Source organism: Frigoribacterium sp. MCBA15_019 (assembly GCF_001864945.1).
Classification (GTDB): domain Bacteria; phylum Actinomycetota; class Actinomycetes; order Actinomycetales; family Microbacteriaceae; genus Frigoribacterium.
The window spans coordinates 18,912-66,583 of the sequence record NZ_MJGS01000021.1 but is presented as its reverse complement, the minus strand read 5'-3'; the positions used below and the strand labels follow the sequence as shown (position 1 = coordinate 66,583).

The window sequence follows — 47,672 nt, the reverse complement described above, 5'->3', positions numbered from 1 at the left end:
GGACGACGACGGTGCTGCGTGTTCACCCACCGGCCGACCGTGCGACGCACGACCTGGCTGAAGGCGTGCGTGTCGCGCGTGCCGTTCTCGGCGGCCTCGGTGAGGGCCGCGATGATCTTCGGCTTGACGTCGTCGAACACCCGCTCGTCTTCGGCGAAGCCGCGCGACTGGATCTCGGGCCCGACCACGACACGGCCCGTCGACGCGTCCATGGCGATGAAGACCGAGATGAAGCCCTCTTCGCTCAGGATGCGACGGTCCTTCAGATCGGCGTCGGTGATCTCGCCGACGGTCGAGCCGTCGACGTAGACGTAGCCGATGTCGAGCTGGCCGACGACCTTGGCGACGCCGTCGCGCAGGTCGACGACGATGCCGTCTTCGCCGAGGATGGTGTTCTTCTGCGGCACACCGGTCCGGACCGCCAGCGCCGCGTTGGCGTAGAGGTGGCGGTGCTCGCCGTGGACCGGCATGACGTTCTTCGGCCGCAGGATGTTGTAGCAGTACAGCAGCTCGCCGGCCGAGGCGTGCCCCGAGACGTGCACCTTGGCGTTGCCCTTGTGGACGACCTTGGCCCCGAGCTTCGTGAGGCCGTCGATGACCCGGTAGACCGCGTTCTCGTTGCCGGGGATCAGGCTCGACGCGAGGATGATCGTGTCGTCCGCGCCGATCTCGATCTGGTGCTCGAGGTTCGCCATGCGGGCGAGGACGGCCATCGGCTCGCCCTGCGACCCGGTGCTCATGTAGACGATGCGGTCGTCGGGCAGGTCTTTCGCCTTCTTGGCGTCGATCAGGACGCCGTCCGGCACCTTGAGGTACCCCAGGTCGGCGGCGATGCCCATGTTGCGCACCATCGAGCGCCCCATGAAGGCGACGCGGCGACCGTTGGCGTGGGCCGCGTCGAGCACCTGCTGGACGCGGTGCACGTGGCTCGAGAAGCTCGCGACGACCACGCGGCGGGGAGCACGGCGGATCACGTCGTCGAGCACGGGCCCGATGTCCCGCTCGAGCGCGGTGAACCCGGGCACGTCGGCGTTCGTCGAGTCGGGCAGGAACAGGTCGACGCCCTCTTCCCCGAGGCGGGCGAACGCCCGCAGGTCGGTGATGCGGTCGTCGAGCGGCAGCTGGTCCATCTTGAAGTCGCCGGTGTGCAGCACGGTCCCCGCCGAGGTGCGGATGGCGACCGCGAGGGCGTCCGGGATCGAGTGGTTGACCGCGATGAACTCGAGGTCGTACGGCCCGAGCGACTCACGCCCGCCCTCTTTGACGGCGAGGGTGTAGGGCGTGATGCGGTGCTCTTTGAGCTTCGCCTCGATCAGCGCGAGCGTCAGCTGCGAGCCGATCAGCGGGATGTCCTTGCGGAGGCGCAACAGGTAGGGCACGGCACCGATGTGGTCCTCGTGCCCGTGCGTGAGCACGACGGCCAGGATGTCGTCGAGGCGATCGCGAATGGGCGAGAAGTCGGGCAGGATCAGGTCGACTCCGGGCTGGTGCTCTTCGGGGAAGAGCACGCCGCAGTCGACGATCAGCAGCTTGCCGTCGATCTCGTAGACCGTCATGTTGCGGCCGATCTCGCCGAGGCCGCCGACGGGGATCACGCGGAGCGTGCCCTGGGCGAGTTCTCGGGGAGCGTGGATTGTCGTGGGCATCTGTTCCTTCGGTAGGTGTGGGGCTCGTGCCCCGGTGTGCGGGAGGTCTGCGGCCGACGTCGTCGTCGGCGGGGATCAGGAGGTCAGCGTGTGGTGCCGTGCACCTTGGGCAGCGCACCGCCGGCGGCCGCGTTGCGGTCGGGCCGGAAGCGGCTGAGGTCGAGGCCGGGGATCGACCCGACGTGCGACAGCTCGTCCTCGATCAGGGCGGCCTCGCTGTCTTCCGGGCCGACCAGGGGCAGACGCACCCGGGGGCTCGAGATGCGACCGAGGCCGTGCAGGATGTACTTCGCCGCGACGGTGCCCGGCACGTGCGTCATGACGGCGCGGACGAGGGGCTCGAGCATCTGGTGCGCCTCGGTCGCCGTGTGCAGGTCGCCGGCGTTCACGGCGTCGACGATGGTGCGGTACGGGGCTGCCGCGATGTTCGCGGTGACGCCGATGAGGCCCGAGGCGCCGATGGCGAGGTGCGGCAGCACGTTCGCGTCGTCGCCCGAGAAGTAGAGCAGGTCGGTCTGGTTCAGGACCCGGCTGACCTCGGCGAAGTCGCCCTTGGCGTCCTTCACCGCGACGATGTTGGGGTGCTTGGCGGCCCGGAGCAGGGTCTCGTACTTGATGGGGATGCCGGTGCGGCCGGGGATGTCGTAAAGGATGACCGGCAGGTCCGTCGCATCGGCGATCATGCGGAAGTGCGTCAACACACCGGCCTGCGTGGGCTTGTTGTAGTACGGCGTGACGATCATGACGCCGTCGGCGCCGGCCTTCTCGCTGGCCTTGTAGAGCTGGATGGCGTGCGCGGTCTCGTTCGACCCGCCACCCGTGATGATCTTGGCCCGACCGGCGGCCACCGACTTGCCCACCTCGACGAGACGGAGCTTCTCGGGGTCGGTCAGGGTGCTGGTCTCGCCCGTGGTGCCGGTGACGACGATGCCGTCGGCCCCGGCGGTGATGCAGTCGTCGATGTGTTTCTCGACGGCCGGCCAGTCGACCTCGCCGTCAGCGGTGAACGGCGTCACGAGGGCGACGAGGACCTGACCGAAGGGGTTACTGATGTTCGACACGCCCTCCAGCGTACTGGCTCGCATCGGGCCCGACCTCCCCCGCGCCGCGTCCGACACCCCCGGTCAGGAGGCGCGGGTCGCGTCGGCGAGGACGGCCGTCAGGGGGCGACGCGCCCGTTCGCCCCGAACGCCGCGTAGGTGAGAGGCATGAGCTCGGCCCAGAGGTCTTCCATCTTCTCGGCGCACATCTCGATCTCACGCTGCGGGAAGGACGGGAAGTGGGTGCCCTCGCGCTTGGTCCGCAGGCTGAGGAAGTTCATCAGGGACCGGGCGTTCACGGTCACGTACATCGACGAGTAGATGTTCAGCGGCAGCACGATGCGCGCGACCTCACGGGCGATGCCGGCGTCGAGCATGCGCTGGTAGGCCTCGAACGCCTGGACCGATGCGGCGCGGGTGGTCTCGTCGACCAGGGCGGACTGCTCGGGCGTGCCGGGCAGGAAGTCGTAGGCGCCGGGCTTGCCGACCTGCTGCAGGTTGCGGGTCGGGGCGGGCACGTAGAAGACGGGGTTGAGCTCGCGGTAACGGCCGCTCTCTTCGTTGTAGCTCGCCATGCGGTGACGCATGAACTCGCGGAAGACGAAGATCGGCGCCTGCACGTAGAAGGTCATCGAGTTGTGCTCGAACGGCGAGCCGTGGCGGTCGCGCATCAGGTAGTTGATGAGGCCGGCGCCCTTGGTCGCCTGGGCGCCGTCGGCGGAGGCCTGAGCGCCGTCGAGGGTCAGCTCGCCCATGGTGGAGACCCGGGCCGCGAACAGCACGTCGGAGTCGTGGGCGCTCGAGCGGACCAGCTCGACGGTGACGTCGGAGCGGAACTCGGGGGTCTTGGCGGAGGGCACGGCGGGGGTGGCTTCGGTCTCGGGCACGGCGTCGACTCTACCTCGCAGGACCCTCCCGACGGGAAGCACCTCGGGCACCGGCGGACGCTCCCCCAGCGGGCCGGATTACGGTGTCCCCATGACCGACGCACTCACCGTCCTGATCTCCGGCGCCAGCGGCATGATCGGCACCGAACTCACCCGCCAGCTGCGCGAGGCAGGCCACCGTCCGCTCTCGTTGGTGCGTCACGAACCCCGAGCCGAGGACGAGTACACCTGGGTGCCGAGTGCCGGCATCGTCGACCACGACCTGATCGCCCGCGCGGACGCCGTCGTGAACCTGGCTGGCGCCTCCTTGGGTCGCCTGCCCTGGACGGCCGGGTACAAGCGCGACATCCTCGAGTCGCGCCTGGCCGCGACGTCGACGCTGGTGGACGGAATGGCTGCGGCCTCGACACCCCCCGCGACGTTCCTCAGCGGCTCGGCCGTCGGCGTCTACGGCAACCGTCCGGGCGAACGACTGACCGAGTCGAGCGGCCGGGGTGAGGGATTCCTCAGCGACGTCGTCGTCGCCTGGGAGGCCGCCGCCGAGAAGGCCCCCGAGGCCACACGCGTCGTGACGCTGCGGACCGGCATCGTGATCGGACCCGGAGGAGGCGCGCTCAAGCCCCTGCTGCCGCTCACCAATCTGGGCCTCGGCTCGCGACTGGGCACCGGCGACCAGTTCTGGCCCTGGATCAGCCTGCACGACGAGGCCGCCGCGATCGTGCACCTGCTCACGTCGTCCGTGTCAGGGCCCGTGAACCTGGTCGGACCCACGCCGGCGACGAGTGACCTGATCACGCGGACCCTGGCGGCCGACCTGCACCGCCCCTACCTGCTGGGCGTGCCCGAGGTCGTCATCTCGACCGCCATGCAGGAGGCCGGGCGCGAGATGCTGCTGCCCAGCCAGCAGGTCGTGCCCGAGGCGCTCGAGCGCGACGGTTTCGTGTTCGAGCACCGCACGGTCGAGGACGCACTGACGGCGTTCGTCGACGCGCTCTGACCACTCGACCGACCCGAACCGGCGAGATCAGCCGGCCGTCTCGCGCCGGAGCTTGATGGCCCAGCGCAAGGCTTGTCTGGCCCGGCGGCGGTCGCCGCAGGCGTCGTAGGCCAGGCCGAGCCGGAACCACGAGCGCCAGTCGTCGGGGGCCGCCTCGACGGCCGCCTTGTAGGCCGGGAACGCGGCGTCCGCCGCCTCTCGCTCGTATCGACCGGAGGTGCGGCGCGGCAGGTCGTCGACCGGCAGCGCGCCCTCGTCCGCGAGTTGTCGGACGATCTGCTGCGTGCGGAGACCGAAGCGCAGTTCGACCACGAGGGCGAAGAGCCCCAGGAGGGGAAGGACGAGCAGGGCGACACCGAGCGCGATCGCCACCGGCTCGCCGGTCGACAGGAACAGCACGGCCCGTTGACCGACCAGAACGACGTAGAGCAGCAGGAGCAGCGCCATGAGGAGCGCTGCGGTACGCCCCTTCACGACTCGAGGGGCAGGACGGCGTCGAGGCCCACCACGACTCCGGTGACGCCGGGGGCGGCCTCGATGGCGACGCGGAGCCCCTGCTCGTAGGCACGCTGCGAGAGCGTGTCGTGCGTGAGCGTGAGGGTCTCGCCCTCTCCACCGAAGACGACCTCCTGCTTCGCCACGACGCCGCGCAGACGCATGCTGTGCACCGGCACGCTCGCCACCTGCTGCCCCCTGGCCCGCTGGTCCGCGTGCGGCGCCGACACCGGGCCGAGGTCGCGACGGGCCTCGGCGATGAGTTCGGCCGTGCGGACGGCCGTGCCCGAGGGCGAGTCGACCTTGCCCTGGTGATGGGTCTCGACGATCTCGACGGACTCGTAGAAACGCGCCGCGAGGGTCGCGAACCGTGTCGCGAGGACCGAACCGATCGAGAAGTTCGGCACGACCAGGACGCCGGGACCACCCGCGTCGGCGACGACCGTCGTGAGTCGGGCCAGCCGTTCGGCGTTGTAGCCCGAGGTGCCGACGAGCACCGGGATGCCCGCGCGGACGACGTGTTCGACGATGCCCGGGCTGACGGCCGGGTGCGTGACGTCGATGACGAGGTCGGCCCCGAGGACGTCGTCCAGATCGTCGCGGGACGAGAGACCGGCGTGGAGTTCGAGGCCCGGGGTGCGCTCGACGAGGTCGACGATGAACGAGCCGAGGGTGCCGGTGGCTCCCACCACGGCGATGCGCGAAGTCATGCCGTCCAACCTACCGGGGGCACCCGGGCGGACGGGGGCCGTGCCTCGACCTAGCATGGAGGACATGCCCCGGTTCCGCGAGACGAGCGTCTCCTCCCCCGATGCCGCCGCCCTCCTGACGGAGTACTTCACCGAGCGCGAGAACACCTTCCCCTCGGCACAGGGCAGCTACACGACGAGCCTGCCCGACGCCACGGCCTTCGTGCCCCCGGGCGGCGTGTTCGTCGTCGTCGACGGCGAACCGGTGGGCTCGGACCCCGGCCGGACCGCCGAGCCCTCCGCGTGCGGAGGCATCCGACTCATCGCGCCCTCGGCCTCGGGGGCCGTGCGGTACGAGGTCAAGCACCTCTACGTGCGTCCCACGGGTCGGGGGCAGGGCCTCGGGCGGGCACTGCTCGACGAGCTCGAGCGTCGGGCCTCCGCGTTCGGTGCCAACGAGATCGTGCTCGACACCAACGACAGCCTGGCGGCTGCCGGCGGGCTGTACCGCAGCGCGGGCTACGTGACGATCGAGCCCTACAACGCGAACCCGAACGCTACGACCTGGTACGGCAAGACCGTCCGGGCAGAGACCCCGGACGGCGCCGCCTGACGGTGGGTGGCCCCGGCGGACGACGGGGTCAGAAAGGCTGTTCGACCGGCAGGCCGGTGCGCAGCTCGACCGGCAGGTGACCCAGGTCGTTGTGCGTCACGAGTTCGGGCGGCTTGGCCGATCGCACCCGGATGATCGTCAACCCCGCGTTGGCCTGGTTGACGCCCATCCACCGCCAGTCGGGTGCCCCGAACACCTCGCGGACGAACCAGCCGATCACGAAGTTGTGCGTGATGAGCAGGTCGTGGCGATCCTCTCGGGCAGGGGTGAGCCACTCGGCGACGGCGTCGGCCATCTGGGCCTGCCCGGCCTCGATCTGCTCGTCCGTGACCCCGCCGAAGAAGGGCTTGTAGGACGACGGCATGTCGGGCGTCGGGCCGGACGGCACGCAGTCGAAGAGGAGGGTCGACGGCTGCGACTCGAGTGCCGGCATGCGCTCGGTCATGATGGCGGCCGTCTCTTCGGCGCGCTCGAGCGGCGAGTGCCACGCCGCGTCGAAGGGGACGCCGCCGAGGCGTTCGGCGAGCAGGCGCACCTGGCGCTTGCCCCGTTCACTGAGGGGACCGTCGGGCAGGCCGTGCTCGGCATCTTGCTGTTCGCCGTGCCGGACGAGGTAGAGGTAGTGGGACACCGTCGTCTCCTGGTTCATCGAGGGGTCGATCCCGACGTCGTCGTCGGGACAGGGAAGGACGTCTCGTCGACCTCGCCGACCACGACGGTCGACAGGGGCCCGGAGAGGAGCCGGGCCGCCAACGACCGGACGTCGTCGGAGGTCACGGCCTCGACGCGAGCGAGGGAGGTGTCGAGATCGACGAACTCGCCCGTCGAGATCTCGGCTCGACCGAGGCGGTTCATGCGGGTGTCGCTGTCCTCGAGGGCGAGGGCTGCAGCCCCTCCCAACTGGCCGAGGGCCCGACGACGCTCGTCGTCGGTGATGCCGTCGGTCGCGAGTCCGGCGAGTTCGTCGAGCATGAGGCGGGCCACGTCGCCCGCGTTGGCGGGGGTGCACCCGGCGTAGAGCCCGAACAGACCGGCGTCCGAGTAGCTCGGGGCGAACGAGTAGACCGAGTAGGCGAGGCCACGGCGCTCACGGATCTCTTGGAACAGACGGGACGACATGCCCCCGCCCAGCACCGAGTTCAACACGGCCAACGTGGGACGGCGGTCGTCCCCGACGGAGATGCCCGGCAGGCCCAGCAGGACGGTGGCCTGCTCGAGGGGACGCCGGATCACCTGAAGCGGTTCGCCGGCGACGAGTCCGACGGGCGCGTCGTCGCGACGGGGCACGGGCGACGCCGCGTCGGTGGGCCACCCGGCCCGGTCGAGCGCAGCCGTCAACCGGTCGAGGGCGCGGTCGTGGTCGACGGCACCGGCGATCGACACCACGAGGTCCTGGGGACGGTAGTTCTCGCGGTAGTGCCGGTCGACGTCGTCGCGTGCCGCGGCACGGATGCTCTCGGGTGACCCTCCGATCGGACGCCCGAGCGGATGGTCGCCGAAGACCGACTCGAAGAGCCGTTCACCGGCCATGTCGGCGGGATCGTCGTCCGCCATTGCGAGTTCTTCGAGGATCACCCCGCGCTCGGTCTCGAACTCGGCCGGATCGAGGGTCGACGAGGTCACCATGTCGCTCAGCACGTCGATGGCGTCGTCGAGGTCGACGTCGCGCACCCGGGCGTAGTAGCAGGTGTACTCCTTGGCGGTCGCAGCGTTGTGCTCGCCGCCCACCGACTCGAACGACACCGCGATGTCGAGGGCCGAGCGGGTCGGCGTGCCTTTGAAGAGGAGGTGCTCGAGGAAGTGCGTCGACCCCCGTTCGGCGTCGGACTCGTCGCGGGAACCGACCGCCACCCACAGGCCGATGGTCGTACTGCGAGCCCCGGGCATGCGCTCGCTGAGCACGCGGACGCCGGAGGGCAGCACGGTGCGCCTCACGAGCGCGTCACCCGTGGCGCGGAAGGAGATCTCGACCTCGTCGAGTGGGAAGGAGACAGGGCCGTTCATCACGTCGAGCCTAGGCGACCTGCCCTGCAGTCGTCCGTGAGCGGCTCGGAACGGCTGGCACCCGAATTGGGGGACGATCTTGGGGACAAACAGACGACTCTGTTTGTCCTCATCGGTGTTAGAGTCGATCCACCGACGACGACCACATCCCCCCTGATGGTCGCGTCGGCGGCTGGTCGGACGTCGTCAGAAGGTCCGGAGCGCGCGTCCCCCACGCGGCTTCAAGCCGAGACGTCCCAAGGAGCCACGCTGTGACGGTCGATTCCCCCCAACCGGCCGTCCAGCGTCTCCCTGGTCGCCCTCGCGCCGACTCCCCCGTCCCCGGCGCTCGGGCCCGCGTCCTCACGACCGCCGACCGCCTCTTCTACGACGAGGGCGTCCGCGTCGTGGGCGTCGACCGTCTCATCGCCGAGTCCTCGGTGACCAAGGCCACGTTCTACAAGCACTTCGGCGCGAAGGACACGCTCGTGCTCGAGTACCTCGCCGGTCGCCACGACCTCGAGGCAGCCGAGTTGTCGGCCCTGGTCGAGGCCCACGACGGGGGCCGCGCGACCCTCGAGGCCTACCTCGACGCGGTCGTCGCCCGGCTCCAGGCCGTGTCGTTCCGCGGCTCGGCCTTCGCCAACGCGGCCTCGGAGTTCAGCGACCCGACCCACCCCGTGCGCCTCGCCATCGCCGAGCACCGCGAGTGGCTGACGGGCGAGATGGTCTCCCTCTTCAAGGCGGCGGGCCACCCCCTGCCGGGCGATGCTGCCGACGATCTGGTCCTCGCCCTCGACGGCGCCCAGGTGGGCGCCTACGCCGGCGACGCCATCGCGGCGGCAGCAGCGCTGCGCCGCACGGCGGAGCGCCTTTTCACCCCCTAGGCCACCGGCCGACCACATCGGGCGCCTGCGTGGCCGCGGTCGCTGTCGGCGGGCACCCGCAGGGCCCGGGCCCCGGTCGACCGCGTCACCTGACGGTCAGGCGGAAGCGCGGTCGAGGTCGAGCACCTGGTTGCGCGTGAGCTGGACCCGAGCGGCCTGTGCGAGCTCGTAGACCTGCTTGGCGTTCGTCGCACTCGCGACCGGTGCCACGACGTTCGGCTTGGCCAGCAGCCAGGCGAGCGCGATGGCCGCACTCGAGACCTCGTGGACGGACGCGATGCGATCGAGCTCGTGGACGACCTTGAGCCCTCTCTTGGAGAGGTACTTCGCGAGCACGCGTCGACGAGGACTGTGCGCCACGTCGGAACGGGAACGGTACTTGCCGGTGAGGAAACCGCTCGCGAGGGCGAAGCGCGGCATCACGGCGAGACGCTGCTGCGAGGCGACGTGCGCCAGGCCCTTCTCGTACTCGGTCCGGTCGAGGAGGTTGTACTGGTTCTGCAGGGCCACCATCGGGGCGATGCCGAGCATCCCCGCCGCGATGCGGGCCTCGTAGAGGCGGTTGCCCGAGTGGTGGGAACCACCGAACCATCGGACCTTGCCCACCCGGATGAGGTGGTCGACGGCCAGCAGCGTGCGCTCGAAGGCCACCTCGGTGTCGTCCACGTGCAGGTAGAGCAGGTCGATGCGATCGGTGCCGAGCCGCTCGAGGGAGGCGTCGACGGCTCGCTCGATCGCCCGCGGGGTCAACCCGGGGTTGTCGGCGCTCTTGCCCACCTTGGTGGAGACGACCATGTCGTCACGGGATCGGCGGGAGCGCATCCACGACCCGATCATGATCTCGCTGCGGCCTCCTGCGTAGGAGTCGGCCGTGTCGACGAAGTTGCCGCCGAGGTCGAAGTAGGCGTCGAGCACGGAGGTCGTCTCGGCCTGGTCGGCCGTCCAGCCGAAGACGTTGCCACCGAGGGCCAAGGGGAAGACCTTGAGGTCGGAGAGACCGAGACGCCGGCGCGGCTGGATGATGCCGAGATCGACCGGAACGGTGGGCTGGGCGGCCGAGGCCCGAGCCGCGGCAGCCGCGACGGCAGCAGCGGCAGCGAAGTCGGACGTGGCTGAACGGGCGAGCTCGGCCGTCGTCTCGGTCACGCCGTCCCCTTCTCATCGCGAACCCCCGATGCGACTCTGTGCGATCGCATGGGGTATGGTTCGCCCTCCGCCATCAAGAATACGACCACACGCCCCGTTTCCGCCGCCGCCGCACCCAATCGTTACGCCGTGTCGCCGCCCCGGTCCGGGGGACGCGCCTCCTGGTCGGACCACAGCCGAGAGCGCTGCACCGACGGCGAAGGGCCCGCCCCGACCGAGGTCGGAACGGGCCCTTCGTGGCGTGCTGACTACGCGTCGACGGACTCGTCGGTCGACTGCTCGGTCGCTCCGCTCGAGTCGGTGTCGGCCTCGTCGGCCACGACCGGGGCGAGCGAGAGCTTGCCGCGGTCGTCGATCTTGGTGATCTCGACGAGGATCTTCTGGCCGACGCCGAGGACGTCCTCGACGTTCTCGACACGCTTGCCGCCGGCGAGCTTGCGGACCTCGCTGATGTGCAGCAGGCCGTCCTTGCCGGGGAGGAGCGAGACGAACGCACCGAACGACGCGATCTTGACGACCGTCCCGAGGAACTGCTCGCCGATCTCGGGGTTGGTCGGGTTGGCGATCGCGTTGACCTGGGCACGGGCGGCCTCGGCCGACGGACCGTCGACGGCACCGATGTAGACGGTTCCGTCTTCTTCGATGCTGATGTCGGCGCCGGTCTCGTCCTGGATGGCGTTGATCGTCTTGCCCTTGGGGCCGATCAGCTCGCCGATCTTGTCCTGCGGGATCTGGACCGAGATCACGCGGGGCGCGGTCGGGGCCATCTCGTCGGGGGCGTCGATCGCCGAGTTGAGCACGCCGAGGATCGCGGTACGAGCCTCTTTCGCCTGCTTGAGGGCGGCATCGAGCACGGCGGTCGGCAGACCGTCGAGCTTGGTGTCGAGCTGGATCGCCGTGACGAACTCGCTCGTGCCGGCCACCTTGAAGTCCATGTCGCCCAGGGCGTCTTCGGCTCCGAGGATGTCGGTCAGGGCCGCGTAGCGGGTCTGACCGTCGACCGTGTCGGAGACGAGGCCCATGGCGATGCCGGCGACCGGAGCCTTGAGGGGCACACCGGCGTTGAGCAGCGACAGGGTCGACGCGCAGACCGAGCCCATCGACGTCGAGCCGTTGGAGCCGAGGGCCTCGGACACCTGACGGATGGCGTAGGGGAACTCTTCGCGGCTGGGCAGCACCGGGACGAGGGCGCGCTCGGCGAGGAAGCCGTGCCCGATCTCGCGACGCTTCGGCGAACCCACGCGGCCGGTCTCACCGGTCGAGTAGGGCGGGAAGTTGTAGTGGTGCAGGTAGCGCTTCTTGGTGACCGGGCTCAGCGAGTCGATCTGCTGCTCCATCTTGAGCATGTTCAGCGTGGTGACGCCCATGATCTGGGTCTCGCCGCGCTGGAAGATGGCGGAGCCGTGGACGCGCGGGATGACCTGGACCTCGGCGTCGAGCGGACGGATGTCGGCGAGGCCGCGGCCGTCCATGCGGATCTGCTCGGTGAGGATGCGGTCGCGGACGACCTTCTTCGTGGCCGACTTGTAGGCGGCACCGACCTGCCCGAGGGCCGTGTCGGGCAGCTCGCCCGCGTCGACCTTGGCGGCGACGGCGTCCTTGACGCGCGACTTGAGGGCGTCGTCGGCGTCCTGGCGCTCGATCTTGCCGGCGATCTTGTAGACCTCGGCGAGCTCGGTGCCGGCCGCGGCCGTGACGGCCTCGAGCACCTCGTCGGTGTAGGGGAGGAAGACCGGGTAGTCGGCGATCTCTTTCGCGGCCTGGGCGGCCATCGTGGCCTGGGCGTCGACGAGCTGCTTGAGGAAGGGCTTGGCGGCCTCGAGGCCCTGGGCCACGATGGCCTCGTCGGGCTTCGTGGCGCCGCCCTGGATGAGACCCCAGGCGTGCTCGGTGGCCTCGGCCTCGACCATCATGATCGCGACGTCCTCGTTGCCGGCGGCGTCGGTGACGACACGGCCCGCGACGGTCAGGTCGAAGACGGCGTCGGCGAGCTGGCTGGCCTTGGGGAAGGCGACCCACTGGTCACCGATCAGGGCGAGACGCACACCGGCGATCGGCCCGGAGAACGGCAGACCCGAGATCTGGGTGGAGGCGCTGGCCGCGTTGATCGCGAGAGCGTCGTAGAACTCGTCGGGAGCGATGCTCAGGACCGTGATGACGACCTGGACCTCGTTGCGCAGACCCTCGACGAACGAGGGACGCAGCGGCCGGTCGATGAGGCGGCAGACCAGGATGGCCTCGGTCGAGGGGCGACCCTCGCGACGGAAGAACGAGCCGGGGATCTTGCCCGCGGCGTACGAACGCTCTTCGACGTCGATGGTGAGCGGGAAGAAGTCGAAGTTGTCCTTCGGCTTCTTGCTGGCGCTCGTGGCCGACAGAAGCATGGTGTCTTCGTCGAGGTAGGCAGCGACGGCTCCCTGAGCCTGCTGGGCGAGACGACCGGTCTCGAATCGGATGGTGCGCTTGCCGAACTTGCCGTTGTCGAGGACGGCTTCGCCGAACTTGATCTCTGGACCCTCCATGTGGGGGCTACTCCTCTTTGTTTTGCATCGAGGCCCCGTGTGGGCATCGATGTGTACCGGGAGCGGGCGGCGTGGACGGCATGGCGACATGCACGTGCAACAACGCGACGGAGGCGGTGGCACGTCTGGCCAACAGTAGAAACGGTCGGACCCCGCACCCGACCGGGACGCTCGGCGTCGGTCGGGGCATTCCGCCTGTCACCACCGGTGACCAGCAGCCGTACCGGCCTGCTCCGAGGGCGATGGTAGCACTCGCACCCTTCCGGCTGGGGTGCGGACGGCGGGTGTCGCCCGGACGGGGAGGCGCGGTGCCGGGGGGACGGCGTTAGGGTCGTCTGCATGCGTGCTCACGACAGGTCCGGCCGGGATCGTCGCGCGAGCCGTCTCGCGGTGGCGACCGGCGCCTCCTTGGCTCTCGTCCTGACGACGCTCGTGGCACCGTCCGCCGCGTCCGCCGCGGGGTACCCGACCTGGGCTCAGGTCGAGGCCGCGAAGGGGAACGCTGCGGCGACCCAGGCGCAGGTCGACCTGATCGACGCGTCGCTGGACAGCCTCGAGAAGGCCGCGTCCGACCGCAGCGACGAGGCCGTGCTCGCCGACCAGGCCAACGCCACGGCGCAGGCCGACCTCGCGGCCGCCGCGCAACGGGCGGACGAGCTCGCCGCGGACGCCGACCGTGCGCGGGCCACCGCCGACACCGCGAAGCAGGAGGCCGGCCAGCTGGCCGGCAGCCTGTTCCGCACCGGCGGCACGCAGACCATGGGCACCGACCTCTTCACGTCGCCCGACCCCGGGGCCGCCCTCTACCAGCTGGGCTCGCTGACGCAGCTCGGCGACCGGTGGCAGACGGTGCTGGCCGATGCGACCACGGCGAGCAACACGGTGTCCTCGCTCAGCCAGCAGGCGACGACCGCGGCCGATCGCCGCGACGCCCTCGCCCGCGACGCGCAGGCCACGGCCGACCAGGCCAGCGCGGCGCAGGCGACCGCGGACACCGAGGTCGCCGACGCCACCCGGCGGTCGGCCGACCTCTACGCCCAGCTCGCCGCGCTCAAGGACTCGACTGCCGAGCTCGAACAGCAGTACCGGACCGGGGTCGCGGCGCAGCAGGCGTTCGCAGCTCAACAGGCGGCGGCAAAGACCCAGGCCGCCTCGGGAGCGAAGGCGCCGTCGGGCTCGTCGGGAGGCGGCGGCGCATCGTCAGGAGGCGGCGCATCGTCCGGAGGCACGGCACCCGGCACGGGCGGCGGAGGTTCGGGCGGCGGAGGTTCGGGCGGCGGCGGCACGGCTCCCCCGGTCGGTGCCGTCAACGATCCGGCCGGTGCGAAGGCCTACGCCGCCACGAAGGTCGGCAGCGGAGCCGAGTACACCTGCCTCGTGCAGCTGTGGAACAAGGAGTCCGGCTGGCGCACGAACGCGTCCAACCCGTCCAGCGGGGCCTACGGCATCCCCCAGTCGCTGCCGGGCAACAAGATGGCCTCGTTCGGGCTGGACTGGCAGACGAACTACCGAACCCAGGTCAATTGGGGCATCTCGTACATCCAGAGCAGTTACGGCACCATGTGCGCCGCGTGGGCGCACTCGGTCGCGAACAACTGGTACTGAGGAGTCGGACCCGGCCGCCGGGCGCAACGTCCGTCTTGCCCGGGGACGAGAGAACGGCCCCCTCGGGCTGCAGCCGGAGCTGCGTGCCGAGAGGGCCGTCGTCGAGACGTTCGGAGCGCGAAGACTAGCGGCGCAGGCCGAGACGACCGATGAGCGTACGGTAGCGCTCGATGTCGACCTTGGACAGGTAACCCAGGAGGCGACGGCGCTGGCCGACGAGCAGCAGCAGACCACGACGCGAGTGGTGGTCGTGCTTGTGCTCTTTGAGGTGCTCGGTGAGGTCGAGGATGCGCTGCGTCATCACGGCGACCTGGACCTCGGGGGATCCGGTGTCGCCGGGGTGGGTCGCGTATTCTTCGATGATCCGGGTCTTGACGTCAGGTGCGAGTGCCATTGATGGATCCCCTTTCAGTTCGTTGCGCGGTGCTCGTCACCGGATGTGCGAGCTCTCTTTCTCCGCGGCCGTTCAGACGGCAACCTGAGGAGCCTACCAGACGGGCGACGCCGCTCTCTGTCGCGGTCGGCTCCGACCCCGACGCCGACGGGGCAACACGAGTCCGACGAACGCCGCACCGATCGCCGCCCCGAGGGTGTTCATCACGAGGTCCTGCGGGTCGGAGAAGCGCGTCGCCGACAGGTACGTCGCCTGGACGGTCTCGATGCCCACCGTCGCGGCGAAGCCCACCACGATGCCGACCCACCAGAACCGCTTGGGCACCAGCAGCGCGGGGAACATGCCCATCGGCACGAACATCGCCACGTTCGCGGCGGCCTCGACCCGGGCGAAGGTGATCCACGACGTCTCGTCGTGCCGGGCGAAGACGTCGAGCGCCCGCCAGAGCAGCGCACTCGTGTTCGCGTCGTAGACGCTCGGGCGCAGGGTCATCCAGGCCACCCCGGCCAGGTAGACGAGGGTGAGCAGGAGCAGGACGGCGCGACGCATCCCCCCATGGTGCGGCACCGCCCCGTGGGAGAAGGCCGGGAACGGGCGAAGATCAGCCTGGAGGACGACCCGCCCCGGGGGCGACCGCGGCAGGGCCGAGGAGGCGCGGTGTCCGACCGCGCGCACCGCGCCTCCTAGGCTCGTCGCGTGGACAGACTCACCGACCTCTGGGCCCGGATCAGCCAGCTCGCCGCCCCGCTGCCCGGCTCGTGGCTGCTCGGCAGCGTCGCCGCCGGCCTGCTGCTGGTGCTGCTGCCGGGCACCTGGCACACCGTCCGGCACGCCGTCACCGTCGTGCACGAGGGTGGACACGGGCTCGCCGCGGTGCTGACCGGGCGGCGACTGACGGGCATCCGGCTGCACTCGGACACCTCGGGCCTGACCGTGTCGAAGGGGCCGCGGACCGGGCCGGGCATGATCATCACGCTCCTCGCCGGCTACACCGCCCCCTCGATCGCCGCTCTGGGCGCCGCCTGGCTGCTGTCGGGGGGCTACGCGGCCGGACTGCTCTGGGCGCTGCTGCTGCTGCTCGCGCTGATGCTCGTGCAGATCCGCAACTGGTTCGGACTGTGGGTCGTGTTGCTCGGCGCCGCGCTGGTCGTCGTCGTGACGTTCTTCGCCTCGCCGACCTGGCAGGCCGTGTTCGGGCTCGTCGTCACCTCGGTGCTGGGCTTCGGGGCGCTGCGCGCGTCGCTCGAACTGCAGCGCAGCCGGAGCCGCTCGCGGTCGACCGCATCGGACGCCGACCAGCTCGCCGGGCTCACCCGCGTGCCGGGCGTCGTGTGGGTCACGGTGTTCGTGCTCGTGGCGCTGGGCTGCCTGCTCGGCGGGGCCGGGCTGCTCTTCCCCGGGGCGCTCGAGGCCGCGCGCTCGTTCGCCTGAGGCCGGTCGGCACCCGGCACCCGGCGCGAGGCGTCAGGTGCGAGGCGTCGGGTGCGAGGCGCCGGGCGTCAGGCGCGAGGCGTCAGGCGGGCGCGGACGAGAGGGCGTGCACCGGGACGTGGCCCTCGAGGCGGGCCCGGCCGCCGAGACCGTCGAGCTCGAGCAGCACGGCGACGCCGGCCACGACGTAGCCCGCCCGTTCGAGCAGGGTGACGGTGGCCTCGACCGTGCCGCCGGTCGCGAGCACGTCGTCGACGATCAGGACGCTCGACCCCGCGGGGATCTGGTTCGGACGCAGTTCGAGCGTGGCCTCGCCGTACTCGAGGGCGTAGCTCTCGCTGAGCACCTCGCCGGGCAGCTTGCCCGCCTTGCGCACCGTGAGCACCCCGACGCCCTGCTCGATCGCGATGGCCCCGGCGAGAGCGAAGCCCCGCGCCTCGATGCCGGCGACCGCGACGAACCCGCCGTCGAACGGCTCGGAGAGCGCCGTGGTCACCGTGGCGAAGGCGTCGGCGTCGGAGAAGAGCGGGGTGACGTCGCGGAAGAGGATGCCGGGCTTGGGGAAGTCGGGGACGACGGCGATCTTGCTGTCGACGAACGAGGAGGCATCGGTGACGGTCATGCCGTCAACGGTAGCCGGACGGAGGGCGTCCCCTGCCCTCGCGGCACCGGTCGTCAGACCGGCGACGCGCGACCGACCGGTACGTCACGATCGTGTCAACGGCCGGTCCGATGTCGGAGGCCCGTGGAAGAGTGCACGCATGTCGCGGTTCATCGTCCCCCCGTACCTGCTCGCCCACCTCGCCGAGGCCGACTCGCCCCGCCTGCACCGGGCGCCGCAGGCCGCGCGCAACGGCCTGCTCGCGATGGAGGCCGTCGACCGCAACGCGACTCCCCCGGTGGTGCAGGGGGCACTCGGCGGCGAGGCCGTGCTCGAGCGCACGATCTTCGACGCGCAGGGCACCGAGGAGTTGCCGGGCCTGCGCGTGCGCGGCGAGGGCGAACCCGCCACCGACGACGTCGCCGCCACCGAGGCGTACGACGCGCTCGGCGCCACCTACGCCCTGTTCCGCGAGGTGTACGGGCGGTCGTCGATCGACGGCGCCGGGCTGCCCCTCGACGCGACCGTCCACTACGGCCAGGACTACGACAACGCCTTCTGGAACGGCGAGCGCATGGTGTTCGGCGACGGCGACGGCGAGGTGTTCGAGCGCTTCACGGCATCGGTCAGCGTCATCGGGCACGAACTCACCCACGGCGTGACCCAGTACACCGCGAACCTCACCTACCAGGGGCAGTCGGGTGCGCTCAACGAGTCGGTCAGCGACGTGTTCGGGGCGCTCGTCGAGCAGCACCTGTTCGGCCAGACCGCCGACAAGGCGACCTGGCTCATCGGCGAAGGGCTCTTCACCCCCGAGGTGCAGGGTCGGGCGCTGCGGTCGATGAAGGCCCCGGGCACCGCGTACGACGACGACGTCCTCGGGAAGGACCCGCAACCCGGCCACCTGGACGACTACGTCGAGACCACCGACGACAACGGCGGGGTGCACCTCAACTCGGGCATCCCCAACCGCGCCTTCTACCTGGTCGCCGAGGCCATCGGGGGCGAGGCCTGGTCGCGCGCCGGTCAGGTCTGGTACGACACGCTCACCGGCGGCACCCTCTCGACCGAGGCCACCTTCGCCCAGTTCGCGGCGGCGACCGTCGAGGCGGCCACGGCACGATACGGAGCGGATTCCGACGAGACCCGGGCGACCACGGCCGGGTGGGAGGGCGTCGGGGTCACCCCGGCGGCCTGAGGACGCTCGTCGCGAGACCCTGCTGCCCCGGACGCCGCGGGGGTAGCATCGCGCCCATGAAGGTCACCGTGTCGCGCTCCGGTGGTTTCGCCGGCCTCACCCGCAGCTGGTCGGTCGACGTCGACTCCGAGCCCGACACCGAGTCGTGGCTCGTCCTCATCGACCAGGTGCCCTGGTCGCAGGCCCCGGCGTCCGCCCAGGCGGTGCAACCCGATCGCTTCGTGTGGGTCATCACGGCCGAGACCCGCCCGACCCGCAAGGCCAAGCTGCCCGAGCAGCAGGTCACCGGGCCGTGGCGCGAGCTCGTGGACCGTGTCCGCAGCACCTCCGAGGCCGAGGCGAAGACCGGTCCGACGCGATGAGCGACCGGACGCGCCGACCTCGCCGACCTCGCCGACGACTCTCGGGCGAGGTGCTGGCCGGGCTGCTCGCCCTCGTCGTCCTCGTGGCGGGCGGGGTCGGTGTGGCCGTGGTGCAGAGCGGCAACCCGCTGAACGTCCGCGGGGCCGCCACCGCGCCTCCTTGGGGTCGCCCGGCGACCGACCAGCTCGAGACCCGGGCGGCCGCCGCCGGCCTCGAGAACGTCTGGGGCCAGGACCTCGCCATGCACGTGCACACGCACCTCTCGATCACCGTCGACGGGCAGGCGGTCACCGTGCCCGGTGACATCGGGCACGACTCCGACGCGAAGTTCGCCGCCGAGATCCACACGCACGACACGAGCGGCATCGTGCACGTCGAGTCGCCCACGCGCGAGACGTTCGTCCTGGGGCAGCTCTTCAGCGAGTGGGACGTCGCACTCGACGGACAGGGCGTGGGGTCGCTCGGGCACGACGACGGACTCGAGCTGCACACCTTCGTCGGGGGCAGCCCCTACACGGCCGATCCGGCCGGCATCCCGCTGCGGGACTTCGAGCGCATCGACCTCGTGCTCGCGCCGATCGGCGAGACGGTCACCGCGCCTCCGGCCTTCGCCTGGCCTGCCGACTACCGCTGAGCCGCGCCGGACGCTCAGCGCAGGTCGTCGGAGCCCGCCGACGAGGTCAGGGCCAGCGGACCGGGACGGGGAGGCGCGTGGTCGTCGGCTCGGACGGCCCGCCCGGTGCCAACAGCTCGAGCAGTCGACCGGCCGCGACCCGCCCCAGGTGCTCGCCGTCGACGTCGATCGCCGGGACCCCCACCAGCCCGAGGGCGTCGACGACCATGCGTTCCGAGCTGACCGTGACGGAACGTTCGCGGTGCTCGTCGGCCCGGAGGACGAACATCAGGCCGAGCCCGATCGCCGTGGCGTAGGGAACGACGGCCGTCGCCCCGGAGGCGAGGACGTCGTCGCTCGCCCGGACCCCGGCCTCGAAGGTGGACGGGTAGGGCCCCAGCACCGTGAGCTCGGCCCGGCCGGCGGCGGCCTCGACCACCGCGGCCGTGCGCTGGACGTTCTGCCACGAGCCGTCGGGCCCGCCGAGGTAGGCGACGCGCTCGTGCCCCTCGGCGACGAAGCGCGACACGAGCGAACCGAACGCGGTCGCCGTGTCGGCCACGACCGACGACACCCCGGCCACCTCGCGGTCGACGAGCACGGTCGGCTTGTGGCCCGTCGCGGCCCGCACGACGTCGTCGGCCCCCCGCGGGGCCACGACGATGAACCCGTCGACCTGGTGTGACAGCCGCTCGAACGCGGCCAGCTCGCCCGCCTCGGCCAACGGGTGGACCGCGACCGTCAGCTGCAGGTCGGCCTCGCCCGCCGCGGCCTGGGCCCCGGCGATGATCGGCGTGAAGAACGCGTTGTCGAGGGTCGGCACGACGAGGGCGACGACGCCCGTCCGCCCACGGGCCAACTGGCGAGCCGCACGGTTGGGCACGAAGCCGAGCTTCGCGGCGGCGGCGAGCACACGACCGGCCGTGTCGGGCGACACCAACTCGGGGCGGCTCAGAACCCGCGAGGCGGTCGCCTTCGAGACACCCGCGAGCGTCGCCACGTCCGCCAGCGTCGCGAGCCGCCCTGCCCCAGTCATGCCCCCACCCTAGAGCCTCGCTGAAACCGGTCCCGCGCGACGTCCTGACGCTTGTAACAAGCTGTTTACACGGCAGGACCGGCGCGAGCGATCCACGCCCTTAGGGTCGATGTAACCGGTTTCACCCGACGTGGAGCCGACATCCCCCCTGAGGCAGAACCCATCGGAGGAAACCCGTGACGTCCCGCAAACCCGCGCTGCTGTTGCTGCTGCCGGGCCTCGCCTTCCTGCTGATCGGTTTCGCGGTGCCGTCGCTCGCGATGCTCTTCGCCCCGCCCGGCGTGACCGCCGGCGAGATCGTCGGCCGCCTCGGCCAGATGCTCACCGATCCCTTCGACCTGCGCATCATCGGACGCACCGTCGGGCTCGGCCTCGTCGTGACCGTGATCTGCGTGGCCCTCGGCTTCCCCATCGCCTACCTGCTCGCCCGCTCGACCTCGCGCTGGTCGGGCGTCCTGCTCGCCCTGGCGATCTTCCCGCTGCTGCTCAGCAACGTCGTCCGCACCTTCGGGTGGCTCGTGGTGCTCGGGAAGAACGGCGCCATCGGTCAACTGCTCACGACGCTCGGCCTGGTCGACGAGGCCCCGCAGCTGCTCTACACCGAGCTGGCGATCGTGCTGGGCCTGACGCAGTTGTTCCTGCCGCTCGCGATCATCTCGTGCTACTCGGCGGTGGCCCAGGTCGACCCGGGCCTCGACGACGCCGCCCGCGGGCTCGGCGCGAGCCGCACCCGCACCTTCTGGAGCATCGTCGTCCCCCTCTCGCTGCCCGGCGTCGTCGTCGCCGCGACCCTCGTCTTCGCCGGCTCGGTCACCGCCTACACGACCCCGTACCTCCTCGGCGGCTCGGGCCAGCGCATGCTCGCCACGCAGCTCTTCTCGTACTCGAGCGTGACGATCGACTGGGCCGGGGCCTCGGCCACCGCCCTGATCATGACCGTGCTGGTCTTCGTCGTGTCGGGTCTGTCGTCCCTCGTCGCCCGGAAGGGAGCCACCTCGTGACCACCCGCCGCCCGATCGCCGGCACGCTCGCCGTCGCCGGCTACGTCGTGATGATCGTCCCGATCCTGTTCGTCGTCGCCACCGCGTTCACGAGCGAACGCACCCTGCGCTTCCCGCCCCAGGGGTTCTCGCTGCGCTGGTTCGAGGCCGCGCTCGGCTACGACCCGTTCACCCAGGCCTTCGTCTCGAGCCTCCAGCTCGCCCTGATCGCCACGGTGCTCGCCCTGCTCGTCGGCATCCCCGCGACGCTGGCGATCCATCGAGGCAGGTTGCCGGGCAAAGGGCTCGTCGAGGCGCTGTTCCTGTCGCCGCTGATCGTCCCCGAGCTCGTGGTGGGGCTCGCGCTCTACCAGCAGCTCGTCATCGGGTTCCGGCTCGACAACTTCCCCGTGCTGTTGATCGGGCACACCGTCTTGATGCTGCCCTACGCGGTCCGGGTGACCGGCGCCTCCCTGGCCCTGGCCGACCCCGCCCTCGAGGAGGCCGCCCGCGGGCTCGGCGCCTCGCCCCTCCGGGCCTTCTTCACGGTGACCCTGCCCCTGTTGCGCCCCGGCATCTTCTCGGCGGCGCTGCTCAGCTTCGTCACCTCGTTCAACAACGTCCCCTTGTCGCTGCTGCTGCAGAGCCGCGACTTCCGCACCCTGCCCGTCACGATGCTCGACTACGTGCAGCAGAGCTACGACCCCATGGTCGCGGCGATGGCCACGCTCATCCTCGCGGGGACCGTCGTCATCGCCGTCATCGCCGAACGCACCCTCGGCTTCGCCAAGATCTTCGGAGGCATCAACAGATGAGCACCGCAGCAGAATTCGTCGCCGTCAGCCAGGTCTTCGGGGACTTCACCGCCGTCGACTCGATCGACCTGTCCATCGCCGAGGGCAAGCTCACCACGCTGCTCGGCCCGAGCGGCTGCGGCAAGACGACGAGCCTGCGCATGCTCGCCGGCTACGCCGCCCCGACGTCGGGCACGATCCGCATCGCCGGCGTCGACAGCACGCGCACGCCGCCCGAGAAGCGCGACCTGGGCATGGTGTTCCAGTCGTACGCGCTCTTCCCGCACCTCAGCGTCGCCGACAACGTCGGCTACGGCCTGAAGCTGCGCGGCGTCGACACCGCCGAGCGCCGCCGTCGCGTGATGGAGACCCTCGACCTGGTCGGTCTGGCCCACCTCGCCGGCAGCAAGCCGAAGAAGCTCTCGGGCGGCCAACAACAACGCGTCGCCCTGGCCCGCGCCATCGCCATCCGCCCGAAGCTGCTGCTGCTCGACGAGCCGCTGTCGAACCTCGATGCTCGCCTGCGCGTACAGATGCGCGCCGAGATCCGCCGCATCCAGGGAGAGACGGGCCTCACCGTCGTGCTCGTCACGCACGACCAGGACGAAGCACTCGAGATGAGCGACGACATGGTGCTCATGCGCGCCGGGCGGATCATGCAGCAGGGTTCGCCGCAGCACGTGTTCCCGAACCCGGCGAACCGCTTCGTCGCCGACTTCCTCGGCTACGAGAACTTCGTCACGGCAACCGACGGCACCCTGCTCGCGATCCGCCCCGAGCACCTCGGGGTCACGCCCGAGACCTCCGCAGGAGGCGCGGCGCACGACGGCCTGCACCTCGCCGGGGTCGTCAGCGACGTCGCGTACCGCGGGGTCGACCTGCTCGTCACCGTGCACGCCGTCGACGCCGCGGGGGCGGAGGTGCGACTGCTGTCGGACGTCCGCAGCACGGGCTCCGAGACGGTCGCGATCGGCGACCGGGTGACCGTCACGGCGCCGGCCTCGCGGCTCGTGGCACTCGCCGACTGATCCGCCCGGTGCGCGGAGCCGCGCGCGCCTCCTCGTGACCCGCCTCCACCGGGCCCACCCACCCGCGTTCCACACCGCCCGGTCTCGCCGAGACCGCCCCGAAAGGACACGATGATGACCCCCACCCTCCGCACCCGCCTGGCGATCGTCGCCGGCGTCGCCGCGACGACCCTCGTGCTCGCCGGCTGCTCGGCCGACGGCGGCGGCGAGCCCGACGCCGACACGATCACCGTGAGCACGTTCCCGTTCGGCGTCGAGGAGTTCCAGGAAGCCGTCATCGACCCGTTCACCGAGAAGACCGGCATCGAGGTCGTCGTCGACACCGGCTCGAACTCGGACCGCCTGTCGCAGCTGCAGGTCGCGGGCGGGCAGCCCGACGTCGACGTCATGCTGATCTCGGACTACTACGCGGCCCTCGGCCAGGAGGACGACCTCTTCCAGCAGGTGGACGCCTCGGCCGTGCCGTCGCTCGACGAGATCGCCGACTTCGCGAAAGAGGACTCCTACCTCGGCCCGGCCTACAGCTACCAGCTCAACGGCACGATGTACTCCACCGACGAACTGACCGCCGACGAGGCCGCGCAGTGGAGCCTCTACGGCGAGAAGGGCGTCTCGGGCAAGGTCGCCCTGCCGGACATCTCCGTGACGGCCGGCCAGCTGATGGTCTCGGGCGTCGCCGACGAGTACGGCGACGGCCCCTACGACATCGACGCGGCCCTCGACCAGCTCGGCGAGTGGGCCCCCGGCGTGCTGCAGTTCTACAGCTCGTCCACCGAGGTGACCAACCTGCTGACGCAGGGCGAGATCGTCGCCGCCGACTCGCTGAGCGGATTCGCGACCGACCCCGTCGAGTCCGGCGAGCCGATCGCCTGGACGGCGCCGGCCACGGGCCGCTACATGGCCACCAACCGCGCGATGATCCCGACCGGTGCCGAGAACGTCGACGGCGCGAACCAGTTCGTCGACTACCTGCTCTCGGTCGAGGCGCAGACCTCGTCCGCCGAGATCGTCGGCGACCTGCCCGTCAACCCGGGCGCCACGGTGCCCGACACGATCGAGGCCGTCGTGGGTGACATCGCCGCCGACCCGGTCGCCGCGGGCTACTCGACCCTCGACCCGACCGAACTCGTCCCCACCCGCTCGGACTGGGTCGACCGCTTCGCCCGTGAGGTGACCTCGCGCTGATGAGCACCACCCTGCCCCCGGCCTACCTGGACCGCATGCCCAAGGTCGACCTGCACTGCCACCTGATCGGCACCGTCCGGGCGAGCACCTTCGCCGAGCTCGCCCGCCGCGAGGGGCTCGAGCTGCCCGACGAGCCCGAGCGGATCTTCGCCGACATCAACTCGCTGCCGCCCGACCCGGCGCTCTACCGCGACACGCGCATCCCCGTGCCGCAGGGGCGCAGCGCCGACGAGCCCGAGGTGTCGTACTCGCTGTTCCAGGCGTCGAACTGGGTCGTCGAGGTGTTGCGCGACGCGGACGACCTCACGCGGATCGTCTACGAGGCCTTCGAGGAGGCGCACCGCACCAGCGGGACCCGTCACCTCGAGCTGTTCTTCGACGCCGTGCCGCCACACCTCGAGTCGCTCGGCTACGCCGGGTCCGTCGAGGCGTACGCCGAGGGCATCCGGATGGCGGAGCGCGACTTCGGCATGACCGGCCGGATGATCCAGGGCATCGACCGCAGCAAGTCGGGCGAGCACGCGCTCGCCCTCGTGCAGCAGGTCGTCGACCACCCTCACGAGTACGTCGCGGGCATCGGCCTCGACAACCTCGAGACCTCGGGCCCGCCCGAGCGGTTCGTGGACGCCTACCGTCTCGCCGGCGAGGCCGGGCTCGGCCGCACAGCCCACTCGTCCGAGCACTCCCCCACGGCGGTCAACACGATCACCTGCCTCGACCAGCTCGGCTGCGACCGCATCGACCACGGGTACTACGTGCTCGAGGACGACGAGGTCGTCGCGCGCGTGCGCGACGAGCAGGTGGCGTTCACCGTCGTGTCGACGACCTCGCGACGGTCGTGGCGTCCCTGGCGCCGCGCCTCCATCGAGGCCATGCTCGACGCGGGCCTGAACGTCGTGCCCGCGTCCGACGACCCGGGGATGTTCCCGACGAGCCTCGCCGCCGAGTACCGCATCGTGCACGAGCAGATCGGGGCCACCGCCGACCAGGTGCGCTCGATGGCCTACGCCGGCGTCGACGCCAGCTGGCTGCCCGGCGCCGAGAAGGAGGCGCTGCGGGCGCGGTTCGACCGCGAGCTGGCGGCCCTCGACCTCGAGTTCGGGGTGGCCGGGGTCTGATGCCGGCTCGGGGCGAGCCGCTGCGGGGAAGAGCCGGCGCGGGGCGGGCCGGCGTCGGGCAGAACCGGCCGACCCGGCCCCGCGACCCGGCCTACGAGACGACCGTGAGGCGTTGCGTCGGCCGGGTCATCGCCACGTAGAGGCTGGCGTTGCCGCGTCGGCTGGACTGTCGCACCCGCTCGGGGTCGACCACGACGACCGAGTCGAACTCGAGCCCCTTCGACGTCGTCGGGCTCAGCACCGAGATCGGCTTGGTCAACGACGCCGTGCCGGCAGCCACGAGGCCGTCGAACTCGGCCGACAGCACCTCGACCAGCGCCTGGACGGCCTGCTCGGGGGCGATCACCGCGAGCGTGCCCTCGGAGTCGATCTCCCGGTCGGCACGGACGGCCTCGACGGTGGCGCGCACGAAGTCGTCCTTCGAGGAGGCGCCGGTCACCTCGCGCACCGGCCACTCGCTCGACCGCACCGACCGGCTCGGGGTGATCCGCAGCCCGGTCGCCGTCGCGACGTCCTCGGCGTAGGTCACGATCTGCGCCGGCGTCCGGTAGTTGACGGTGAGCTCTTCGAGCCGCCACGGAGCCGACGTGCCCTGTGCGCCGCCGCCTCGACGACGGCCGAGCAGGGCCTGGAGGGCGCGGTCCCACGAGGTCGCCGACGCCGGGCTCGACGCTTGGGCGATGTCACCGACGACGGTGAACGACCGCAGCGGGCAACGCCGTGAGAGCAGGCGCCACTGCATGGGCGACAGTTCTTGCGCCTCGTCGACCACCACGTGGCCGAAGGCCCAGGTGCGGTCCCCCGCGGCCCGCTCGGCGGTCGTCATCGACGCGGCGCGCTCGGCGAAGCCCCCGGCGATCTGCTCGGCGCTGACCATGCCCTCGACGCCCATGTTCTCGATGGCGCGCTCGGCGTTCTCGATGTCGCGCTTGCGCTGGGCCTTGCGGGCCAGGCGCTCGGGGTCGACGCCGGACTGGAACTCGCCGAGCAACTCGGCGGCCTCGTCGAGCAGCGGCACGTCGGAGACCGTGAAGCCCGCCCCGCGTTCGCGCCGGAGCAGGGCGCGTTGCTCGGGCGTCCAGCGCGGGGTGATCGAGGCGAGCCAGTTCGGCCGGGCGTACAGGTCTTCGACGAGCTTCTCGGCGCTGAGCGGCAGCCAGGCGGTGTTGAGCAGCACGCGCACGTCGTAGGACTGCCGGATGTCTTCTCGCAGGACGGCCTCGTCGGACTCGTCGACCGTCGTGCCGTGCTCGCGCATCTGGTCGACCAGCTGGCGCGTCAGGGCCGAGAGGGCCGCCTTGTTGAAGGTGACCCGGGCCACGTTGTGGGGTTTGCCGCGCTCTTGGGCCTTGCGCATGGCCTCGCCGACGAGCTCGGGGCGCACCACGAGGCGTTCGCCGTTGATGTCGATGGTCGTCGGCTCGGCCGGGCGGATCTGCCGCGACCGGACCGCGCGACGCATCAGCTCGGCCATCTCGGCGGACCCCTTGAGCGCGGCGACGTCGGGCGCGTCGTCGGTCTGGGCCTCGACGCCCGGGTACAGGCCGCCGAGACTCGACAGGACGACGCCGCTCTCGCCGAGAGAGGGCAGCACCTGTTCGATGTAGCGCAGGAACGACCGCGACGGCCCGACGACGAGCACGCCCGAGCCCTTCAGCCGGTCGCGGTGCGAGTAGAGCAGGTACGCGGCCCGGTGCAGAGCCACGGCCGTCTTGCCCGTGCCGGGGCCGCCCTGGACGACGAGCACGCCGTCGAGCTGCGAACGGATGATGCGGTCTTGTTCGCCCTGGATCGTGGCGACGATGTCGGTCATGCGGCCGGTGCGCTGCGCGGTCAGCGCGGCCATGAGCGCCCCCTCGCCCTGCAACTGCACGTCGTCGCGGTCGAGCAGGTCGGGGTCGAACACCTCGTCCTCGAGACGGGTGACGGTGCGACCCTCGAGGGTCAGGTGGCGACGGGCGCGGGCCCCCATGGGCGTCGCGGCGGTCGCCTGGTAGAAGGCGCTGGCACCGGGCACGCGCCAGTCGAGCAGGATCGGGTGGTGCGCCTCGTCGCGCAGGCCGATGCGGCCGATGTAGCGGTAGCGTCCGCCCTCGCCGGGCTCGGCCGGACGGTCGACGTCGCCGGTCTGCCCGAGCAGGTCGGGCGTCTCGAGTTCGAGGCGACCGAACGCGAGCCGCTCGTCGACCGAGCCCAGCTGGACGATGGTGTCTTCGTACAGCCGCGCGTAGGCGTCGCGCTCGCTGCGGCTCTGGTGGTTGCCGCCGACGGTCTCGCGGCGGGTCCGCTCGAGGCGGACGCGGGCGTCGGCCTTCAGCTCGTCGAGGCGTTCGTAGAGGGTGCCCACATAGGCGCGTTCGCGGTCGATCTCGGATGACAACAGGTGTTCGTACCCTTCGGGAAAAGTCGGCACGCCAGTCTAGCTTCCGGCCACCGACGGCGAGGCCCGGAATCGGTCCGAGGACGCAGGAGGCGCGCCCGTCCTCGAGGGGACGAGCGCGCCTCCTGGGGTGGTCGCGTCGGAGCCGGGCCTAGAACTCCTCGTGCGTCAGCGGGTCGCCGTCCCACAGCCGACCGCGCTCGAGGCCGCTGATCGACTCGACCTCGTCGGGCGTGAGCTCGAAGTCGAAGACGTCGAGGTTCTCGCGCTGACGACCGGCGTCGGCCGACTTCGGCACGGGGACCGCGCCGAGCTGCACGTGCCAGCGGAGGACGACCTGGGTGGGCGTCTTGCCGTGGGCCTCCGCGATCGCGGTGACGCGTGCCTCGTGCAGGAGTTCGCTCTGCTTCGCGAGCGGGCTCCAGCTCTCGGTGACGATGCCCATGCTCTCGTGCACGGCGCGCAACTCGGCCTGCGGGAAGTACGGGTGCAGCTCGATCTGGTTGACCGCGGGCACCACGCCCGTCTCGTCGGCGACGCGCTGCAGGTGCTCGGCCGTGAAGTTCGAGACGCCGATCGAGCCGACGAGCCCGTCCTCCTGCAGCCGGACGAAGGCCTTGAACGTCTCGACGTACTTGTCGATCCGCGGCAGCGGCCAGTGGATCAGGTACAGGTCGACGAAGTCGAGGCCGAGGTTCGCCCGGCTCTCGTCGAAGCTCGCCAGGGTCTCGTCGTACCCGTGGTGCCGACCGGGCAGCTTCGTCGTGACGACCAGGTCGTCGCGGGACACGTCGCTCTGACGGATCGCCGCCCCGACGGCCGCCTCGTTGCCGTAGTTCAGCGCCGTGTCGAGCAGACGGTAGCCCGACGAGATCGCCGTGACGACCTGTGCCGTGCCCTCGTCGCCGTTCAGTCCGTAGGTGCCGAGGCCGAGCTGGGGCAGCGTGCGCCCGTCGTTGAGGCCGACCGAGGGGGCGACCGTCATCAGCTGACGCCGAGCAGGTCGATGACGAAGATCAGCGTCTTGCCCGAGAGCGGGTGGCCGCCACCGGCGGGGCCGTAGGCCAGGTGGGGCGGCACGACGAGCTCGCGGCGTCCGCCGACCTTCATGCCGGGGATGCCCTCCTGCCAGCCGCGGACCAGGGCCTGCAGCGGGAAGTTGATGGCCTCGCCGCGGCTCCACGACGAGTCGAACTCTTCGCCGGAGTCGTGCTCGACGCCGAGGTAGTGGACGTTGACGGTCGAGCCGGACTGCGCCTCGGCTCCGTCGCCGACGGTGACGTCGGTGATCTTCAGCTCGGTGGGGGCGGGGCCGGTGGGGGCGTCGATCTCGGGCTTGGTCTGGGGGTCGTGAGTCATGCCGACCATCCAACCACCCCGCCGAGGGGCGGGTCGGCCGCTCGCGTCCTCCCTGCGAGGCTCGAGAAGCCGACCCACGTTCGCACCGAGAACAAGTCATCGATGCGAACACATGGACGCTACTCCCGTGGTGTCGCGCCGCCAAATCGGCCGAGAGCCGGCCCGGACCGGGTCGCGCCGGTCGCGCGGGTCGCGCCGCACGGGCCGCGCCACCCGGGCCTGCGGGAATCTGCACGATCGGCAAGAATGGCAGCTTGTCCGCCACCCCGCCTCCGTCACCGCCGTCGCCCCGCTCTGCGCCGCCGGCCCGTCGCCCGTTGTTCGTCGACGTCACCCCGCTCCGCACCAGCCCCGCCTTCGCCCGGCTGTTCGCGGGCAGCGCCATCAGCGGCATCGGGACGCAGCTCACGCTCGTCGCCGTCGGCCTCGAGATCTTCGAGATCACCCGCTCGACCTTCGCGGTCGCCCTGGTCGGCGTCGTCTCGCTCGTGCCGATGATCCTGGCCGGTCTCTACGGCGGCATGCTCGCCGACGCCTTCGACCGGCGGAAGGTCGCGCTGGTCGCCGCCGTCTTCGCCTGGCTCTCGACCGCGGCCATCGCGCTGCACGCCTACCTCGGACTGCACGAGGTGTGGCTGCTCTATCTGCTGACCACGGTCAACGCCGTGGCGGGCACGATGATCGCGACCTCGCGCGCCTCGATCGTGCCGCGCCTCCTGCCCCGCGAGCTGTTGCCGGCCGCCTCCGCTCTGAGCGGCATCAGCATGGGCCTGATGCTGACCGTCGGGCCCGCGCTGGCCGGCGTGCTGGTCGCGGGCGTGGGGTTCCCGCTGACGTACACGGTCGACGTCGTGCTGTTCTCGACGGCGTTCCTCGGGATCGTCACACTGCCCCCGATCCGACCCGAGGGCGAGACCCAGCGCCCGGGGCTCGAGTCGCTGCGCTTCGGTCTGGCGTTCCTGAAACGGTCGCCGAACATCCGGACGACCTTCGTCATGGACATCGTGGCGATGACCTTCGGCATGCCCCGCGTGCTCTACCCGGTGGTCGGCACGCTCGTGATCGGAGGAGGCGCGGTGACGGTCGGCGTCCTCTCCGCCTCGTTCGCGGTGGGGGCACTGCTGAGCAGCGTCTTCTCGGGACGCCTCGGCCACGTGCGCCGTCAGGGCGTGGCCGTGCGATGGGCGATCACCGCCTACGGGCTCTGCATCGCCTCGTTCGGCGTCGTGTTGCTCGTGACACCGGCCCACGGCGGCGACGTCACGGCGGGACTCGACCAGGCGAACCTGGCCGCCCTCGGCGGGGCGGCGATCGCGCTGGCCGGAGCGGGTGCGAGCGACAACGTCAGCTCGATCTTCCGGTCGACCATCCTGCAGTCGGCCGCGCCCGACGCCATGCGGGGCCGCCTGCAGGGCATCTTCATCGTGGTCGTCACGGGCGGGCCCCGGGTGGGCGACCTGTTCGTCGGACTCGTCGCGGGCATCGCCGTCTTCTGGCCGCCCCTGCTCGGCGGGCTGCTCGTCGTGGCGCTCGTCGCGCTCGTGGCCCGGCTGACCCCTGCCTTCGGACGCTACGACGCCGAGGCGCCGACTCCCTGACCCGAGTCGGCGATGGCAGTCGTCGCGGCGACCGCACCCGAGGTGGGAGGCTTCGCGGCGGCGCGCGTCACCAGCCGGGGCCGGACTGCGGCGACCCGGGATGCTGCGGCACCTGCGGCGGCCACCCCGGGTGCTGCGGGTACCCGACGAAGGCCGTGGGCGGAGCCTGCAGGGCGACACGGCTCGCGGTGAGGGCGGAGAGCAGTTCGGCCTCGTCGCGCTGCACCGCCTCGTCGAGCGCGCGGCGGCCCTTCACCAGTCGCTGGCGGGTGAAGGCCAGGCGCGTGGCGTTCGAGATGAAGACCTTCATGGCGGGTCGGATACCCCGGGACGCGGCCCACGACCTCGCGCGGCGACGACCGGCGCTCGACGAGAGCATGCCGACCTCGTCGGCGCTGAACCAACCCACCGCGGCGTACTCGGCGAGCCGGTCGTGGGTGACCCTCCGCTCGTTGCGGCGCAGGAACACCACGAGCAGCACCATGGCCACGAAGATCGGCACCTGCACGAGCAGGTAGTAGACGAAGAAGCCGTCGCCGACCACGAACAGGGCACCGTTCCACAGCGCGTGCAGTCCCGCCGCGGGGACGAGGCCGACGAAGAACCAGCCGATCGCGCCGTAGGGGCCGGTCCGACGTGCCGCGAGACCGAGGGCGAAGCCGGTGCAGGCCGTGTACATCACGTGCGCGAACGGCGACATCAGGGCGCGCACGAAGAAGACGTAGGCGAGACCCTGGCTGCCCGTCGCGAGGTCTTCTCCGACCTGCAGGGCGAAGTACTGAATGTTCTCGACGAAGGCGAAGCCCGCCGCCACCGTGGCCGCGTAGACGATCCCGTCGACCGGGCCGTCGAAGTGCCGTCGGAAGATCCACAGGACGAGCAGCACCCCGAGCCCCTTCGCCCCCTCCTCGACGAGCGGCGCCTGGACGACCGCCCCGAGGACGTCCCCCAGCTCGCCGGACCTGACGCCGAGCACGGCCCGAGCCGTCTCGAGGGCGTAGTCGACGATCAGCGCCGTTCCCACGGCGACCGCCGCGCCCCAGAGGAACGCGAACAGCAGGGCCACCCGTGGTTCGGGCTCCCACCGGTCGACCAACCAGATGCCGAGCAGCACGATCGTCAACGGGACGAAGGCGAGCAGGCTGCCGGCCAACAGCACCCCGGGCTGCACGAAGACCAGGAAGTACAGGCCGACGGCCAGGGCGAACGTGCCGATCACCGTGAACCCCACGGCGAGCGCCACGGCACTCGCGACCCGGCGGTGCGGGGTCGGCTGCACGAAGACCGGCTGCACGGGGTACCAGACCGGCTCGGGGTTGGCCGCCGGACCCTGGACCGACCAGGTGGGGCCCGCCGCCGGGGTGACGGCGGAGGGATCGGCGTAGGGCGTCAGCGGGCGTCCGTACGCGTCGTGTCCGACGCCGCGGGGATCGGACCAGGTCATCCCCCGACCCTACGGGCTGACGCCGGGGTCGGCGCGGGGTGCGGGACGGGGGGCGGGACGGACCGCGTGACGGGCCGCGACGTCCCGGACCGCCCGGTAATCTCGCAGGATGGCCCCGACGCGTTCCCTGCCCGAGGACCCGTCGCTGTTCCGGTACGTGATCATGCGGGTCTGGCACGATTTCCTGCGCCACCGCACCATCGACGCCGCCGGGTCGCTCACCTTCTTCTCGATGCTCGCCCTGGTGCCCGGCGCGCTCGCGCTCGTCTCGGGGGTCGCCCTGTTCGTCGACGACGGCGACGCCGTGGACGAGATCCTCTCGGTGGCCCGGTACGTCCTGAGCCCCGACGCGATCGAGACCCTGCGCTGGCCGCTCGAGCAGATGCTCAGCCTGTCGAACCCCGGCGTCGCGTTCGGCATCGGCCTCTGGCTCACCCTGTGGTCGTTGTCGGCCTACACGACGGCGTTCGGTCGGGCGATGAACACCGCCTACGAGGTCGAGGAGGGGCGCCGCATCTGGAAGTTCCGCGGCCACATGATGATCGTCACGCTCGTGCTGATGGTGTCATTCGCCGTCATCGCGGTCATCCTGCTCGTGACGCCCACGCTGAGCGACGCGGTCGCCGCCCGCTTCGGCATCGGCCGACCGTGGACCGACCTCTACAACGTCGTCAAGTGGCCCGTGCTCGTGGTCCTGGCCGTCCTCTCGGTCGCGATGCTCTATTTCTTCACGCCCAACGTGCGACCACCGCGCCTGCGCTGGGTGTCGTACGGAGCCATGGTCGCCCTCGGCGGCTGGGCGATCGCGACGGTGGGCTTCGCGGTCTACGTCGCGACGGTGTCGAACTACGACCGCTTCTACGGCTGGGTGGGCGGTGTCGTGGTCGTGTTGCTCTACGCGTACATCAGCAACTTCGTGCTCGTGATCGGCGGCGAGCTCGACAGCGAGATCCTGCGCATGCGCCAGCTGCGTCGGGGGGTGCAGGCCGAGGAGGTCATCCCCCTGCCGCTCCGTGACACCGCGCGCAACCACATCCTGGCGCGGAACCTCGCCTGGGACGTCCGGGTGGGCCGGGCGATCCGCGAGCGAGCCCTGCGCGAGAACGGCGGCGTGCTCGAGCCGGACGAACTGCGGCGCGTCCACCTGCGGGGCGACCGAGACCGGCCGGCCGACGAGCGGCCCCAGGCCGCGCAGCGAGCCGACCAGGTCGACCCGAGCACCCACGCCCCGTCGACGCCTTAGAGGCGCGGACCCTCAGGAGGCGCGGTGCCGGTCGACCGGCGCCGCGCCTCCTGCCCGTGGTCGCGTCAGCCGGCGGTCTCGTCGCCCGGGTTGCGCGCGCCCGTCGTGTTGGCGGCCCGGGCCACCGCCGCGGCGGGGTCCTCGACGTCGATGACGGTGATCGCGCTGGTGATCGGCGCGAGTCCCGAGAGGCGGGCGGGCGACAGCACCTTACGCACCTGCTCGTCGGTCATCAGGCCGGCCGCGACGACGAGCGGCGCGATCGCCGCGTTCGTCGTCAGCGCGGTGTGCGCGATCGCCGCGGCCGCCGTGTAACCGATGTAGGGCGTGAGCGCCGTGACGCTGCCGACGTTCGTCTCGACCTGCTGGGTCAGGCGGGCGCGGTTCGCCTCGATGCCGTCGACGCAGTTGATCCGCAACGTCTGGCAGGCGTAGGTCATCCACTGCAGGCTCTGCATGACCGAGTGGGTGATGACGGGCTCGAACGCGTTGAGCTGCAGCTGCCCGGCCTCGGCGGCCATCGTGACCGTCACGTCGGCCCCGGCCACCGAGAACGCGACCTGGTTGACCACCTCGGGGATCACCGGGTTCACCTTGCCCGGCATGATCGACGACCCGGCCTGGCGCGGCGGCAGCGTGATCTCGCTGATGCCCGCCTGCGGGCCCGACGACAGCAGTCGCAGGTCGTTGCAGATCTTGGACAGCTTGATCGCGCTGCGTTTCAGGGCGCCGCTCAACGTCATGAAGACGCCCGTGTCGCTCGTCGCCTCGATGAGGTCGGGGGCCGTGACGAGGTCCATGCCCGAGAGCGTGCTGAGGTGGCGGCGGACGGCGTCGGCGTAGAGCGGGTCGGCCGTGATTCCCGTGCCGATGGCCGTGGCACCGAGGTTGATCTCGCCGAGCAGCGGCACCACGTCGCGCAGTCGCTGGACGTCTTCGGCCAGGGTGTGCGCGAAGCCCGTGAACTCCTGGCCGAGGGTCATCGGCACGGCGTCCTGCAGCTGGGTGCGGCCGACCTTGAGCACGTCGTGGAACTCGGCGCCCTTGGCGGCGAACGAGTCGGCGAGCAGGTCGAGTTCGACGAGGAGGCGGCGCAGGGTGAGCACCATCGCGATCTTGATCGAGGTGGGATAGGTGTCGTTGGTGCTCTGGCTGCGGTTGACGTCGTCGATCGGGTGGAGGTGGCGGTAGTCGCCCTTGGCGTGGCCGAGCAGCTCGAGGGCGCGGTTGGCGATGACCTCGTTGCTGTTCATGTTCGTCGACGTGCCGGCGCCGCCCTGGATGACCCCCACGGCGAACTGGTCGTGCAGGGCGCCCCCGCGGATCTCTTCGCAGGCGCGTTCGATGGCCTCGGCCTTGACCGGGTCGAGCACGCCGATCTCGACGTTGGCGCGGGCCGCCGCCTGCTTCACCAGCGCGAGGGCCGTGACGAGGTCGGGGTAGACCGAGATCGGCCGCTGCGAGATCGGGAAGTTCTCGAGCGCCCGGGCGGTGTGGATGCCCCAGTAGACGTCGGCGGGGACCTCTCGGCTGCCCAGCGAATCGGTCTCGGTGCGGGTCGGTGCTGCTGTCTCGGTCGTCACGTGTGGTGAGCCTCCGTCGTCAGTCGGGGCCCGGTCGTCGTCGACCGGACGCTTCCGTCGACCCTACCGGCGGGACGGCGGACGGGTCCCTCCCGGGGAGGCGCGGCTCGGCCGCCCGGGACGATCCCGCCCCTGGGGACGAGTCCACCAGAGGGGTACCAGGTCAGCGGTGGAAGCCCGGGACGATCAGGTAGATGCCGTACAGCACGCCGAGGGCGCAGACCACGAAGCAGGCGTAGCCGGCGGCGGTGCGCACGGGGGTCCGGCCCTCGACGGTCAGGAGGCGCAGGCCGAACGAGTAGAGCGACACGAGGGCGGCGGCGGAGAAGAGCGCGACGAGCGCCACCACGACGAAGGCGGACCAGTCGATCATCAGCGCACCTCGTCGTCGGTCGGAGCCGTGCTGCGCGGGGCGGCGACGGGCTCGGGTGGGTCGTCCATGCGGACGAAGGGGGCCTCGACGCCGGACGCCGGGGTGTCGACGCGGCCCTTGCGGACGGCCCGCCGGGCCCGGCGACGCGAGAGCACCGAGGTGGCTGCGACGTCGACCTCGATGGCCGAGCCCTGGTCGTGCGGCCGACGGCGGGAGAGGACGAAGATGCCGGCGATGACGACGGCGCCGACGGCCGCGTCGATCACGAGTCCCGTGACGCCGAGGGTGGCGATGAGGGCCGCGACGGCACCGACGGCCGCCGAGGCGGGGAGCGTGATGAACCAGGCGACGACGATCTTGCCGGCCGTGCCCCACTGGATCTTCGAGCCGCGGCGTCCGAGGCCGGCTCCGATGATCGACCCGCTCGCGACCTGCGTCGTCGACAGCGCGAAGCCCAGGTGGCTCGAGGCCAGAACGGTCGCGGTCGTCGACGCCTCGGCCGAGAAGCCCTGAGTGGGCTTGACCTCGGTGAGGCCGCCGCCCATGGTCTGGATGATGCGCCAGCCGCCCGTGTACGTGCCCAGCGCGATGGCGAAGGCGCAGACCACGACGACCCAGAAGGGCGGGCCGGAGTCGGGCGTGAGCAGCCCGCCGGCGATGAGCGTGAGCGTGATGACGCCCATGGTCTTCTGCGCGTCGTTCGTTCCGTGCGCCAGGGCGACCAACGACGACGTGAAGATCTGGCCGTAGCGGAAGCCGCCCCGCTCGCTCTTGTCGTCACGGCGTCGGGTGATCGTGTAGGCGAGGCGCGTGGCGGTGTACCCGACGACGCCGGCGATCAACGGGGCGAGCAGGGCGGGCAGCACGACCTTCGACAGCACGACGCCGAAGTCCACCGACCCCATGCCGGCACCGACGATCGCCGCACCGATCAACCCACCGAACAGGGCGTGCGACGAGCTCGACGGCAACCCGCGCAGCCACGTGAACATGTTCCAGACGACGGCGCCGATGAGGCCGGCGAAGATCATCTCGGGGGTGATCTGAACCCCGCCGTCGCCTTCGCGGATGATGCCGCCCGAGACGGTCCTGGCGACCTCGGTGCTGAGGAAGGCCCCGACCAGGTTGAGGATCGCGGCCACCGTGACGGCGACCTTGGGCTTCATCGCTCCGGTCGCGATCGGGGTCGCCATGGCGTTGGCCGTGTCGTGGAACCCGTTCGTGAAGTCGAAGAAGAGTGCCAGTGCGATGACCAGGACGACGATGAGTGTGATGTCCACCGGCCTGAGTGTCACAGCTGGGTGGACGCGGGTCAACTCGGCGGTTACCTGCGGGGTACATCCCGGTGAACGGTGGGTGACGCAGGCTGTCGCCCGGCCGTGGGCACGCCTCAGACGTGCGGCACGAAGTCCTGCCAGGCCCGTCGCCTCTCGCCCCGCGGGTCGTGCTCGACACGGTCCCGGGCGTCGATGATCAGGGTGCGCCTCCGGTGCGGGTCGTAGGTCGGCCAGTCGGCGACCGCCCCCGTGCGGACGAACTCGAGCCACCGCGAGCGCGTCCGCGCGGCCGTGCGCAGGAAGGCCCGGCGGCCGCCCAGCAGGCTCATCGCCCACCCGAACGCGGAGCCCATGCGGTCGTAGATCGCCCAGAGCTCGAGACCGTGGAACGCGTCGACCCCGGCCGTGCGCAGGATGCGGGTCGTCGCGTCGAACCGGTAGAACCGGACCGGCTGGTGCAGCGCGTGCCGCTCGGCGACCTTGACGCTCGGGAACCAGAACGCGTAGTCGCCGCCGAAGTCGAGGGCGGCCGGGCGGGCGGGAAGCCCCGGGTAGTGCTTCTTGATCGCCTTCCGCGCCTTCTTCTCGGTCGCGGCGAAGATGGCCCGGATGCGCGGCTTGGTCGTGGCGAGGATGTCTCGGCGCCCGGTGAACACCGACCCCTCGCGGTCGTTCGTGCCGATGATCAACGGCACCGGGTGGGCGCGTCCCGCCTTGAAGGCGTCGAGCGGGCGTTCGGGCAGGAAGTCGCCGTCGATGACCGGGCTGAAGCAGATCGTGCCGGGGTCCTCGTCGGGGATGCGCAGCTGCAGTCGACTGGCCGCCCGGACGATCGCGGTCGTCGGCGCCTCGGCGAGCATCGTCGCCGCGTCGTCGACACTCGTGGCCTCGAGGTCGTCGTCGTCCAGGTCGTGCGCCAGCAGCTCGAGGAACTCCCCCGCCCAGCGCTGCGTCACGTCCGGCGGGTAGATCGCGTTCGGCGGTGCGCTCTGCGCGACGACCCCGCGGAAGAGTCCGCGAGCGCGCGGCACCGTCATGAGGGTCGTCACGGCGTTGCCACCCGAGCTCTCGCCCGACACGGTCACGCGGTCGGGGTCGCCGCCGAACGCGGCGACGTTGTCGCGGACCCATTCGAGGGCGGCGACCTGGTCGCGCAGCCCGAGGTTGCTGTCGAACGGGCGCTCCGGGGTCGCCCAGTGGCTGAAGTCGAGGTAGCCGAAGGCGCCCAGCCGGTAGTTGAGGCTGACGTAGACGATGCCGCCCTCGCGGACGAGCGTCTCGCCCTGTCTCGGGAACTCGCGCGACGACCCGACGCTGTACGCGCCTCCGTGGACGAACACGAGCACGGGCAGCGCGTCACCCGGCGCGGTGCCGTCCGGCGTGATCACGTTGACCGTCAGGCAGTCCTCGCTGAGGGGCGTGGTGGCGTCGACGCCGACGAACTGCACGCGGTCCTGTGGGGCGGCGGGGCCGAACCGGCCGGCGTCGCGGACGCCCGTCCACGCCGCGGGCGGCTCGGGGGCCCGGAACCGGAGGCGCCCCACGGGTGGTGCCGCGAAGGGGATGCCGCGCCAGGCGAGAACGCCGCGCTCCCGCACGCCGCGGACCTCGCCCGAGCGGGTGGTGCGGACGAGGTCGGGGGCCGGGACGGTCGCCCGGGGCTGTGCGGTCACGCAGCGATGTTACGGGCCGTCGGACGGCCGACCGGGGCCGTTCACCCGACGTTCTCCTAGGGGGTGCCTGGGAGGATGGATCGGACTTTGCAGTCGGTGCACATCGCATGGCTGCCCTCGACGACTGGACGGAGCCCGGCTCACATGGAACTCGGCGAGCTGCTGATCATCTTGACCGGGTCGCTCGTCGTGACCGCCTTCGCCCGCTGGCGGGGTCTGCCCGCACCGCTCCTCACCGTGGGCATCGCTCTGCTCGTGTCGCTGATCCCCGGCGTGCCCGACATCGAGATCGACTCCGAGGTCATCCTGACCGTGGTCCTGCCGCCGCTGCTCTACTCGGCCGCGCTCGACGTCAGCCTGCTGAACTTCCGCGAGAGCCGGGTGCAGATCGCCCGACTGGGCGTGGGCGCCGTGATCGTGACGGCGTTCGCCGTCGGGGGCGTCGCCTACGTGATGATCCCCGACATGACCCTGCCCGCCGCACTCCTCGTCGGGGCCGTGGTCGCGCCTCCCGACGCCGTGTCGGCGGCCGCCATCGGTCGCAAGCTCGGGCTGCCCCGCAAGGTGATGACCGTGCTGTCGGGCGAGAGCCTGATCAACGACGCCGCGTCGCTCACCCTGGTGAAGGTGTTCCTGGCGATCGTGGGCGGTGCGAGCCTCACGCTGTGGGACGACCTCGGCATCTTCGGCCTCGCCATCGGCGTGGGCGTGGCGGTGGGCCTCGCGCTCGGCTTCGTCGCCCACCGGGTGCGGATGCGCATCGACGACCCCGTGGTCGAGAACGTCATCGGCCTGCTGTTGCCGTTCGTCGCCTACATCGCCGCCGAGGAGCTGAGCGGCTCGGGCGTGCTCGCGGTCGTGGCCGCGGGGCTCTACGTGGGCTTCAACTCACCCCGCACGGGCTACGCGACCCGTCTGCAGGAGCGCCCGTTCTGGTCGGCCGCCGACGTCGTGCTCGAGGGCTTCGTCTTCGCGCTGATCGGCCTCCAGCTGCGGGCCGTCGTGATCGACGTCAGTGAGAGCGAGCGTGGCCTCGGACAGAGCGTCGGCGTCGCGCTCGCCGTCCTGGCCGTGGTCGTCCTCGTGCGACCGGTCTTCGTGTTCGGCACCTACTACGCAGCCCGCGCCGGCCGGTACCTCTTCCTCTCGACGGTGCTGCGGAAGCTCCGCCGGGTGCCCGCGCTCCGCCGGCTGCGGCGAGCTCCGGCGCTGCGGACGGTGCGTTACCACCCGCAACCCCGCATGGACTGGCGACAGCTGAGCGTCATCTCGTGGACCGGCATGAGAGGTGTGGTCACCCTCGCCGCGGCCGTGTCGATCCCGGCGGTCACCGAGTCGACCATCCCCGTGCCGGCGCGCGACACGATGTTCCTCATCGCGTTCATCGTCACGGTCGGCACCCTGCTGCTGCAGGGGCTCACGCTGCCGGTCGTCATCCGGGCGCTCGGCGTCCGCGACGACACGCAACGCGACCGCGACCTCGCCGCCGAGCTGGCGGTGTTCGCGACCAGCACCGACGAGACCATGGCCTACGTCGCCGAGCGTCGTGCCGAGTGGGAGAAGCGGTGGGGGCCCGAGCTCACGGAGCGCGCCGTGCAGCTCTCGACGACCCGACTGCTGCGGCAGAACGAGGCGCTGCAACGCACGGCCCTCGACGACGCCGACGAACGGGACGTCTCGGGGGCGACCGCCGCCCAGCGCGCCCGCCGTCGTGCGGCGCCCCAGGCGCTCGGCTCCATCCGGCGCGAGCTGCTCGCCAAACGACGCGAGGTGGTGCTGCGCGAGCGGGACGCCGGCGCCCTCGACGAAGAGGTCATGAGGCGGGTGCTGCTCGGACTCGACGCCGAGGAGCTCGCCATGGACACCTCGGCCTTCACGAGCACGAGGTCGTGACTCCCGCGCGGCGTATCGTGAGCGGCACCGGCGGCGAGACGAGAAGACGACAGAGACCAGGAGGGCGCGGCACCGTGGCGACCACGACGAACCAGACGACCACGGACGCCGAGGGCGGCCCGGCGAAGCCCGAGCCCGGTCGTTACCGCCGCTGGTACTCGACCCTCCACCCGTCGTTGCAGCTGATCGGCCTGCAGCTCTGGCTGCCGCTGTTCTTCATCGTCGGCTTCTGCCTCTGCTACATCGCAGCCTTCCACGCGCCCCATCCGCACGACGTCCCCGTGGCCGTCGTCGGATCGTCGTCGGCCGCCGCCGACCTCCAGACGGGGCTCGACGAGGCCCGCCCCGGCGTGATCGACGTCCGGGCCTACGGTTCCGTCGACGAGGCCGAGCAGGCCGTGCTCGCCGGTCACGTCGCCGTGGCCTACGACCCGGCCGACACCACGATCTACACCGCGAGCGCCCACCAGTACCAGGTCGCCGCCCTCATCCCGGCGACGATCACCCCCGTGCTCGAGGCCCAGGGGGTCACGCCCACCGTCACCGACCTGGCCCCCCTGCCCGCGAACGACGAGTACGGCACCGTGTCGATGTACCTGATGCTCTCGTGGTGCATCGGCGGCTACATGGTCGCGATGTTCATCGGGCTGATGGGCGCCCCGCTGCGCCACCGCACCCGGATGACGGTGATCGGCGTCGGGGGCGGCGTGATCTCGCTCGTGACGAACGTGCTCGCGGGGCCGGTGATCGGGGCCGTCGACGGGCACTTCGTGCCGCTCTTCTTCATCGCCTGGGCCTGGATCATCGCGATCGGCCTCGCGGTCAACGGCATCAGCTACTTCGTCGGACGGTTCGTCGCCCTGCCCGCCATGATCGTCTTCGTCTTCCTGTCCATGCCGTCGTCCGGCGCCGCCTACCCCGCGTGGTTCATGCCCCAACCGTTCGCGTGGCTCAACGCCGTCGTGGTCGGCAGCGGCATCACCGAGATGCTCAAGCGCGTGCTCTACGGCGTGGGCCCCGGCTACGGCCGCGGCGTGACGATGATGCTCTGCTACGCCGCACTCGGCATCGTGCTGATGATCGTCGGCAAGCGCTGGTGGGAGAACCGCCGCATCGCCCGCATCGTGTCGGGGCGCACCACGATGTTCGCCGACGCCCAGAACGCGAACCGCGAGTTCCTCATCGCCGAGCGCGACGAGGTGCTCGCCCGCCACGGCCTCGTGGCGACGGACACGGGCACGATCAACACGATCCCGGAGGACGAACGCGGCGATCTCGGCGATGCCGGCGAGCGGGGCGACATGTTCCTCGGCGCACCCGGGGGGCTCGAGAACGACGAACTCTCGACGCGACCCGTGCGGGTCGTGCCGAGCGACCGGGCCGGGTCGGCGCACCCCGGGCATGACGGCGGCGCGGCGCGCTGAGGCGGTACCCTCGACGCTCGTGACCACGAACACCCTGCACCGTCTGCTCGTCGCCCTCGTCGTCCTGCTGCTCGTCGCGGCCGGAACCCTCTACGTGCTCTCGGTCACGCTGGCACCACAGGGTGGTCCCGACGTCGCGGCGCGCTTCGTCGGCTACGCCTGGATCGCGGTCGTCGGTGCCGTGCTCACGGGCGTCGTCGACTTCTTCGTGCGGGCGGGCCTGTCCCGCACCAGGACTCGACGCGGGCGCTGACCCCGCGCCGGTGACGTGCCGATCTCAGACGAGTCGGGCCTCGGCGGCCGACGCACGCCTCTCGGCCAGCTCGATCGCCGCGAAGCGTTCGATGCGGTGCCACCGCGCGGCCGTTGCGGCCATGCCCGCGACGAGGGCGACCACGCCGAGGCTCGAGAGCGCCAGCAGGATGCCGCCGAACGCCGCTCCGACCACGACGGCGACGAGGCCGAGGGCCCAGGCGACCGCGGGCAGCCACAGCGGCAGCGTCAGGTGACGGGCCGCCCCGGCGGTGCCGGCCAGGGGCCGCATCGTGGTGGTGGTGAGGCCGTCGTAGCTGGTCATGTCGCTCCCCGTGAGATCCGTCCGACGGCGGGGGTGTCCCCCGAGATCCGTCTCGGGTCCGACCCTAAGCGGGGCGCGCCGCCGCCGCGCCCCCCTCTGCGAGGGCCACGCGTCCCGGCCGGAACGCCTCAGGGACCGGCGTGTCCGGCAGGAAGAGGGGCGTCGGAGGCCACCGTCGCGAGGTCGGCCGCGAACACGAACGTCCGGGCGACCTGTCCCCCGGCGAGCACGCCGGGCAGCCAGTGCGACGCGTCGTCCCACATCTCGTCCAGGGGCAGGTCGTCGAGGTCGAACCACCGCGGCACCAGCTCGTCGCTCTCGGCCGGTTCGCCGCGCCACGTGGTGACGACGAAGACCGTCGACCGCTGGCTCCAGCTCTCGCGGTGCGGGAAGAGGTAGAGCAGGTCACCCCGCCGGTCGAGGTCGGACGCGACCACCTCGACGCCGCTCTCCTCCGCGATCTCGCGGACCACCGCCTCCTCGACCCCCTCGCCCGGCTCGAGCTTGCCGCCGAGGCCGACCCAGCGCCCCGTGCCGAGTCCGCGCTTCTTGCGACCCAGCAGCACCTGCGTGCGGCCCTCGTGTTCACGCAACAGGTAGGCGACGCAGACGCGGTAGACCGGCATGACGGCAGGCTATCGGCTGCCGTCCCGCCCGGAGGACCGACGGCAGGAGGCGCGGGGCGCGTCCCCGGGAACGGCTCGGCGGCTCGCGCGTAGGCTCGTCGGCATGTCCGAAGCACGATCGAGCGGGAGGCGACGCCCCGGGCCGGAGTTCCGCGGTGCCGGTCGCAGCCTCGAGGTGCTGCGAGCCGAGGCCCACGACGAGCTCTCCGCCCTCATCGAGCTGCGCTGCCGCAACGGCGAGGACCCCTGGGACGTCATCCCCGGTCTGCCCACCGTCGACGAACAGGTCGTCATCTCGCTGCGGGCCGACGCCCTCGGCACCGACGGCGTACCGACCGCGACGGGGCTCGGCCTCGCCGACGAACTCGGCTACCTGCGCACCATCGCCCTCTGGCACCCCGAGTTGTCGCGCGCCGTCTGGTCGCTCATGGGTCGGCTCGACGACGCCTCTCGCTGACCGTCGATCCCCCGGCCCGTCTGTCGGTGGTGCGCCGTAGCGTGTGCGCATGAGCTGGTGGGACGTCGTGACGGTGACCGTGGGTGCGTTCGTGGGCGCCGGGGCGGCGTTCGCGTCGAACCTGCTCGTGCGACTGATCGAGTCGCGGCGGCGCGAGGCCTCCGCCCTCAACGAGCTGATCACCGAGATCCACTTCCGGCGCGTGCTGCGCCGGGTGGCGCCGAGGCTCAGCCCCAACCCCCGCGCCCTCGACCCCGTCTACGAGCAGGCGCGTCATTCGATCTCGGCCCTCCGGGGCGAGATCCGGCGGGCTCGGCGAGCGCTCCGCCCCCGCTCGTCGGCCCTGCCCGTGCTCAACGAGATGACGCTCGCCTGCAACACCTTCCTCGACGACAGCGACGACGCCCCCGAGCGCTACCGGCTGCACCTCATGCAGCTGCACGCCCGGCTCAACGCCTCGGTCCGACGGCTCAGGTCCGACCGCCGCTCGATCTCCGACCTCGAACCCGGCGAGGCGCACCTCGGCCCCACCGTCCAGGGGTTGACCGCGCCGACCACGGCCTTGCCGGTCGACGACTGACCCGCCGCGTCGGACGGCGACCCACGGCGGGACCGACCCACGGCGGGGCCGGACTACGGCCCGGCCGGTCGTCGCCGAGGAGGCGCGGGTACCGTCCCCGAGATGAGCGACCGCGACGAGACCACGACTCCCGACACCACGGCACCCCGCGACGGCGCGTCGGCCGCGCCCGACCCCGCCGGGCACGACGTCGACGCGACGTACACCGTCCCCGGAACGCATTCCGAGTCGGCGGCCGAGAAGGCCGGCACCCCCGAGCAGGCGATCGACGAGGCACGCGAAGGCGAGGCCCCCGACCCGGCCGACGTCCACGTCGCCTCGGACGAGTACCCCGAGGTGCCGGCCTTCGGCGGCATCACGGCGAGCGACCGCTCGATCTGAGCCGCCGTTAGGCTCGGGTGATGGCCTCCGTTCCTGCTCCCCGCGCCCCCCAGAAGCCCGTCACCCGCTCGCACCACGGTCACGACTTCGTCGACGACTACGAGTGGCTCCGCGCGAAGGACGACCCCGAGGTCGTCGCGCACCTCGAGGCCGAGAACGCGCACACCGAGGCCGAGACGGCCCACCTCGCCGACCTGCGGCAGACGGTCTTCGACGAGATCAAGGGCCGGGTGCAAGAGACCGACCTGGGCGTCCCCGTCCGTGAGGGCTCGTGGTGGTACTACTCGCGCACGGCCGAGGGGCAGCAGTACGGCATCCACTGCCGCGCGCCGATCGCCGGGCCCGACGACTGGACGCCCCCGTCGATCGAGGCGGGCGAGGCCGCCGAGGGCGAGCAGGTGCTGCTCGACGGCAACGTCGAGGCCGACGGGCACGACTTCTTCTCGATCGGCAGCTTCGACGTCTCGCCCGACGGATCGTTGCTCGCCTACGCGGTCGACATCGAGGGCGACGAGCGCTACACGCTGCGCATCCGCGACCTGGCGACCGGTCACGACCTCGACGACGTGGTCACCGGCACGGCCGCCGGCGCCCTCTTCGACGCCACCGGCCGCTTCGTCTTCTACCCCACCGTCGACGAGTCCTGGCGTCCCGACACCATCTGGCGGCACGAGGTCGGGCAGCCCGGCGACGACGTCACGGTGTTCACCGAGACCGACGACCGCTACTGGATCGGGGTGGGCCTCACCCGCAGCCGCCAGTACCTCGTCGTCGACGTCGGCTCGAAGATCACCAGCGAGACCTGGTTGCTCGACGCGGCCGATCCGACCGGCGAGTTCCGGGTCGTGTGGCCGCGTCGCGAGGGCGTCGAGTACGACGTCGAGCACGCGATCGTCGCGGGCAGCGACCGCCTGCTGATCGTCCACAACGACGGCGCCGAGAACTTCGAGCTGGTCGACGTGCCGGCCGACGACCCCACCTCGACGACCGACCGCCGCGTGATCGTCGAGCACCGCGCCTCCGTCCGGCTCGAGTCGGTCGACGCGTTCGCCGGGCACCTCGTGGTCGAGTACCGGCGCGACGCGCTGCCGCGCTTCGCCGTCGTGCCGCTCGGCCCCGACGGCTACGGCGAGGTCGCCGAGGTCGGCTTTGACGAGCCGCTGTTCGCCGCCGGCGCGGGCGGCAACCCCGAGTTCCACCAGCCGACCGTCCGCTTCGGCTACACCTCGTTCGTCACCCCGTCGACGGTCTACGACCTCGACGTCCGCACGGGCGAGCGTCACCTGCTCAAGCGCCAGAACGTCCTCGGCGGCTACGACCCGGCCGACTACGATCAGGCCCGCGAGTGGGCCACGGCGGCCGACGGCACCCGCGTGCCCGTGTCGCTCGTCTGGCGCCGTGACGCCGTCCCCGCCGAGGGCCCCTCGCCGGTGCACCTCTACGGCTACGGCTCGTACGAGCACAGCATCGACCCGGGCTTCAGCGTCGCTCGCCTGTCGTTGCTCGACCGCGGCGTCGTGTTCGCCGTGGCACACGTCCGCGGCGGCGGCGAGCTGGGACGCTCGTGGTACGAGGACGGCAAGACCCTGACCAAGAAGAACACCTTCACCGACTTCGTCGCCGTCGCCGACCACCTGATCGCCGAGGGACGAACGACCCCCGAGCTGATGGTGGCCGAGGGCGGCAGCGCCGGCGGCCTGCTGATGGGCGCGGTGGCGAACATCGCGCCCGACCGGTTCGCCGGCATCGTCGCGGCCGTCCCGTTCGTCGACGCGCTGACGAGTATCCTCGACCCCGACCTGCCGCTCACCGTGATCGAGTGGGACGAGTGGGGCGACCCGCTGCACGACCCCGAGGTCTACGAGTACATGCGCGGCTACAGCCCGTACGAGAACGTCCGGGACGACGTCACGTACCCGCGCATCCTCGCCGTGACCTCGATCAACGACACCCGGGTGCTCTACGTCGAACCCGCGAAGTGGGTGGCGCGGCTGCGCGAGGTCGACGCACCGGTGCTGCTGAAGACCGAGATGTCGGCCGGGCACGGCGGCGTCAGCGGCCGGTACGAGTCGTGGCGCGAACGGGCGTTCGAGATCGCGTGGATCCTCGACGTTCTCGGGCGAGCCTGACCGTCGTGGACCACGTCGCCCTGCTGCGGGGCGTCAACGTCGGCACCGCGAAACGGGTGGCCATGGCCGACCTGCGCCGCGTGGCCGCCGACCTCGGCTTCGAGCACCCCGAGACGCTGCTCAACAGCGGCAACCTGGTCTTCGGCGCGTCGTCGGTGCTCGGTGCCGACGACGCGACGGGGCTGCGGGCGGCGATCGCCCGGGCCACCGGTGTCGACGCCGACCTCGTGTTGCTCGACGCCGAACGGTTCGGCCGGCTGGCCGTGGCGAACCCGCTCCGCGACGACGGGCACGAGGGGCGCGAGGGGCGCGAGCCGAAGCTGTTGTCGGTGGCGTTCGCCGAGGTGCCGGGCGCGCTCGACGGGGTCGCGCCTCCTGACGTCGACCTGGGCGACGAAGAGATCGTCGTCTCGCCCGACGCCGTCTACCAGTGGCTGCCGGCGGGCGTCCTCGCCTCGCGGGTGCCCGCCGCCTGGTGGCGCGGACTGCCGACCTCGGTCACGGCCCGCAACGACGCCACCGTCCGCAGACTCGAGGCCCTGCTCGCGCGCCGCGCCCGCTGACCCCGTTTCTGCTTCGCCCTACCCGGCCCCGCCTGCCTGTCCTGTGCTGTGCTGTGCCGTGCCGTGCACATCGCGACCATCGGGCGACGACACGCCGCTCATGTCTCCTTGGGTGCGGCGTGTCGGGCGGCCGATGTCGGGTTCGGCCCGCCGTCGGAGGGACGCACGGTCGGGTTCGGCCCGCCGCCCGAGGGACGCACGGTCAGGTCAGGCCCGCCGCCCGAGGGAAGCGCGACCCGACCGGCCTGACCTGACCGTCCTGACCCGACCGGCGTCGGCGGGCCCGACCGAGGACGGGCGAGTCCGACGGATGCGGGCGGGCGCGCTCGACCGTCCGCCACGAACACGCCCGCGTTCGGCCTCCGGCGCGGTCGGCATCGGCACACCCTCCGGCCTCCGGCCTCCGTGGTCAGAGTCGTCGGGCAGCGCGGCGGAAGCCGCGGAGGGCGTCCTCGGCCTGCCGCACCTCGAGGGTCGCCAGCACGCCGTAGCCGAAGGCGTCCTCGCCGGACCGGTGGGCGAACGCCGCGACCTCGCGCACCGTCCGCACCGCGGCCAGGGCGTCCCGGTGCTCGCCGAGGGCGTCCTGCACGGCCTCGGCCCGGCGGGCACGGCCGCGACCCGACCCGCTGCGGGGCCGATCGGCCTCGAGGGCGTACCGCAGCCGCCGGGCGGCCTTCCGCCCCGCGTGCAGGGCCGGGGCCGCCTCCGCTCCGCTCTCGCCGTCCGACGCCTCCAGGGCCGTGAGCCCCGCCCGGACGGCCCGCTTCGCCCGCTTCCGCTCGGCCCGCAGCCGCGCGGCTGAGAGCTCGGCCGCCGGCTCCGCCGCGTGGTCCCCCGTCGCCGGAGCCGTCACGAGCG

The 47,672-nt window shown here is 71.6% G+C and carries 47 protein-coding genes; 23 read left to right on the top strand and 24 right to left on the bottom strand.

Annotated features, from left to right (window positions below):
• From BIV04_RS15130 to thyX, 3 genes are all read right to left on the bottom strand, one after another.
• Positions 1 to 1,646 (bottom strand): ribonuclease J (locus tag BIV04_RS15130; RefSeq protein ID WP_071257381.1); only part of this gene is annotated, 1,646 nt, incomplete at its 3' end.
• 83 nt (positions 1,647 to 1,729) lie between these two features.
• Positions 1,730 to 2,731, bottom strand: a complete 1,002-nt coding sequence (gene dapA / locus BIV04_RS15125) for a 4-hydroxy-tetrahydrodipicolinate synthase (protein WP_369825330.1) — start codon at positions 2,729 to 2,731, stop codon at positions 1,730 to 1,732.
• A 74-nt stretch (positions 2,732 to 2,805) separates the two neighbouring features.
• On the bottom strand, positions 2,806 to 3,573 hold the full coding sequence (gene thyX / locus BIV04_RS15120; RefSeq protein ID WP_255364322.1) for an FAD-dependent thymidylate synthase: 768 nt from the start codon (positions 3,571 to 3,573) through the stop codon (positions 2,806 to 2,808).
• Positions 3,574 to 3,664: 91 nt separating this feature from the next.
• On the opposite strand from thyX, the gene BIV04_RS15115 reads away from it, so the two are divergent.
• Positions 3,665 to 4,570, top strand: a complete 906-nt coding sequence (locus BIV04_RS15115) for a TIGR01777 family oxidoreductase (RefSeq protein WP_071257283.1) — start codon at positions 3,665 to 3,667, stop codon at positions 4,568 to 4,570.
• 27 nt (positions 4,571 to 4,597) lie between these two features.
• Here the strand turns inward: BIV04_RS15115 and BIV04_RS15110 are convergent, their stop codons facing one another.
• Both BIV04_RS15110 and dapB read right to left on the bottom strand, forming a co-directional pair.
• A complete protein-coding gene (locus tag BIV04_RS15110; protein WP_071257279.1) occupies positions 4,598 to 5,017 on the bottom strand; it encodes a tetratricopeptide repeat protein in 420 nt (139 codons plus the stop codon).
• A gap of 23 nt (positions 5,018 to 5,040) precedes the next feature.
• Positions 5,041 to 5,775, bottom strand: coding sequence for a 4-hydroxy-tetrahydrodipicolinate reductase (gene dapB / locus BIV04_RS15105; protein ID WP_071257276.1), 735 nt, complete (start codon positions 5,773 to 5,775; stop codon positions 5,041 to 5,043).
• Between the two features lie 64 nt (positions 5,776 to 5,839).
• Between dapB and BIV04_RS15100 the strand changes: the two genes are divergently transcribed.
• Positions 5,840 to 6,367 carry a GNAT family N-acetyltransferase gene (locus BIV04_RS15100; protein ID WP_071257377.1) on the top strand — a complete coding sequence of 176 codons (528 nt, stop codon included), beginning with the start codon at positions 5,840 to 5,842 and terminating at the stop codon, positions 6,365 to 6,367.
• Positions 6,368 to 6,395: 28 nt separating this feature from the next.
• Here BIV04_RS15100 and BIV04_RS15095 read toward each other — a convergent pair whose 3' ends face one another.
• Together BIV04_RS15095 and BIV04_RS15090 are read right to left on the bottom strand one after the other, a co-directional pair.
• A complete protein-coding gene (locus BIV04_RS15095) occupies positions 6,396 to 6,998 on the bottom strand; it encodes a histidine phosphatase family protein (RefSeq protein ID WP_071257375.1) in 603 nt (200 codons plus the stop codon).
• A gap of 14 nt (positions 6,999 to 7,012) precedes the next feature.
• Complete coding sequence (locus BIV04_RS15090) at positions 7,013 to 8,371, bottom strand: pitrilysin family protein (RefSeq protein ID WP_071257270.1); 1,359 nt, start codon at positions 8,369 to 8,371, stop codon at positions 7,013 to 7,015.
• A gap of 251 nt (positions 8,372 to 8,622) precedes the next feature.
• Between BIV04_RS15090 and BIV04_RS15085 the strand changes: the two genes are divergently transcribed.
• Positions 8,623 to 9,237, top strand: coding sequence for a TetR/AcrR family transcriptional regulator (locus BIV04_RS15085; RefSeq protein WP_071257268.1), 615 nt, complete (start codon positions 8,623 to 8,625; stop codon positions 9,235 to 9,237).
• A 96-nt stretch (positions 9,238 to 9,333) separates the two neighbouring features.
• Here BIV04_RS15085 and BIV04_RS15080 read toward each other — a convergent pair whose 3' ends face one another.
• Positions 9,334 to 10,383, bottom strand: coding sequence for an aldo/keto reductase (locus BIV04_RS15080; protein ID WP_255364321.1), 1,050 nt, complete (start codon positions 10,381 to 10,383; stop codon positions 9,334 to 9,336).
• Between the two features lie 248 nt (positions 10,384 to 10,631).
• Complete coding sequence (locus BIV04_RS15075; protein WP_055973488.1) at positions 10,632 to 12,905, bottom strand: polyribonucleotide nucleotidyltransferase; 2,274 nt, start codon at positions 12,903 to 12,905, stop codon at positions 10,632 to 10,634.
• Positions 12,906 to 13,244: 339 nt separating this feature from the next.
• On the opposite strand from BIV04_RS15075, the gene BIV04_RS15070 reads away from it, so the two are divergent.
• Positions 13,245 to 14,510: a hypothetical protein gene (locus BIV04_RS15070; RefSeq protein WP_143048734.1), complete on the top strand. Its 1,266-nt coding sequence runs from the start codon at positions 13,245 to 13,247 to the stop codon at positions 14,508 to 14,510.
• 124 nt (positions 14,511 to 14,634) lie between these two features.
• Here the strand turns inward: BIV04_RS15070 and rpsO are convergent, their stop codons facing one another.
• Positions 14,635 to 14,904, bottom strand: coding sequence for a 30S ribosomal protein S15 (gene rpsO / locus BIV04_RS15065; RefSeq protein ID WP_043596660.1), 270 nt, complete (start codon positions 14,902 to 14,904; stop codon positions 14,635 to 14,637).
• Between the two features lie 93 nt (positions 14,905 to 14,997).
• The gene (locus BIV04_RS15060; RefSeq protein WP_071257263.1) at positions 14,998 to 15,453 is read right to left on the bottom strand and encodes a VanZ family protein; all 456 of its coding nucleotides are present in this window, start codon (positions 15,451 to 15,453) and stop codon (positions 14,998 to 15,000) included.
• A gap of 147 nt (positions 15,454 to 15,600) precedes the next feature.
• Between BIV04_RS15060 and BIV04_RS15055 the strand changes: the two genes are divergently transcribed.
• Positions 15,601 to 16,335, top strand: coding sequence for a M50 family metallopeptidase (locus tag BIV04_RS15055; protein WP_071257260.1), 735 nt, complete (start codon positions 15,601 to 15,603; stop codon positions 16,333 to 16,335).
• A gap of 82 nt (positions 16,336 to 16,417) precedes the next feature.
• Here BIV04_RS15055 and BIV04_RS15050 read toward each other — a convergent pair whose 3' ends face one another.
• Positions 16,418 to 16,957 carry an adenine phosphoribosyltransferase gene (locus tag BIV04_RS15050; protein ID WP_054147222.1) on the bottom strand — a complete coding sequence of 180 codons (540 nt, stop codon included), beginning with the start codon at positions 16,955 to 16,957 and terminating at the stop codon, positions 16,418 to 16,420.
• Positions 16,958 to 17,096: 139 nt separating this feature from the next.
• Here BIV04_RS15050 and BIV04_RS15045 point away from each other — a divergent pair, with 139 nt between their 5' ends.
• From BIV04_RS15045 to BIV04_RS15035, 3 genes are read left to right on the top strand one after another with little or no spacing between them, the layout of a single operon-like run.
• A complete protein-coding gene (locus BIV04_RS15045) occupies positions 17,097 to 18,134 on the top strand; it encodes a M4 family metallopeptidase (protein WP_071257258.1) in 1,038 nt (345 codons plus the stop codon).
• Between the two features lie 56 nt (positions 18,135 to 18,190).
• Entirely contained in the window at positions 18,191 to 18,496 is a 306-nt protein-coding gene (locus tag BIV04_RS15040; protein ID WP_055973501.1) for a protealysin inhibitor emfourin, read from the top strand.
• Positions 18,493 to 19,131, top strand: a complete 639-nt coding sequence (locus BIV04_RS15035; RefSeq protein ID WP_071257257.1) for a hypothetical protein — start codon at positions 18,493 to 18,495, stop codon at positions 19,129 to 19,131. Before BIV04_RS15040 ends, BIV04_RS15035 begins: the two co-directional genes overlap by 4 nt.
• A 46-nt stretch (positions 19,132 to 19,177) precedes the next feature.
• On the opposite strand, the gene BIV04_RS15030 is transcribed toward BIV04_RS15035, so the two are convergent.
• Positions 19,178 to 20,146 (bottom strand): LacI family DNA-binding transcriptional regulator, encoded by a 969-nt coding sequence (locus BIV04_RS15030; RefSeq protein WP_071257255.1) that lies wholly within the window; start codon positions 20,144 to 20,146, stop codon positions 19,178 to 19,180.
• A 176-nt stretch (positions 20,147 to 20,322) separates the two neighbouring features.
• Between BIV04_RS15030 and BIV04_RS15025 the strand changes: the two genes are divergently transcribed.
• The 5 genes from BIV04_RS15025 (at position 20,323) to BIV04_RS15005 (ending at position 25,251) form a co-directional block, all read left to right on the top strand.
• Positions 20,323 to 21,147 carry an ABC transporter permease gene (locus BIV04_RS15025; RefSeq protein WP_071257252.1) on the top strand — a complete coding sequence of 275 codons (825 nt, stop codon included), beginning with the start codon at positions 20,323 to 20,325 and terminating at the stop codon, positions 21,145 to 21,147.
• Positions 21,144 to 21,941 carry an ABC transporter permease gene (locus BIV04_RS15020; RefSeq protein ID WP_255364320.1) on the top strand — a complete coding sequence of 266 codons (798 nt, stop codon included), beginning with the start codon at positions 21,144 to 21,146 and terminating at the stop codon, positions 21,939 to 21,941. The genes BIV04_RS15025 and BIV04_RS15020 overlap by 4 nt, the downstream gene beginning before the upstream one ends.
• Positions 21,938 to 22,948 carry an ABC transporter ATP-binding protein gene (locus BIV04_RS15015; RefSeq protein WP_071257250.1) on the top strand — a complete coding sequence of 337 codons (1,011 nt, stop codon included), beginning with the start codon at positions 21,938 to 21,940 and terminating at the stop codon, positions 22,946 to 22,948. Before BIV04_RS15020 ends, BIV04_RS15015 begins: the two co-directional genes overlap by 4 nt.
• Positions 22,949 to 23,062: 114 nt before the next feature.
• Positions 23,063 to 24,133 (top strand): extracellular solute-binding protein, encoded by a 1,071-nt coding sequence (locus BIV04_RS15010; protein ID WP_255364319.1) that lies wholly within the window; start codon positions 23,063 to 23,065, stop codon positions 24,131 to 24,133.
• Positions 24,133 to 25,251, top strand: a complete 1,119-nt coding sequence (locus tag BIV04_RS15005; RefSeq protein WP_255364318.1) for a hypothetical protein — start codon at positions 24,133 to 24,135, stop codon at positions 25,249 to 25,251. The genes BIV04_RS15010 and BIV04_RS15005 overlap by 1 nt, the downstream gene beginning before the upstream one ends.
• A 91-nt stretch (positions 25,252 to 25,342) precedes the next feature.
• On the opposite strand, the gene BIV04_RS15000 is transcribed toward BIV04_RS15005, so the two are convergent.
• The 3 genes from BIV04_RS15000 to BIV04_RS14990 all read right to left on the bottom strand — a co-directional run bounded on the left by BIV04_RS15000 (position 25,343) and on the right by BIV04_RS14990 (position 28,990).
• Complete coding sequence (locus tag BIV04_RS15000; RefSeq protein ID WP_071257368.1) at positions 25,343 to 27,634, bottom strand: UvrD-helicase domain-containing protein; 2,292 nt, start codon at positions 27,632 to 27,634, stop codon at positions 25,343 to 25,345.
• Between the two features lie 148 nt (positions 27,635 to 27,782).
• The gene (locus tag BIV04_RS14995) at positions 27,783 to 28,616 is read right to left on the bottom strand and encodes an aldo/keto reductase (RefSeq protein ID WP_071257245.1); all 834 of its coding nucleotides are present in this window, start codon (positions 28,614 to 28,616) and stop codon (positions 27,783 to 27,785) included.
• Positions 28,616 to 28,990, bottom strand: coding sequence for an FKBP-type peptidyl-prolyl cis-trans isomerase (locus BIV04_RS14990; protein ID WP_054144963.1), 375 nt, complete (start codon positions 28,988 to 28,990; stop codon positions 28,616 to 28,618). The genes BIV04_RS14995 and BIV04_RS14990 overlap by 1 nt, the downstream gene beginning before the upstream one ends.
• A 254-nt stretch (positions 28,991 to 29,244) precedes the next feature.
• Here BIV04_RS14990 and BIV04_RS14985 point away from each other — a divergent pair, with 254 nt between their 5' ends.
• Positions 29,245 to 30,588, top strand: a complete 1,344-nt coding sequence (locus BIV04_RS14985; protein WP_255364317.1) for an MFS transporter — start codon at positions 29,245 to 29,247, stop codon at positions 30,586 to 30,588.
• A 67-nt stretch (positions 30,589 to 30,655) separates the two neighbouring features.
• Here the strand turns inward: BIV04_RS14985 and BIV04_RS14980 are convergent, their stop codons facing one another.
• On the bottom strand, positions 30,656 to 32,032 hold the full coding sequence (locus BIV04_RS14980) for a PrsW family intramembrane metalloprotease (RefSeq protein WP_071257243.1): 1,377 nt from the start codon (positions 32,030 to 32,032) through the stop codon (positions 30,656 to 30,658).
• A gap of 109 nt (positions 32,033 to 32,141) precedes the next feature.
• On the opposite strand from BIV04_RS14980, the gene BIV04_RS14975 reads away from it, so the two are divergent.
• On the top strand, positions 32,142 to 33,275 hold the full coding sequence (locus tag BIV04_RS14975) for a YihY/virulence factor BrkB family protein (RefSeq protein ID WP_071257240.1): 1,134 nt from the start codon (positions 32,142 to 32,144) through the stop codon (positions 33,273 to 33,275).
• Between the two features lie 65 nt (positions 33,276 to 33,340).
• Here the strand turns inward: BIV04_RS14975 and BIV04_RS14970 are convergent, their stop codons facing one another.
• From BIV04_RS14970 to BIV04_RS14955, 4 genes are all read right to left on the bottom strand, one after another.
• Positions 33,341 to 34,858 carry an aspartate ammonia-lyase gene (locus BIV04_RS14970; RefSeq protein WP_071257237.1) on the bottom strand — a complete coding sequence of 506 codons (1,518 nt, stop codon included), beginning with the start codon at positions 34,856 to 34,858 and terminating at the stop codon, positions 33,341 to 33,343.
• 163 nt (positions 34,859 to 35,021) lie between these two features.
• Positions 35,022 to 35,231 carry a hypothetical protein gene (locus tag BIV04_RS14965; RefSeq protein ID WP_043596441.1) on the bottom strand — a complete coding sequence of 70 codons (210 nt, stop codon included), beginning with the start codon at positions 35,229 to 35,231 and terminating at the stop codon, positions 35,022 to 35,024.
• Entirely contained in the window at positions 35,231 to 36,511 is a 1,281-nt protein-coding gene (locus tag BIV04_RS14960) for an inorganic phosphate transporter (protein WP_083396517.1), read from the bottom strand. Before BIV04_RS14960 ends, BIV04_RS14965 begins: the two co-directional genes overlap by 1 nt.
• A gap of 110 nt (positions 36,512 to 36,621) precedes the next feature.
• Positions 36,622 to 38,181 (bottom strand): carboxylesterase/lipase family protein, encoded by a 1,560-nt coding sequence (locus tag BIV04_RS14955; RefSeq protein WP_071257234.1) that lies wholly within the window; start codon positions 38,179 to 38,181, stop codon positions 36,622 to 36,624.
• A 144-nt stretch (positions 38,182 to 38,325) separates the two neighbouring features.
• Here BIV04_RS14955 and BIV04_RS14950 point away from each other — a divergent pair, with 144 nt between their 5' ends.
• The 3 genes from BIV04_RS14950 (at position 38,326) to BIV04_RS14940 (ending at position 41,751) form a co-directional block, all read left to right on the top strand.
• Positions 38,326 to 40,074, top strand: a complete 1,749-nt coding sequence (locus tag BIV04_RS14950) for a sodium:proton antiporter (protein WP_054144951.1) — start codon at positions 38,326 to 38,328, stop codon at positions 40,072 to 40,074.
• A gap of 74 nt (positions 40,075 to 40,148) precedes the next feature.
• Positions 40,149 to 41,498 (top strand): ABC transporter permease, encoded by a 1,350-nt coding sequence (locus BIV04_RS14945; protein WP_071257231.1) that lies wholly within the window; start codon positions 40,149 to 40,151, stop codon positions 41,496 to 41,498.
• Between the two features lie 19 nt (positions 41,499 to 41,517).
• Complete coding sequence (locus BIV04_RS14940) at positions 41,518 to 41,751, top strand: hypothetical protein (protein ID WP_054144953.1); 234 nt, start codon at positions 41,518 to 41,520, stop codon at positions 41,749 to 41,751.
• Positions 41,752 to 41,775: 24 nt separating this feature from the next.
• Here BIV04_RS14940 and BIV04_RS14935 read toward each other — a convergent pair whose 3' ends face one another.
• On the bottom strand, positions 41,776 to 42,075 hold the full coding sequence (locus tag BIV04_RS14935; protein ID WP_071257226.1) for a hypothetical protein: 300 nt from the start codon (positions 42,073 to 42,075) through the stop codon (positions 41,776 to 41,778).
• 128 nt (positions 42,076 to 42,203) lie between these two features.
• Positions 42,204 to 42,701 (bottom strand): 8-oxo-dGTP diphosphatase, encoded by a 498-nt coding sequence (locus BIV04_RS14930; protein ID WP_071257224.1) that lies wholly within the window; start codon positions 42,699 to 42,701, stop codon positions 42,204 to 42,206.
• A gap of 103 nt (positions 42,702 to 42,804) precedes the next feature.
• On the opposite strand from BIV04_RS14930, the gene BIV04_RS14925 reads away from it, so the two are divergent.
• The 5 genes from BIV04_RS14925 (at position 42,805) to BIV04_RS14905 (ending at position 46,811) form a co-directional block, all read left to right on the top strand.
• On the top strand, positions 42,805 to 43,158 hold the full coding sequence (locus BIV04_RS14925; protein ID WP_043596433.1) for a hypothetical protein: 354 nt from the start codon (positions 42,805 to 42,807) through the stop codon (positions 43,156 to 43,158).
• Between the two features lie 49 nt (positions 43,159 to 43,207).
• A complete protein-coding gene (locus tag BIV04_RS14920; RefSeq protein ID WP_143048733.1) occupies positions 43,208 to 43,738 on the top strand; it encodes a hypothetical protein in 531 nt (176 codons plus the stop codon).
• A 102-nt stretch (positions 43,739 to 43,840) separates the two neighbouring features.
• Entirely contained in the window at positions 43,841 to 44,119 is a 279-nt protein-coding gene (locus tag BIV04_RS14915; protein WP_055973541.1) for a hypothetical protein, read from the top strand.
• Positions 44,120 to 44,139: 20 nt separating this feature from the next.
• Complete coding sequence (locus tag BIV04_RS14910; RefSeq protein ID WP_071257220.1) at positions 44,140 to 46,248, top strand: S9 family peptidase; 2,109 nt, start codon at positions 44,140 to 44,142, stop codon at positions 46,246 to 46,248.
• 5 nt (positions 46,249 to 46,253) lie between these two features.
• Entirely contained in the window at positions 46,254 to 46,811 is a 558-nt protein-coding gene (locus BIV04_RS14905) for a DUF1697 domain-containing protein (RefSeq protein WP_177174835.1), read from the top strand.
• Positions 46,812 to 47,220: 409 nt separating this feature from the next.
• Here BIV04_RS14905 and BIV04_RS14900 read toward each other — a convergent pair.
• A partial coding sequence (locus tag BIV04_RS14900) for a CHAD domain-containing protein (protein WP_177174834.1) occupies positions 47,221 to 47,672 on the bottom strand: 452 nt, incomplete at its 5' end.

Coding starts and splice junctions, on each gene's coding strand:
- dapA (WP_369825330.1), bottom strand. CDS start 2,731: ATGCGAGCCAGTACGCTGGAGGGCGTGTCGAACATCAGTAACCCCTTC.
- BIV04_RS15115 (WP_071257283.1), top strand. CDS start 3,665: ATGACCGACGCACTCACCGTCCTGATCTCCGGCGCCAGCGGCATGATC.
- BIV04_RS15110 (WP_071257279.1), bottom strand. CDS start 5,017: ATGGCGCTGCTCCTGCTGCTCTACGTCGTTCTGGTCGGTCAACGGGCC.
- dapB (WP_071257276.1), bottom strand. CDS start 5,775: ATGACTTCGCGCATCGCCGTGGTGGGAGCCACCGGCACCCTCGGCTCG.
- BIV04_RS15100 (WP_071257377.1), top strand. CDS start 5,840: ATGCCCCGGTTCCGCGAGACGAGCGTCTCCTCCCCCGATGCCGCCGCC.
- BIV04_RS15090 (WP_071257270.1), bottom strand. CDS start 8,371: ATGAACGGCCCTGTCTCCTTCCCACTCGACGAGGTCGAGATCTCCTTC.
- BIV04_RS15075 (WP_055973488.1), bottom strand. CDS start 12,905: ATGGAGGGTCCAGAGATCAAGTTCGGCGAAGCCGTCCTCGACAACGGC.
- BIV04_RS15070 (WP_143048734.1), top strand. CDS start 13,245: ATGCGTGCTCACGACAGGTCCGGCCGGGATCGTCGCGCGAGCCGTCTC.
- rpsO (WP_043596660.1), bottom strand. CDS start 14,904: ATGGCACTCGCACCTGACGTCAAGACCCGGATCATCGAAGAATACGCG.
- BIV04_RS15060 (WP_071257263.1), bottom strand. CDS start 15,453: ATGCGTCGCGCCGTCCTGCTCCTGCTCACCCTCGTCTACCTGGCCGGG.
- BIV04_RS15050 (WP_054147222.1), bottom strand. CDS start 16,957: ATGACCGTCACCGATGCCTCCTCGTTCGTCGACAGCAAGATCGCCGTC.
- BIV04_RS15045 (WP_071257258.1), top strand. CDS start 17,097: ATGTCGCGGTTCATCGTCCCCCCGTACCTGCTCGCCCACCTCGCCGAG.
- BIV04_RS15040 (WP_055973501.1), top strand. CDS start 18,191: ATGAAGGTCACCGTGTCGCGCTCCGGTGGTTTCGCCGGCCTCACCCGC.
- BIV04_RS15035 (WP_071257257.1), top strand. CDS start 18,493: ATGAGCGACCGGACGCGCCGACCTCGCCGACCTCGCCGACGACTCTCG.
- BIV04_RS15030 (WP_071257255.1), bottom strand. CDS start 20,146: ATGACTGGGGCAGGGCGGCTCGCGACGCTGGCGGACGTGGCGACGCTC.
- BIV04_RS15015 (WP_071257250.1), top strand. CDS start 21,938: ATGAGCACCGCAGCAGAATTCGTCGCCGTCAGCCAGGTCTTCGGGGAC.
- BIV04_RS15010 (WP_255364319.1), top strand. CDS start 23,063: ATGACCCCCACCCTCCGCACCCGCCTGGCGATCGTCGCCGGCGTCGCC.
- BIV04_RS15005 (WP_255364318.1), top strand. CDS start 24,133: ATGAGCACCACCCTGCCCCCGGCCTACCTGGACCGCATGCCCAAGGTC.
- BIV04_RS14995 (WP_071257245.1), bottom strand. CDS start 28,616: ATGACGGTCGCCCCCTCGGTCGGCCTCAACGACGGGCGCACGCTGCCC.
- BIV04_RS14990 (WP_054144963.1), bottom strand. CDS start 28,990: ATGACTCACGACCCCCAGACCAAGCCCGAGATCGACGCCCCCACCGGC.
- BIV04_RS14980 (WP_071257243.1), bottom strand. CDS start 32,032: ATGACCTGGTCCGATCCCCGCGGCGTCGGACACGACGCGTACGGACGC.
- BIV04_RS14975 (WP_071257240.1), top strand. CDS start 32,142: ATGGCCCCGACGCGTTCCCTGCCCGAGGACCCGTCGCTGTTCCGGTAC.
- BIV04_RS14965 (WP_043596441.1), bottom strand. CDS start 35,231: ATGATCGACTGGTCCGCCTTCGTCGTGGTGGCGCTCGTCGCGCTCTTC.
- BIV04_RS14950 (WP_054144951.1), top strand. CDS start 38,326: ATGGAACTCGGCGAGCTGCTGATCATCTTGACCGGGTCGCTCGTCGTG.
- BIV04_RS14935 (WP_071257226.1), bottom strand. CDS start 42,075: ATGACCAGCTACGACGGCCTCACCACCACCACGATGCGGCCCCTGGCC.
- BIV04_RS14930 (WP_071257224.1), bottom strand. CDS start 42,701: ATGCCGGTCTACCGCGTCTGCGTCGCCTACCTGTTGCGTGAACACGAG.
- BIV04_RS14925 (WP_043596433.1), top strand. CDS start 42,805: ATGTCCGAAGCACGATCGAGCGGGAGGCGACGCCCCGGGCCGGAGTTC.
- BIV04_RS14920 (WP_143048733.1), top strand. CDS start 43,208: ATGAGCTGGTGGGACGTCGTGACGGTGACCGTGGGTGCGTTCGTGGGC.
- BIV04_RS14915 (WP_055973541.1), top strand. CDS start 43,841: ATGAGCGACCGCGACGAGACCACGACTCCCGACACCACGGCACCCCGC.
- BIV04_RS14910 (WP_071257220.1), top strand. CDS start 44,140: ATGGCCTCCGTTCCTGCTCCCCGCGCCCCCCAGAAGCCCGTCACCCGC.